Consider the following 41,002-nt stretch of genomic DNA (forward strand, 5'->3'; position numbering starts at 1 on the left):
CCTGAGATGCCCACTGCGTGGGCCATCTCAGGGGCGCGGACATCAGAAGGAGGCGCGGCGAAGCCGCAGCCTCCAGGGGCGCGGGGAACTGCGCGACCAGCCACGACGAAAGCCGCACCCGACAACGAAACCCCCCAGCGAAGCAGCCCAGGCTGCTATACACACCAGGTATACACGGCGTGTACAGTGGCGGGCATGTCCATCGGTCACACCCTTCTCGGGCTCCTGGAAGCCGGGCCACGGCACGGCTACGACCTCAAGCGCACCTTCGACGAGACGTTCGGGCACGACAAGCCGCTGCACTACGGGCAGGTCTACTCGACCATGTCCCGCCTCCTGAAGAACGGCCTCGTGGAGGTCGACGGGATAGAGCCGGGCGGTGGCCCTGAGCGCAAGCGGTACGCGATCACCGAGGCCGGCGTCACGGACGTACGGCAGTGGCTCGCGACCCCGGAGAAGCCGGAGCCGTACCTCCAGTCGACCCTCTACACCAAGGTGGTCCTCGCGCTGCTCACCGAGCGCGACGCCGCCGAGATCCTCGACAGCCAGCGCGCGGAGCACCTGCGCCTGATGCGCATCCTCACGGACCGCAAGCGCAAGGGCGACCTCGCCGATCAGTTGATCTGCGACCACGCCCTGTTCCACCTGGAAGCCGACCTGCGCTGGCTGGAGCTGACCGCCGCGCGCCTCGACAAGCTCGCCGCGGAGGTGCGCCCGTCATGACCCCCGCCGGATCCCTTCTCACCGCCCACGACCTGCGCAAGGCGTACGGGCCCACCCCGGCGCTCGACGGCGCCTCGTTCACCATCCACCCCGGCGAGATCGTCGCCGTCATGGGCCCCTCGGGCTCGGGCAAGTCGACGCTCCTGCACTGCCTCGCGGGCATCGTCACCCCGGACTCCGGGAGGATCACGTACGACGGCCGCGACCTGACGGCGATGTCCGACGCCCAGCGCAGCGCCCTGCGCCGCACCGAGTTCGGCTTCGTCTTCCAGTTCGGCCAGCTCGTCCCCGAACTGACCTGCGTCGAGAACGTGGCGCTCCCGCTGCGTCTGACCGGCGTCAAGCGCAAGGAGGCCGAGCGCCGGGCCGCCCAGTGGCTTGAGCGCCTTGAGGTCGAGGGGCTCGCGGACAAGCGGCCCGGCGAGATCTCGGGTGGCCAGGGCCAGCGCGTCGCCGTGGCCCGCTCCCTCGTCACGAACCCGCGTGTGCTCTTCGCCGACGAGCCGACCGGCGCCCTCGACTCGCTCAACGGCGAGCGCGTCATGGAGCTGCTCACCGACGCGGCCCGCGGCTCGAACACCGCCGTCGTCCTCGTCACGCACGAGACACGGGTCGCGGCCTACTCGGACCGCGAGATCGTCGTACGGGACGGCAAGTCGCGGGACATGGAGTTCATCGGATGACAGTCCTCGACGACCACAGGAACACCGCGGCCCCGCCCGCCGCCACCGGGCCCTCCGGCCCCAAGGGCTGGCTGCGCGACCTCGGCCTCGGCATGCGGTTCGCCGTCTCGGGCGGCCGCGAGGGCTGGATCCGTACGCTGCTGACCGCGCTCGGCGTCGGTCTCGGCGTGGCCCTGCTGCTCGGCGCGGCGTCCGTGCCGACGCTGATGCACCAGCGGGACGTGCGCGCCGACGGCCGCCAGCTGGGCGTCGGGACCGAGGGGCAGCTCAAGCCCGGTGACCGCACGATGCTCATGGTGGACGCCTCCTCCAGCTTCCGGGACGGTTCGATCGGCGGCTACCTCGTGCGGCCCGAGGGCCAGCACCCGCCGCTGCCGCCCGGCGTCGACAAGCTGCCCGGCCCCGGCGAGATGGTGGTCTCGCCCACGCTTAAGGAGACGCTCGACGCCCCCGGAAACAAGCTGCTCAAGGAGCGCTACCCGTACCGGATCGTCGGAACGATCCACGACGCGGGCCTGAGCGACCCGTTCGAGCAGTACCTGTACATCGGCAGCGACAAGCTCGTCGAGAAGAACGCCTCACGCGTCGACCGCTTCGGTGTGAGCTACGACGACGGGCCGCTCGACCCGATCCTCATCGTGCTGATCGTGCTCGCCTGCGTCGTCCTGCTCGTACCGGTCGCCATCTTCATCGCGACGGCCGTACGGTTCGGCGGCGAGCGGCGCGACCGGCGCCTCGCCGCGCTGCGCCTGGTCGGCGCGGACGCGCGGATGACGCGCCGGATGGCGGCGGGCGAGGCCCTGTTCGGCACCCTGGTCGGACTCGTGTGCGGCATCGCCTTCTTCCTCGGCGGGCGCGAACTGCTCGGCGTGGTGGAGATCTGGCGGCTCTCGGCGTTCCCCTCGGACGTGACGCCGGTGCCCGCGCTCGCCGTACTGATCCTGCTCGCCGTCCCCGTCGCGGCGGTCGCCGTGACCGTGTTCGCGCTGCGTTCGGTGGCGATCGAGCCGCTGGGCGTCGTCCGCAGCGGACGCACCCGTGGCCGGCGCCTGTGGTGGCGGCTGCCCGTACCGGTCTTCGGCGTGCTGCTCCTGCTGGCGTCGGGTTCGGCGGACGCGGCCGGCACCCGGGGCGTCGTGCAGATCTCGGCGGGCATCACCCTCACGCTGCTCGGCCTCGTCCTGCTCATGCCGTGGATCGTGGAGGCGGTCGTGCAGCGGCTGCGCGGCGGCCCCGCCCCGTGGCAGCTCGCCGTGCGCAGGCTCCAGTTGAGCAGCAACAGCGCGAGCCGCACCGTCGCGGGCATCACCATCGCGGTGGCGGGCGGCATCGCCCTGCAGATGTTCACCGTCGGCATCGACGACGACTTCACCAAGACGACGGGGCAGGACCCGAAGCGGGCCCAGATCGCCGCGAACACCGGCATCGGCGACGGGGAACTCGCCGAACGGATGGTCCGGGAGTTCGGGGCGACCAAGGGCGTGCGGTCGGTGATCGGCACCGTCGACACGTGGGCCGTCGCGGCGAGCGCCAGGAAGGGCGCCGACACCGACGACTCCGACTCGCACGTCGTGACGGTCTCCATCGGCACCTGCGCCACCCTGCGCGAGAAGGCGAAGCTGCCGTCCTGCCGGGACGGTGACGTCTTCCGCGTCACCGGGTCCGACTACGCGGAGGAGGACCAGGAGCTCAAGACGGTCGCCAAGCCCGGCGCCCGACTCGTCCTCGGCGACTCCAAGACCGGTACGTGGAAGCTGCCCGCCGGCGCGCCGCTCGTGGACTCCCGGCGCGACCCGGGCGGCGACCGCTTCGGCGGCATCCTCGCCACCCCGGCCGCCCTGGACGTCACCAAGGTCGACAGCGCCTCCACGTCCGCGCAGATGCAGATCGACCCCTCGGTGCCGGACGCGACCGAGTACGTACGCAACACCGCGTTCCGGCTCGACCCGGCGATGCACGTCTGGGAGTACCGCGCGACGGCACGGGACTCGGAGTACGCGAGCATCCGGCGGGGCCTGTTCACGGCGGCCGCCCTCACGATGTCGTTGATCGCGGCGTCGATGCTGGTCTCCCAGATCGAGCAGCTCCGCGACCGCAAGCGGCTGCTCTCCGTCCTGGTCGCCTACGGCACGCGCCGCGCGACCCTGGCCTGGTCGGTCCTGTGGCAGACGGCGATCCCCGTCGTCCTCGGCATGGCGGTCGCCTCCGCCGGCGGCCTCCTGCTCGGCTGGCTGATGCTCCGCATGGTGGACAAGCCGGTCACGGACTGGCTCCTGTTCCTCCCGCTCTCGGGAGTGGGCCTGGCGGCGATCGCGGCGGTGACGCTTCTGAGCATGCCTCCGCTTTGGCGGTTGATGCGGGCGGACGGGTTGCGGACGGAGTAGGGGTTACCCGGCGCCGCCCTCGACGAAGCGCCGTCGCTGGTCACGGCCGGTGCCCGTGTGCGGCTCCCGTCGTGGTCGCTCGCGCAGTTCCCCGCGCCCCTGAAGGCCCGCGGCTCCGCCGCGCCTCCAGGGGCGCCCCCATGAGATGGCGCACGGAGTGCGCATCTCAGGGGCGCGGGGAACTGCGCGACCAGCCACAGCGAGAGCCACACCGACCCACCGCCTCGCCCACCAACGGCGCCCCGCCCTCCAGGGGCGCGGGGAACTGCGCGACCAGCCACGACGAGAGCGGCACCGAAAAAACCGCCCGAAAAGACCTCAGCCCCGAACGACCCGAACCGGCAGATCCCGCAGCGCGCCTCTCAACGCCCGGGCCAGCTCCTCGTACTCCCCGGCCCGCGCCGCCCCCACCCGCATCGCGAGAGCGACCCGCCGTGTGGGCGCGGGATCGGCGAAGTACCCGGTCAGCAACTGACTGCTCCGGCTGGTCTCGACGGCCACGGCGGTCCGCGGCAGCAAGGTCACCCCGAGCCCGCCCGCGACGAGTTGGACCAGCGTGGCGAGCCCCGCCGCGGTCGTCGTGACGGGCGCGTCGGAACGCCCCGCCTCCCGGCAGATGTCCAGCGCCTGGTCCCGCAGGCAGTGCCCTTCGTCGAGCAGCAGCAGATTCAGCTCACGCAGCGCTTCACGCGGAATCCCCTCACGCCCGCCCAGCCAGTGGTCCAGCGGGGTGACGAGCACGAAGTCCTCGTCGAAGAGGGGGAGTTCGACCACCCCCGGCACCCCGAGCGGAACCGCGAGCAGCAGCAGATCGAGCCGCCCGGCCGTGAGCCCCTCCACCAGCGACGCGGTCTGCTCCTCGTGCACCTGGAGGTCGAGTTCCGGGTACTTCTCATGGACGAGCCGCAGGACACTGGGCAGCAGGTACGGCGCGACCGTCGGGATGACCCCGAGCCGCAGCGCCCCGGTGAACGGCGCCCGTACCGCCTCGGCCTCCTCCATGAGCGCCCCGACCTCGTCGAGCACGGCCCGCGCCCGCACCGCGATGCGCTCCCCGGCCGGCGAGAGCAGTACTTTTCTCGTCGTACGCTCGACAAGGGTCACCCCGAGCGTCTCCTCGAGCGCGGAGACCGCCCCGGACAGCGCGGGCTGGCTCATCCCTATCGCGGCCGCCGCGTCCCGGAAGTGCAGATGCTCCGCGACCGCCCCGAACGCCCGTAGTTGCGCCAGACTCGGCGTCCTCTTCCTCACGGCCACTGATAGCCACCTCCGATCAACACGACCGAGTCTAGCTATTTCCGTAATCAATGCACTCTGTGCCACGATCGGGTTCTAGTCCAACCCATGGAAACCTCCCCAAAAGGGAGGTTTCTCGCTGCAAGGAGTGCGTGTGCTCACTGTCGGTGACAAGTTCCCCGAGTTCGACCTGACGGCCTGTGTCTCCCTGGAGAAGGGCCAGGAGTTCGAGCAGATCAACCACAAGACCTACGAGGGCAAGTGGAAGATCGTCTTCGCGTGGCCCAAGGACTTCACCTTCGTGTGCCCCACCGAGATCGCCGCGTTCGGCAAGCTGAACGAGGAGTTCGCCGACCGCGACGCCCAGATCCTCGGCTTCTCCGGTGACTCCGAGTTCGTGCACCACGCCTGGCGCAAGGACCACCCGGACCTGACCGACCTGCCCTTCCCGATGATGGCCGACTCCAAGCACGAGCTGATGCGTGCCCTCGGCATCGAGGGCGAGGACGGCTTCGCGCAGCGCGCCGTCTTCATCGTCGACCAGAACAACGAGATCCAGTTCACGATGGTGACCGCCGGTTCCGTGGGCCGTAACCCCAAGGAGGTCCTCCGGGTCCTCGACGCCCTGCAGACCGACGAGCTGTGCCCCTGCAACTGGAGCAAGGGCGACGAGACCCTCGACCCGGTCGCGCTGCTCTCGGGCGAGTGACGGAAACGGAAGGGTACGGGCACTGACATGGCTCTCGACGAACTGAAGTCCGCCATACCGGACTACGCCAAGGACCTGAAGCTCAACCTGGGCTCGGTCATCGGCAACTCGGACCTCCCGGCCCAGCAGCTGTGGGGCACGGTCCTGGCGACCGCCATCGCCGCCCGCTCCCCGCGCGTCCTGCGCGAGCTGGAGCCCGAGGCGAAGGCGAACCTGTCGCCTGAGGCGTACACGGCCGCCAAGTCGGCCGCCGCCATCATGTCGATGAACAACGTCTTCTACCGCACGCGTCATCTGCTCTCGGACAACGAGTACGGGACGATGCGCGCGGGCCTGCGGATGAACGTCATCGGCAACCCGGGCGTCGACAAGGTCGACTTCGAGCTGTGGTCGTTCGCGGTCTCCGCGATCAACGGCTGCGGCATGTGCCTGGACTCGCACGAGCAGGTGCTCCGCAAGGCGGACGTCTCCCGTGAGGTCGTCCAGGAAGCCTTCAAGATCGCCTCCGTCATCCAGGCGGTCGCGGTCACCCTGGACGCCGAAGAGGCGCTCAGCTAGTACGTCCTCATAGCGAAGGGGGGCCGGATCCGATCCGGCCCCCCTTCGTCATCTCATGTCATGACTGGGGCGGGTCGACAGGCGCCGCGTCCACCGCCGTCGCCCCGTGCGGCGCCGGCGTCTGCTTCATCGCCGCCTCCTGGGACCACGACCGCAGATAGACGACGACCGTGTTGGTCACGGCGACGAGCGGCACCGCCACCACCGCCCCGCCGATCCCGGACACCATCCCGCCCGCGGCGACGGTGAGCACGACGGCCAGCGGATGCACCCGTACCGCCCGGCCGAGGATGAACGGCTGCAGGATGTGGCCCTCGATCTGCTGCACGGCGAGGACGACGACGAGGGTCATCACCGCGGTGAACACGCCCTGCGTCACGAGCGCCACGACGACCGCGAGCGCGCCGGAGACGACCGCGCCGACGAGCGGGATGAACGCGAACAGGAAGATGAAGACGGCCAGCGGCACCGCCATCGGCACGCCGAGGAAGAAGATGCCGAGGCCGATGAAGATGGCGTCGATCAGCGCCACTATGACCGTGCCGCGGACGTACGCGGTGAGCGTGCGCCAGGCCCGGGGGCCGGCCCCCGCGATGCCGGGACGCGCCTGCGCCGGGAACAGCTTGAGCGTCCACTCCCAGATGCGCTTGCCGTCGTAGAGCAGGAACAGCGTCGAGAACATCGCGAGCAGGATGCCGGTCATCGCCTCGACGATGACGGTGACGCCTTCGAGCCCGGCCGAGGTGATCTCGTCGGTGTTCGCGCCGATCGCGTCGCGCAACGACTTGGCGATGTCGTTGATCTGGCTCTCGGTGACGTGGAAGGGGCTGTTCAGCAGCCACCTGCGCAGTTCGTCGATGCCGTCCTGGACCTGGCTGGAGAGGTTGTCGATGTTCTCCTGGACCTGCCAGACGACGAACCAGCCGACGAGCCCCATGATGACGAAGCCGAGGACGGCGGTCAGGGCGGTGGCGAGGCCGCGGGGCACGCCGTGGCGGCGCAGCCGGGCGACCGTCGGCTGGAGCAGCGCGGTGATGAGCAGCGCCGCGACGAACGCGAAGACCACCAGCTGCACCGAGGCGATGATCTTCATCAGGATCCAGACCATGCCGGCGAGCACGAGGAGGCGCCAGGACGCCTCGGCGGCGACGCGCAGCCCCCACGGCACGGCGGCGGCGGGTTCGGGTCTGGCCGACACGGCGGGCGCGTAGTCGGGCGGCGGGGGCACCTGGTCGTGCGGCGACTCGTCGTGCGACCCGTCGGCGGACAAGGCGTCTCCCTCGGCCCGGCGCTCGTCCAAGCGCTCGCCCACTCTGCTGATTCCGGCGCCGACCCTTTCGAGCCAGCCTGGCACACGCGACATGATCCGTCCCTTTCCCCCGCGTGCTCTCACCACTCCCCCCAGAGCCTGTGGATCAAGACGGTACATCGGAATACGCGTCGGAACACGGCTGAGCCCCTCCACCGTAGGACGGTGAGGGGCTCGGCGAGGTTGAGCGCCGGCTCAGTACCAGTGGTTGGCCTGCCAGAAGTCCCAGGCGCCGCAGGGGCTCTGGTACCGCTCGTTCATGTAGTTGAGGCCCCACTTGATCTGGGTGGCCGGGTTGGTCTGCCAGTCGGAGCCCGCGGAGGAGTACTTGGAGGCGGGCAGCGCCTGGAAGAGACCGTACGCGCCGGAGGAGGCGTTGGTGGCCCGGTAGTTCCAGCTCGACTCGTGGTTCACGATGTTGCTGAAGCACTGGAACTGGCCCGCGGGCACCATCGACCGCGCCATCGCCTGGATCTGGCCGACGGAGTACGACGACTGGGGCGCGAAGCTGGAGGCGTCACGGGTGGCGGAGCGGCTGGCGACCTTCTCGGCCTCCTCGCGCTTCTTCGCCTCCTCGGCGGCCTTCTCGGCCTTCTCCTTCTTCTCCTTGGCGGCCTGCGCGTCCCTCTGCTTGGCGATGGCGTCCTCGGCGGCCTGCTTGCGGGCCGTCTCCTCCGCCGTCTTCTGCGCCGCGTTGTCGGCCGCGATGGCCTGCGTCTGCGCCTGCTGGGTCAGCGACGCGGTCTGCACCTGCGCCTGCTGTCCGGCGGGGATGTCCGCGAGGAGGGTCGCGTCGCCGACCGCTGCCCCGGCCTCGTTGTTCGAGACGGGCTGGCCGGTGCTGCCCGAGGCAACACCCACGACTGCGCCGACGGTGGTGACCGCGGTGGCCGAAGCCACTGCGAATCCCCGGACCGAGATCCGGCTCACACGGTTTCCTTCCAGCATCGCCCGCTGAAGTGTGACCCTCGCGGACGCGATCGTGCCCCTGGCACTGGCCTCCCAACTGACGGGTCACGGGAGGCGCGGGCCCGGTGGACGACTCCCGCTCGGGGAGCGCCGCGTGGTGCTCGGGCGGCATACGACGATCACTATGAAGTTCAGGTGCAGCAGGTGCTGCGGTGACGCAGTACCACTGGGGGTAGACGAGTGTCGTATGCGGGGCCTGACGGAACCGAGACTCTGCCGTATGCGTACGCCGCAAGGCAATTCTGTGCCGGGTGTGAAAGGTCACACCTCGTTTGCCCCAGGTCTTTTCCGGAAATGCGCGCGCACCAAGACGCCGCCCGGCTAAGCTCTCTGGCTTCGCCGGACGGCGCCAAGTAGGGCCTATCGGGCTAGATCTGACCGTCCTCCAGCATTTCGGTCACCAGGGCCGCGATCTGCGACCGCTCCGAGCGCGTGAGCGTGACGTGCGCGAACAGCGGGTGTCCCTTCAGCTTCTCGACGACGGCGACGACACCGTCGTAGCGGCCGACCCTGAGGTTGTCGCGCTGGGCGACGTCATGGGTGAGGACGACGCGCGAGTTCGCCCCGATCCGGGACAACACCGTCAACAGGACGTTGCGCTCCAGGGATTGGGCCTCGTCCACGATCACGAAGGCGTCGTGCAGCGAGCGCCCGCGGATGTGGGTGAGCGGCAGCACCTCCAGCATCCCGCGCGAGGTGACCTCCTCGATGACCTCGCGGGAGGTGACCGCCGAGAGGGTGTCGAAGACGGCCTGCGCCCACGGCCCCATCTTCTCGGCCTCGGAGCCGGGCAGATAGCCGAGCTCCTGCCCGCCGACCGCGTACAGCGGCCGGAAGACCATCACCTTCTTGTGCTGGCGCCGCTCAAGGACCGCCTCCAGGCCCGCGCACAGGGCGAGCGCGGACTTGCCGGTGCCGGCCCGGCCGCCCATCGAGACGATGCCGACGTCCGGGTCGAGGAGCAGGTCGAGGGCGATCCGCTGCTCGGCGCTGCGCCCCTTGAGCCCGAACGCCTCCCGGTCGCCGCGTACGAGACGAACGTTTCCCTCGGGCGTGACGCGGCCGAGGGCCTTGCCCCGCTCGGAGTGGATCGTCAGGCCCGTGTGCACGGGGAGGTCGGCCGCCTCGGGGACGTGGACGCTCTCCTCCTCGAAGAGCAGGTCCACCTGCTCGGCGGGGAGCGGCAGGTCGGACATGCCGGTCCAGCCGGAGTCCGTGATGGCGAGCTCGGCGCGGTACTCCTCGGCGAGGAGACCGACCGAGGACGCCTTGATCCTGAGCGGCAGATCCTTCGAGACGACCGTGACGTCGAACCCCTCGGCCTGCAGATTGCGGGCGACCGCGAGGATGCGTGAGTCGTTGTCCCCGAGGCGGTAGCCCGAGGGCAGCACGCTGGGGTCGGAGTGGTTGAGCTCGACGCGGAGCGTGCCGCCCAGGTCCCCGGTGGGGATCGGGGCGTCGAGCCGCCCGAAGCGGATGCGGTAGTCGTCCAGCAGGCGCAGCGCCTGCCGGGCGAAGTACCCCAGCTCCGGGTGGTGCCGTTTGGCCTCCAACTCCGTGACGACGACGACGGGGAGCACCACTTCGTGCTCGTCGAAGCGGGTCATGGCGTTCGGATCGGCCAGCAGGACGCTGGTGTCGAGAACATAGGTGCGCCGGTCGGACAGGTGGCGCTTGTTGCTGGTCACCACGGAAGGACGTACCCCCTCGGAAGAGGTCGGGGAGCGACGGAGGGAATCCCGGGCCGGGAGGGCGGGAGCGACCTGCCGGTCGACGGCCGCGCTGCGCGGGGCCGAGAGCCGGCCCTCCAAGTCGCGTCCGTACGTCTGCCCGTACGGTCGTCCTGGTGCAAAGGGCCTCCCGGGCGGACGGCCCCGTGCCGTCCGCTGAGAACCGGTGTCCGTGGTTCGGACACCGACCTGGAGGGGTTATTCCCTCGAACACGCGCAGCCATGCCACGGCATAGGACGACGCGTGCGTTAACTCCTGGTGACCCTTCTGTCCGCCTGCCCCGTACGTCCGGGGCGTAAAACGGCGGGGTGACGCCTGATCAGCCGCCGAAGCGGCGGTGCCGGGCGGCGTAGTCGCGCATCGCGCGCAGGAAGTCGACCTTGCGGAACGCGGGCCAGAAGACGTCGCAGAAGTAGTACTCGGAGTGCGCCGTCTGCCACAGCATGAACCCGGACAGGCGCTGTTCGCCGCTGGTGCGGATGACGAGGTCGGGGTCGGGCTGGGCGCTGGTGTAGAGGTGCTTGCCGATCAGGTCGATGGTGACGTCGTCGGCGACCTGCTCCAGGGAGGCGCCCCGGTCGGCGGCGTCGAGGAGCATCGAGCGGACGGCGTCGGCGATCTCCTGGCGGCCGCCGTAGCCGATCGCCACGTTGACCAGTATCCCGGGCCGGTCCGCGGTGGCCTCCTCGGCCTCCTTGAGGGCCGTCTGGAGGCCGGAGGGGAGGATGTCGGCGGCACCGACGTGGTGCACGCGCCAGCGGCCGTCGGCGGCGAGCGAGCGGACGGTGTCCTCGATGATGCCGAGGAGGGGGACCAGCTCCTCCTGGGGCCGGTCGAAGTTGTCCGTCGACAGCAGCCACAGGGTGACGACCTCGACGTCCGTCTCGCTGCACCAGCCGAGGAACTCCTCGATCTTGGCGGCGCCCGCCTGGTGGCCCTGTGCGGCGGTGGAGCCGGCGGCCTTGGCCCAGCGCCGGTTGCCATCCATGATGACCCCGATGTGCTTGGGCACCTGGTCGTGGTCCAGATGGCCTTCCACCCGGCGTGCGTACAGCCCGACCAGCAGGCGGCGCAGCCTGTCGCGCAGGTTCACGGTGTTGTCAGCCTCTCCGTGCAGACGGCGGTCCCCGAGGGCGAAAGCCTACCCCCGCCCCGGCACCCCTTCCGCCCGTACCCCGGCGGCCCGCGCTGACGTAGTTTCGTCTTCATGAACCACAACTCCCCCTATGTCGCCGCGGGCGACCGGTACGACTCCATGGAGTACCGGCGCACGGGCCGCAGCGGTCTCAAGCTGCCCGCCGTCTCGCTCGGCCTGTGGCACAACTTCGGTGACGACCGCACGCTCGACTCCCAGCGGGCCATCCTGCGCCGCGCGTTCGACCTGGGCGTCACCCACTTCGACCTGGCGAACAACTACGGTCCGCCGCCCGGCTCCGCCGAGCTGAACTTCGGCAAGATCTTCGCCCAGGACTTCGCCCCGTACCGGGACGAGCTGGTGATCTCGACCAAGGCGGGCTACCTCATGCACCCCGGCCCGTACGGCGAATGGGGCAGCCGCAAGTACCTGCTGTCGTCGCTGGACGCGTCCCTGAAGCGGATGGGCCTCGACCACGTCGACATCTTCTACTCCCACCGCTTCGACCCGGAGACTCCTCTAGAGGAGACGATGGGAGCGCTCGCATCGGCGGTTCAGCAGGGCAAGGCGCTCTACGTCGGCGTCTCCTCGTACACGAGCGAGCAGACGGCCGAAGCGGCGCGCCTGCTCAGGGAGATGGGCGTGCCCGCCCTCATCCACCAGCCGTCGTACTCGATGATCAACCGCTGGACCGAGGACGACCGCCTGCTCGACACCCTGGAGGCGGCCGGCATGGGCTGCATCTCCTTCGCACCGCTCGCCCAGGGCCTGTTGACGGGCAAGTACCTGAAGGGCATCCCGGAGGGTTCGCGCGCCACACAGGGCAAGTCGCTCGACCCGGATCTGCTGAGCGACGACGTCGTGCGGCGGCTGCGCGGTCTGAACGAGATCGCCTCGCGGCGCGGCCAGTCGCTCGCGCAGCTCGCGCTCCAGTGGGTGCTGCGCGACGAGCGCATGACGTCGGCCCTGATCGGCGCGTCCAGCGTGAAGCAGCTGGAGGAGAACGTGGCGGCGCTCGCGGGTCCGAAGCTCACGGACGAGGAGCTGACCGAAATCGACTCGTTCGCGGTCTCGACGCCGGGTACGAACATCTGGGCCGACCGGGGCTGATCCGCCGCCTGGAGCGCCCGGGAAGGGCCCGGAGAAAAAACGGGCCGGTCCGTGGGGGGGAGACGGACCGGCCCGAGGGGGGGGTTCCCACCATAACCCTTCGTAAGTACAGGCGCGCGCATCCGCGTGTCACAACTACGCTCCGCAGTCGCCCGGCGACGGCGGGCCGCGTGTTTCAGGCCGCTGCTCAGCGGGGTCGTCGGCGCTCCGGACCCCTCGATCCGGCGGCAGCCAGGGGGATCCGGAGTCCCCCGCACGAGTGGTGCGCGCGGTTGACGCGCGTCCGGGAGCGGCGGCGCGGTCCGGACGGGATTGGCGCATTCGGAGTACGTCCGCCGGGCGGTGTGCGCCGGACGGGGGACGCGGACGGTACCGCGCGGCCCCCTCCACCGCGCGGTACCGGCGCGCAGCTTTGCTCACGCGAATTGCCGTTGGTCTGAACTTACGTGAGGTGTACGTGAAGATCGAGTGTGTCCCGGTAACGATGCGGAATCGGTTGCCCCGCGCATCGGTCCCCGTGCCCTACACCGACGGCTTCCGCGCCTCGATGAGGTGGCGCGTGCTGTGCGCCACGAAGGGCCCCTCCCGCTCGATCCGCTCGTGCAGGGCGAGGAGTCGCGGCCGGTACGCGTCGACGGTGAACCCCGGGACCATCCAGACGACCTTGCGCAGGAAGTACACGACCGCGCCGACGTCATGGAACTCCATCCGCAGTCGCTCCGCCCGCAGGTCCACGACCTGAAGACCCGCCGCCTCCGCCGCCGCCTTCTCCGCGTACGGGTCCCGGGCCCGGCGAATTTCCTCCGGCTGCGGCCCCAGGAAGTACTCGACGAGCTCGAACACGCTGCCCGGGCCGACGTGCTGGGCGAAGTACGTGCCACCGGGGCGCAGAACACGCGCGATCTCGGCGAACCGCGGCACGACCGGATGGCGGCTCGTCACGAGGTCGAAGGCGGCGTCCGCGAACGGCAACGGGGCGTCCTCGGGCGAGGCGACGACGACCACACCGCGCCGGCTCAGCCGCCGGGTCGCCTTCTCGACGTTCGGCGGCCAGCCCTCCGTCGCGGCGATCAGCGGCGGCAGCACCGGCGCCTCGTCCAGCACCTCGCCACCGCCCGTCTGCAGATCGAGAGCGGCCTCCGCGCGCGCCAGCCGCTCGGCCATCGAGCGCGCATACCCCCAGGACGGTCGGGCCTCGGTGGCGCGCCCCTCGAACCAGGAGAAGTCCCAGCCCTCGGTGGGTTCGGCGACGGCCTCGGCGAGGAGGTCCTCGATGTCACGGTGCCGGCGGGCGTGGGCGTCTTCGCTGCTCATGAGCCGATCGTCGCAAAGGACGGCGCCCCGCATCATCCGCATTTCCGCGCGGCGGTAGGGGTGGCACCAGGCCGGATCCGGGGGACGGCCCCTCTTCCGTCCGGCCCGGTGAACGCACGTACCCTTGGCGAACCCCCGCGCCCCGTCAGAACCACGGCCCCCACGTACCCGTCCAGGTACCCGTAGGCCCTTCCGTCCCACCGCAGAAATGCGAGCACATGTCCGTACGTTCCGCGATAGCGACCTGGCTGACCCGTCTCTACTTCTCCCGGCTCCGGAAGAAGGGGGGCAGCCTCGATCTGTCCGTGCTGGCCAAGCTGCCCGACGCCGCGCTGCTGCCGCTGCGCCGCGACGGCCTCGACCCGGTCCCCGAGATAGGCGCGCTGCGCGACCGCGAACCCGTCAGCAGGCTGCCGATCCCCGGCATGACGGTCTGGCTGGTCTCCGGCTACGACGAGGCGAAGGAGGTCCTCGGCGACGCGAAGGCGTACAGCAACGACTTCCGCCACCTGGTCGGCGTGGGCGGGGCCGGTGCCGACCAGAACCCGGGCGGCCTCGGCTTCTGCGACCCGCCGGACCACACGCGGCTGCGCCGCCTGCTCACCCCCGAGTTCACGATGCGCCGCCTCTCCCGTCTGACGCCGCGCATCCACGCCATCGTCGAGGAGCAGCTGCTCCACCTGGAGAAGGCGGCGCACGAGTCGCCGGACGGCACGGCCGACTTCGTCGAGCACTTCGCGATGCCGGTGCCCGCGCTGGTCATCTGCGAGCTGCTGGGCGTCCCCTACGAGGAGCGGGAGGCGTTCCAGCGCTTCTCGGTCGCCCGCTTCGACGTCCTCGGGGGCGCGGGCGCCTCCTTCGGCGCCGTGTCGCAGTCCCTCGACTACCTGCGCGGAGTCGTCGCCGAACAGCGGCGCGACCCGGGCGAGGGACTGCTCGGCATGCTGGTGCGCGAGCACGGCGACACCATCACCGACGAGGAGCTGACCGGCCTCGCCGACGGCGTCCTGACCGGCGGACTGGAGACCACCGCCAGCATGCTCGCCCTCGGCACCCTCGTCATGCTCCAGGACCGCGAGCACTTCGACGCGCTGCGCGACGCGGAGGACCCGGCGGCGGTCGCGGCGCCCTTCGTCGACGAACTCCTGCGCCATCTCACCGTCGTCCAGACGGCGTTCCCGAGGTTCGCCCGCGAGGACACGGAGATCGGCGGGGTCCGTATCAGCGGCGGCGACGTCGTGATCGTCTCCCTCAGCGCGGCCGACCGCGACCCGCGCCTCGGCCCCGACATGGAGGCATTCCTGCCGGACCGCCCACCCGCCTCCTCCCACCTGGCGTTCGGCTACGGCATCCACCGCTGCATCGGGGCGGAACTCGGCAAGATGGAGCTACGGGCCGCGTTCCCCCAACTGGCCCGCCACTTCCCCGGCCTGCGCCTCGCCATCCCGGCGACGGAACTGGAGTTCCGCAAGCTGTCGATCGTGTACGGGGTGGAGGCGTTGCCGGTGCGGTGGGAAGTCTGAGCGGACGCCGGGGACGACTCGGAGCGGGCGGCGGGGGTGGTGGCTATCTGTTGTGCGGGGTCGGCGCTCTCGTGGAGGAGGACGGACTCGGCGACGGTGGCCACTTCGACGCAGGTGTTGCCGTCGCCCCCGCCGGAACACGTCGACTTCTGCCAGCGCAGGCCGTCACCATCACCCACACCGCGGGCCCCCTTCTCCCTCAGGCCAGGTCAGCGACGAAGTGGTCGAACTCCCCTGCTTGTACGCCGAGTACGAAGGCGTCCCACTTCTTGCGGGTGGTGGTGACGACCGTCGCGGGGTCCGAGGTCTCGCGCAGATAGACCAGATCGTCCGCGCCGAACGCGATCTCGATCCAGGGGCCGGGGCCCTCCGCGTCCTCGGGGGCCGCGCGGGTCCAGGTGAGGTCGGTGGGGATGTCGGTCACCGGTGGGAGTCCTTGAGCGTGCGGAGGAGGTGGGAGAGGGCCGCGGGGGTCGTGGCTATCTCCTGTGCGGGGGCGTCGCTCTCGCGGAGGTGGATGGAGCCGGTCGCGGCCGCGGTCGCCACTTCTACGCAGGTGTTGCCGTCGCCGCCGTCGGAGAAGGTGGACTTCTGCCAGTGCAGGGCCTCACGCATGTCGGTGCCTCACAGTTCCTTGACCAGGCGGTGGATGAAGTCGCGGGACGCCGTCGGGTCCAGCGTCGCCCTCTCCACCCTACGGAGCAATGCGCGCAGCCGCTCCAACTGCGGTTCGGCATCGACGAACACCGTGCCGGTCGGCGCGTCCCGCAGGCCGGTGTCCAGCCGGGGCAGCGGCCCGCCCACGTACAGCATCGACGCTCCGGCCCCGGCGAAGTCGTCCTGGTCGACAGGGATCACACGCACGGTGGCGTGGCCCTCCTCGATGTGGCCGAGGATCTCCTGGAGCTGCGCCTGGGCGACCTTGCGGTCCGCCACCCTGACCCGTAGGGCGAACTCGTGGATGGTCGTCTCGTACGGCGTCGGAGGGTCGCCCTCGATCACCACGCGCCGCCTCATGCGGTGCTCCACCCGCGGCTCCAGTTCGCTCGGCGGCAGGCCGGGGGACATGTACGCGTACACCGCGCGTGCGTAGTCGGGGGTCTGCAGAAGACCTGGGACGTGCGTGATCACCACCTCCCGCAGATACGTGGCGTGGTGTTCCAGCTCGGCGACGTCGAGGAACACCGCTGGAAGTACGTCCCGGTACTCCTCCCACCAGCCGCGCGTGCGGTCGGTCGCCATAGCGACGAGGGCCTGGACCAGCTTGTCGTCACCGCAGTTGTAGTGCGAGGCGAGCTTGCGCACGCGCCCTGCGCTGACGCCCGCGACCGCCGACTCGATCTGGCTGATCTGCACGGCGTCCGCTCCCAGCAGCACGGCGGCCTCCCGGGCTTTCATGCCCGTCGCCTCCCGCAGCCTGCGCAGCTCGGTGCCGAGGCGCACCCGGCGCGCGGTGAGGTGCCTCTTCGGCGGCATGGACCTCTCCTGAATCAACTCCCCGAAGCCCAGCACTCGTTCGAGTGTCGAGTGCGGGATCGGCTTGCTTGTTCCTAAGCCTAGGAAATACTTTCAGTGACGCAGAAGCAACGCTACGCGATCGGTCGGACGGAAGTGCACCGCCCCGTCCAAAAGACGCCTCCCGGGCGACAGGCCACTGCCCGCCGACACCTCGTAGCGACTCACACCTCTCTACTCATCAACTCATCGACTCATCAACGGAGTTCACTCATGCCCCGATACGCCTCATCCCCCTGGGAGTACGTCCTCCACATCCCGCACGACCTCAGAGCCGTCGGCGTCGCCCGGCGCACGCTGCGGCTCGTGCTCCAGGCGCACGGGCTCAGCGCCCTCACGGAGATGGCCGAACTCCTCGCCACGGAGCTGGTCGCCAACGCCGTGCAGCACACCAAGGGTCCGGCGGCCTTGCGGCTGAGCTGGGAACACGGGCTGCTGCGGGTCGGCGCCTGGGACGCGGACCCGACGCCGCCACGGCCACCCACTCCACACCTCCTCCACGCCGAACGGGGGCGGGGCCTCGCGCTCGTCGGCGCCTGCTCCGACGAATGGGGCTGGCAGCCGTCCGTGGCGTGCGGGGACAGCGGGAAGTATGTGTGGTGTGCGCTGGGGGCCGCGTGATGGTGAGTTCCGCGCATGAGGGTGACTACCTTTCGGGCTGCCCGGGTGGGCCTCGCTCAGCGTGCGGCCATTGGTCCTCGGGCCGGACACCGCTGGGCCGCGTCGGACCGGAGAGCGCGGCGGTGTCGGGGATGCCGGTCTCGTGGACAGCGAGGCCAGGAAGCTGTGGAGGGAACTGATGTCGCAGATGCACTACTTCTTCCGGCACCCGGTCGCCGAGAAGGTGCGGGAGGAAGGCCGCGAGGAAGGCCGCGAGGAAGGGCGTATCGAAGGGCAGGCCGTCATGGTCCTGCGGTTCCTCGAACGGCGCGGGCTCGACGTGCCGCAGGCCGTGCGGGAGCGCGTTCTCGGCTGTACGGATGCGGACCAGCTCACTGTCTGGGCCGAACGCGCCGTCCATGTGAGGGATGCGGCCGACATCTTCGACAGCGCCGCCGACTGAATCGGATGAAGGGGGCTGAGCGGACGGCGGCGGCACCGTCCGGTCAGCCTCCCTTCGGGAAGGACACCTCCACCCGGCGGTTCTTCTTGCGGCCCTCCTCCGTCGCGTTGTCCGCGATCGGGTAGTCCTCGCTGTAGCCGCGGACCTGGAACGTGATGTTGCCGCCCTGGGCGCCCAGGGCGGCGGTCAGTTCGTCGTGGACCGCTTCCGCGCGCTTCTTGGAGAGGGTCAGGCCGTGGGCGTACGAGCCCAGGTTGTCCGTGAAGCCGAAGACCCGTACCGCGCCCGCCTTCTGCGTGTTGATCTCGTCCGCGATCGTCTGGATGCGGGAGCGGGCGTCCGGGTTGAGTGTGGAGCTGTCCTTCGGGAAGAGGACCTCGGCCTGGAGGGCGAAGGTGACGTTCTCGTTGGTGTCGGAGCGGCGTTCGTCGCCGGACAGGTCCTCCACGACCGACTTGATGTCCAGGACCTTGGCGGGGGCGAGTGTCGCTCCGTCCGCGAGCTTCAGGCCGGGGCTGTTGGCGTCCACCTGCGGGGGCGGGGACGTCGTCGTGCTGCCGGGCGGGGCGCCGGTCGCCTGGCCGGCGGGGGTCGGGTCGTCGGCGGCCACCGCTGTGCCGGCGGCGAGGAGCACCGTGGCCGTGGCCACGGTCAGCGCTGCGGTCACGCTTCGTCGGGGCATGTCAGTCGCCCTCGGTGATCTCGATCGGGGCGGGGGGCATGGAGCCGACCTGGAACGTGACCTCGTCGGTTCCCTCGGGGGGCGCCGGGAACTGGGCGTACCAGGTGGCGGTGTCGCCGGACCGCAGGCGGCTGAACTTGGTGCAGAGGCAGCGTCCTGTGGTGTCGCGCAGGACCAGGTACTTCTTCTTGCCCTTCTGGTCCACCAGGCTGGCGCCGGAGAGCGATCCGCCGTTGACCGCGAGTTCGGTCTCGTCGCTCTGCCAGTTGGCGGCCATCCAAGAGCCGCTGCCGTCGTTGCGGACGGTGCCGGTCACGCTGACGAAGCCGCCCTGGTCCCGGGTCGCCGAGTTGATGGAGACGGTGACGTCGCCGTCCTTCGACTCGGCGAGCACCTTGTCGCTCGACTCCGTGGAGGGTGCGGAGGGCTGTTCATCGTTGCCCTTGTCGGCGGACGTGGACGACCGGGAGTCCTTCGGCTTCTCACCGCCCCCGTCGCCATCACCGCCGCAGCCGGCCACAGCGAGGACGAGTCCTGTCGTGAGCGCCGCGGCGGCCAGCGCCCTGCGGGTCGTCGTTGTACGCCGAAAGTTCATCGCTGCGGCTTCCCTCTCTCGTCGGTCACTCGTCAGTCGGCCAGGTGGACGGAGAACAACAGTGACGCGTCGGGCAGGTCGGCGGGGTCGAAATCTCCGGGATCGATCTCGACGGGGTCGCCGTCACAGATGAGTTCGACAGGTGGCCTCTCGTCCCCGCCCTCGTCCTCGTCCTCCTCGGTGCCCGGGTTGGGCTCGGGGGCGGGGTCGGGCTCCATGGACGGGGCGGGGTCGGGCTCCGTGGACGGGGCCGTGTCGGCAGGCAGGTCGCAGCGTGGTTCGATCACCGCAGTCGCGTGCGCCTGCGCCTTGTCGTTCTCCGTGCCCGGGATGATCGTGTCGCCCACCGTGTACCGGGTCCGGACCTCGACCCAGTAGCCCGGGAAGCCGTTGACCTCGGTGTCGTCGGGACCGCCGATCACCTCGGCGTCGTTCTCGGCTGCGAGCCGATCGGCCGCGGCGCCCGCGTCGGTGCCGGTGTACTTGTCCCCGGTCAGCCAGTCGAGCCAGTCGTCGCTGTCTCCGCCGCCGGTCTGCAGGGCAGCACCCAGGCCGTCCATGAGCTCGTCCCGGGCCGACTGGGCCGCCGCCAGCGCGGCGGCGTCGGCCGCCGACTGCGCTCCGTTGCGGGCCGAGGCCGCTTGGGCGAAGGCGAAGAAGGCGAACGCGGCGAAGAGCAGGATGCCGGTCAGCCAGATGTAGAGGGGGAGGGTCGAGCCGCGGTCGCCGCGCAGCGGCGCCGGGGTCAGCCGCCGATGACCCGGTCGACCGCGTCCCCGATCGCGCCGGAGATCAGGCCGTCCAGCCCCAACTGGTCGATGAGGGTGAAGATCCCGGCGATCAGAATCATCAGCCCCGCATACTCCACGAACCCGGCCCCGGCATCGCGCCGCGCCCCCCGGACCCGTTCCCCCAGTGAACTCGTCCACGTCATCCACGTCCCGCGTACTCGGTCCTTGATCACGGGGACCCCCTTCCGCCACTTGCTCCAGGGCAACCGAAACAACACACGCAACGTACGCGAACTGCGACCGTCCGCACCCGGTTTCGCCAACATAGGGACCGGGCTTGACCGGAAGTTGTCTGGGTGTTGCCCGGGGCGTCATCGTGTGCCGGCTCCCTTCTTGCTGCCCTGGTACCGCCTTCGTCATGCCCGGGTCATTCCCGCTCCACCACCCACCCCGGGACGTATTCGCAATAGCCAACCTTTGCTCGCTCTCACTGTAGCCAGACATGGTCCGGGAGAGGAGGGGTTCAACGGCCCAGGATCGAGCCGAAGTTGGTGCCCGAGCCGAGGAACATGCCCGTCGCGATCAGGATCATCGTGGCCGGGAGCATGAAGACCAGCGTCACCATCGTTGCCTTCGGGATTGTTTTCGCGGCGCGGCGGCGCGAGTTCTGGGCGTCGGTGCGGCGCATGTCCGTAGCCAGTTGGATCAGGGTCTCGGCGATCGGTGAGCCCAGCTCCTCTCCTTGCTGGAGGGCCGAGACGAATTGGGCCACCTGCTCGGAGGCGTTGCGGCGGCGCAGTTCGTCGAAGGCCTGGCGGCGCGGGACGCCCATGTCCATCTGGCGCAGGGTGATGCGGAGTTCGTCGGCCCAGGGGCCCTCGTACTTCTCCGCGACGCGGTCGAGCGCCTGGCGGAAGCCCAGGCCCGCCGAGACGACCACGGCGAGGACGTCGAGGAAGTCGGGGAGGGTGCGGTCGATGACCTCCTTGCGTTCGCGTACGGCCTGCCAGATCAGCGCGTCCGCCGCCAGCGCGCCGAAGGCCAGGGTGAGGAGGGCGAGGAGCGGGCTGCCGTTGGAGAGGAAGACCAGGCCCATCACCACGCCGAATATGCCGTAGACCGCGCGGCGTGCCCCGTACCGGTCGATCGTCAGGCCGCCCGGGTTCCCCGCCATGTCGATCTTGCGGCGCTTGGCGTCCACCCGGCGCGGGCCCATGAGCCGCAGGACGAGCGGCGCGAAGCGCATGCCCAGGCGGTCGACGGCCGAGCCCGCCGTGGAGACGCGGGTGGCGCCCACCTCCAGGGCGAGGGCCAGGTCGCTGGGGACCTTGGCCTCGGCCCGGTACATGCGGAGGCCCGTGAAGACGCCAAGGACCGCCATGCCCGCAATCAGGGCCAGGAGCAGGCCCACCATCGTCGTCGACATGGCTCAGACCTCGATCTTTCCCAGGCGGCGGATCACGAAGAACCCGATCCCGTACAGGCCGAGGGAGATGAGGATCAGGGTCTGGCCGAGGGGTGAGCCGGTGACCTTCGCGAGCGCGCCCTCGTTCGAGGAGTTGATCAGGAGGAGGGAGCCGAGGCCGAGGAGCGGGACGGTGAACGCCGTCGCGTTCACCTCCGACAGCATCGTGCGGATCTCGCGCCGGGTCTCCTTCCTGTCCTCCAGGGTCTGGGTGAGGTTGCGCAGGGACGAGACGACCGTGCCGCCCGCCTTGTTCGCCAGGACCAGCGTCGTGACGAGGACGATCAGCTCGCGGGACGGGAGGCGGCTCGCCAGTTCGTCCAGGGCGTCGTCGACCGAGCGGCCGAGCGCCAACTGGTCCGCCACGCGGCTCAGCTCCTCGCCCGCGGGAGCTTCGAGTTCCTCCGCCGCCATCGCCAGCGACGTGCGCAGCGCCAGGCCCGCCGCCGTCGCGTTCGCCAGCAGGCGCGCCACGTCAGGGAGTTGGTTGATGAACGCCTCGATGCGTTTCTGGCGCTGCCAGTTGAGGAAGATGACCGCCGCCCAGATGGCGACGGCTCCCGCGATCGGGCCGAAGAACGGGGCCAGCGTCGTCGCCGCCAGCACCCACAGCGCGGCGACGACCGCCGCCACGTAGACCGAGAACTCACCCGCCGTCAGGTCCAGGCCCGTCGCGGAGAGCCGCAGGTGGACGGCGCGGCCGAGGCGGGTGCGGCGCAGGCGGCGGTCGATCGCGGCGAAGCGGCGGACGCGGCCGCCCATCGTGCCGGAGCTGCCGCCGTCGCCCGCCCGGTAGTCGTCCAGGCGGTCGACGAGGGCCTGGCGCTGGGCGCGCCCGGACACGTAGACGTGGACGCCCGCGACGGCGACGACGCAGGACAGGAGCGTGGCGCCGAGCGCGATCAGGGCCGTGTGCGTCATGTCACCGGCCTCCGCTCACGTGTCGTTGTCATGTCGCCGCCCCCGCTCACGTGCCGTTCTCATGTCGCCGCCGCCCCCGATCACATACCAATGCCATGTCGCCGCCGCCCCACGCCGATGCCATGTCGCCGCCGCCCCGCTCACATACCAATGCCATGTCGCCGCCGCCCCGCTCACATACCGATGTCACGTCGCCGCCGCCCCACTCACACGCCAATGCCACGTCGCCGCCACCCCCACCCACATACCGGTGTCACCCCGTCGCCTCCCTCGTATGGCGTGCGTCCACCGTCTCCACGACCCCGTACGCGGGCGGCACCGACTCCCCCGCCACGTACAGCCGGTCCGCGAGGCGGCGCGGCAGTGGGAGGTGTTCGTAGTAGCCGTGGACGCGGCGGCGTTCCTGGTCCGTGGTGCCTGACACGTACGGCTGGGCCACGAACCGCGTCACCGGGGCGATCGTGAACTGTTCCCTGCCGTGCGAGACGAGGAGCACGATCTCGCTGACGCGGCGGGAGCCGTCGGCGTGCCGGGTGAGTTGTACGAGGACGTCGACGGCCGAGTTGATCTGGTCGCGCAGCGCCTCGAACGGGACGTCGACCTCCGACATGGAGCCCAGCGTCTGGAGGCGGGTGAGGGCGTCCTCCGCCGTGTTCGCATGGACCGTGGCGAGGGAGCCGTCGTGGCCCGTCGACATCGCCTGGAGCATGTCGAGCGTCTCGCCGCCGCGGACCTCGCCGACGATGATGCGGTCGGGGCGCATGCGCAGGCTGTTGCGGACGAGGTCGCGGATGGTGACCTGGCCCTTGCCCTCGACGTTGGCGGGCCGCGACTCCAGGCGGATCACATGGTCCTGCTGGAGCTGGAGCTCGGCCGAGTCCTCGATGGTGATGATGCGCTCGTGGGACGGGATGAGCGCGGAGAGGGCGTTGAGCAGGGTCGTCTTCCCGGAGCCCGTGCCGCCGCTGACGATGATGTTGAAGCGGGAGCGGACGAACGCCGCGAGCAGCATCAGCATGTGCTCGTCGAGCGAGCCGAGGTCGAGGAGTTCCGTGAGGCTGTACGCGCGCGGGAAGCGGCGGATCGTGAGGGTGGCGCCGGTCAGGGCGAGCGGCGGGATGATGACGTTGACACGTTCGCCGGTGGGGAGACGGGCGTCGACCATCGGGTTCGACTCGTCGACGCGGCGGTTGACGGTCGAGACGATGCGTTCGATCGTCTGCATGAGTTGTTCGGGGGACGCGAAGCGGAGCGGCAGTTGCTCCACTCTTCCCGCCCGTTCCACGAAGATCGCGTCCGGGCCGTTCACCATGATCTCGGTGATGGAGGCGTCCGCGAGGAGGGGTTCGAGGATGCCCAGGCCGAGCGCCTCGTCGACGACGCGGCGGATGAGCTGGGTGCGTTCGGAGGAGGAGAGGACCGGGCCCTCGCGGCTGATGATGTGGCCGAGTACACGTTCCAGGCGGACGCGGCGGTCCGCGGCCTGGAGCGTGGACATCTCGGCGAGGTCGATCTCCTCCAGCAGCTTGGCGCGGTAGACGGCGACGAGGCCCTCGTCGCGGTCCGGGGGTGTGCCGGGGGTCGTCTCCCGGGTGGCTGCCACGCGTGAGCGCAGGCTCATGGGGGCGTCAACTCCCGTCCGGTGCGGTCGTTCGGCATGGTCGCCGAGCGGTGGATGTCCCAGCCGTCGAAGAGGGGGATGATCGCGTTCACGTGGACGGTGACGGTCGCGGTGACGGTGTCACCCGTGGCGATCGACGCCGACGGGCTCAGCCATCCGCTCGCCGCCGACGCGGCCGCCGCCTCGCCCGTGCCCTCGTTCAGCGACTCCGCCCTGGCGCCGGCCCGCGCCGCGCTCCCCGCCTGGTTCGCGCCGTAGCCGACGAGGCCGAGCTGGATCGCGGCCAGGCCGATGACGAGGAGGAAGGGCAGGAACCCGGCGAATTCGAGCATGGAGACACCGCGGTCGCCCCATCTGAGCCCGGATGCCAGCCCCTCCGGCGATTGAGGAGCGGGGTCCGGGGCGGAGCCCCGTGGCCTGGGCGCTGTCACTGGGGGGGCCGGGGCGGGGTCCCGTGTCCTGGGCGCTGTCACTGGTCCGCCTCGGACGCCGCGCCCGCCTCGCCGGTCACCGTCCACCCCGGATTGACCCCCGGGAAGAACACCGGGACGTCGACCTCCACCCTGGCCTTCATGACCGCGCCCTCGCTGCCGCAGCCGATCCGCGCCCCCTGCCAGGCCGACGGCAGGTGCTCCTTGCCCGCCGCCGTGCAGGCCGCGCCGTAGTCCCCGCCGCCCGCCTGCGCGGAGGTCGCCGCCCGCGCCGCCTCGTCCGCCGCGTTCCCGGCGAGGGAGTACGTGTAGCCGTACAGCACGCACTGCCACATCAGCGCGAGGACGACGAGGACCAGCGGGAACATCGCCGCGAACTCCAGGGTCACCGCGCCCCTGTCGCCGCCCCCTCGGCGGCGGGAGCGGCGGCCCGTCGACTCCGCGGCCGGGGCCGCCACCAGGCCGAGTTCGCCGGCCAGCGTCCACAGGGCCTGCTTGACGGTCGAGCGGTTGTCGAGGTCCTGCATACGGCCCGCGTCCACGGCTGCCTGGAGCTCCTTGTACGCGGCGGGGACGACGGCGCGGGCCGTCTTCGTTCCGGTGACGCGTTCGACGAGCGGGGGCTGGATCTCGGCCGAGCGGGCGTGCCGGTTGACGACCGTCAGGGTCTCCTCGGCCTTGCGGATCTGGAGGCGGTCCCAGAGCCGCACCATGCGCTTGGCCGCCCGGACCGCGACCACGTCCGGGGTGAGCAGGAGAACGGCCTGGTCGGCGAGTTCGATCGCGGCCGCGTTCGCCGCGCCCATCTGCGTACCGCAGTCGACGACCACGATCTCGTAGCGGGCGCGCAGGGCGTGGACGACCTGGCGGGCGACGCGGTCGGTGACCTCTTCGCCGCGTTCGCCGTCGGCGGGGGCGAGGAGGAGGTCGATGCCGGTCTCGTGGGTGAAGACGGCGTCCTGGAGGACGCGGGGGGTGATGTCGCTGATCGCCGCGAGGTCCGCCACCGAGCGGCGGAACTGCACGTCCAGGTAGGACGCCACGTCCCCCGACTGGAGGTCCAGGTCGAGCAGTGCCACCGAGCGGCCCGACGCCCGTGCGGCCAGCGCGAACTGGACCGACGCGAGCGTCGTGCCGACCCCGCCCTTCGCCCCGGTCACCGCCACGACCCGGCCGCCGCCGCCCGCGGGCATCAGCTCCGCGCCCGTACCGCCCGCGAGGTGGCGCCGCATGCCCGCCGACCAGGAGGCGGCGGCGTGGACCCGCTCCGCGAGGGCGTCGTAGCCGAGCGGGAACGCGACGATGCCGCGCGCTCCGCTGTCCATCGCGGCGGTGAGCAGCGCGGGGCTGGTGTCGGCCGTCGCGAGGATGACGCCGACCGCCGGGAAGCGCAGCACCAGGTCGCGGATGAGGTCCAACGCCGGTACGGGACCGATCCGTTCGTGTACGAGGACGACCTCGGGCAGCTCGTCCAGCGACTCGGCGGCCAGCCTTGCCAGGGTGTCGAGCAGGGCGGTGGAGTCGGTGACCGGTGGGGCGGGTTCCGTGTCGGGGAGCTGGGAGAGGAGGGTGACCAGGGCGCGGGCCGCCTCCGGCTCGCTGGCGGCCGGGAGGATCCTTGTGGTCATCGGCGTACTCCCTTCGAGGGCGCTGGGTCCCTGGTCACGGGGCTCCGCCGCGGACCCCGCTCCTCACTCATCGGAGGGGCTTGCCGGGTCATCACTTGGCCTCGCCCAGCGTGTACGTCCGGTCCCCGGGCGCGATCTTCGCCGCGTCGTCCCCCGGCGCGACCAGCGCGAGCCGTACGTGCGTCGCGAACGACTCCGCGTACGCCACCCGCTGCGCGTCCCCCGCGCTGAGCGCGAACGTGATCGGCACGGCCTCGCCCTGGCGGCGGCTGCGGCTGCCGGAATCGCCGGTGCCCTGCTGGTCGATGGGGGTCAGTTTGCCCACGTCGATGACCTCGGCGTTCTCGACGATGACCTCGGAGCGGTCGCGCTGCTTGTCGTTCTCGGCCTTGAAGGTGGCGTAGATGTTGACCTTGGCGCCGGGGTCGATCTTCCCGGCGACGCCCGTCTCCGCGTCGATCATGATGGCGATCTCCTGCTGCCCCGGCTTCAGCTCGGGCCGGGCGACGACCATGTCGCTCTGGAGCAGGGAGCCCTTCTTGAGCTGGGTGACGGCGATCTTGCCGCGGACCTCGCGGAGGTTCTTGACGGCGGTCTCCGACAGCCAGCGCTCGGGCATCTCCACCTTCTCGAACTGGTCGTCGGTCAGCTCCTTGTAGGGCGCCACGTCCTCCTTCAGCCGATACGCGGCCACCTCGGGCCCGACCTTGGAGTTCACGTCGCGGATCACGGACAGCACACCGGCGAACGCGCCGACGGCGCACAGGGCCGAGACGAACAGGAGGATGACGCCGCGGCGCTGACGTGAGTTCATGGACCGGACAACCTCGTCGGTAGGCGGACGGAGACTCGGGCGGGTGACAGGGGGGTCAACGGTGGTGCGAGGCGCTGGGCAGTGCCGCCCGGCCCGACGCGGCGGCCGGGGCGAGTGAGGTCCGTGCGGGATCCGCGCGCTCGGGCAGCGCACCCGTGGCCAGCGGCGCGGAACAGAACCCGCACCGGTCGCCGATGAGTTCGAGCCCGCACCAGTGGCACGCCTCGCGCCGCACGGACGACACGAGCTGGTACAGCACGGAGATGTCGGGGATGGCGGCGGCGAACTCGACGATCCTGCCGGGGTGGCCCTTCCGCCCGGTCGCCCACCAGCGCGGCGACTCGGCGGGCAGCGGCACCTCGGTCGCCCCCGACACCCGCCAGGCCGGGGCGAGCACCGAGGTGACCCAGTCGGTGGAGTGCTGCCCGGCCGCGTAGAACATCCGTGTGCCGAAGGCGGGGCCGCTCGGCGCCTCGGCGGCGGTGACGCGCAGGAGTTGCGGCTGCGGCGAGGCGACGACGGCGAATTGGGCGCTCGGCGACCACGACTTGGCGTGCGCCTTGAGCGGGACGGGCACGCGGTCGAGCTTGGCGACCGAGCCGAGCAGGGCGCCCGCGTGGACGTAGTGGGCGAGCAGCCGTCCGGCGGAGGCGAGCACGCCGGGGCTGAAGTCGCAGATGGACAACTGGCGCAGTTGCAGGGCGAGCACGGCGAGCCCGAGCGGCGGAAGCTCCGGCCGCAGGATGGCCATCCGGTCGCTTTCGAGCACGGAACGGACGGAATGCAGCCGGTGCACGACCGCGTCCGGAACGGACTGCGGACAGAGCACGATCACGTAGCCGTGCTGTTCGATCAGTGTGTGTACGTCGGCGAGCGCGCGGTCCAACGGAGAGGCGTCCGGCGCCCCGCCGGCGGAGAGCACGGCCGCGCTCGGGGTGTGCCGGTCGGGCGAGGGGAGCACCAGGTCGGGGTCGGTCACGGCTATCGCGGTCGGCACGCGTGAACCCCCGGTCGCTCCGCACTCCTTCGGACACTGTCTGCCTCAGCACCATATCCACGCGGGCGCCCGGCAACACCCCACTTCGCACTGTTCACGGAGCGCCATCGAGCGCGGCTGCACGAGAGTTGGCGCAGAAGCATCGGCGCCGCCCCTTGACATCGGTATTGGTCTGGACCAGTTTTGCCTCCAGCGGCTGCTTGAGCAGCGCGGCGGGCACCGGCCACGCCGCCCCTCGACCGGGCAGCGCCACCGCTCCCCCGGCGGCGCTGCCCGCACGCCCCTTTCGATCGGGCGCTGTACGAGGCGAAGGCGCGGGGCGACCGGGCGGCGTACTACGAGACGCCGACCCCGGTCGAGCTGTACGTGGAGCTGCGCCCCGACAAGGCCGACGTCTTCGACTCGATCCACCCACTACTCCACCGCCTGATCGGCCGCATCACCCGCTACGAGGCCCGCATGCGCGCCGACGGCCTCCTCGCCGAGGGCCGCTACGTGACCTCCGTCGACGCCTGGGATCTCGGCCGCGCCCCCAACACGGCCCGCTGGGCCTCGCCGCCCGCTATGGCACCCTGCAGGAGGCCGAGCAGCGGTCCGCTCCGCGAGCGCCGCCGCCACCCGGTCCTACCCGCACCTGGCAGGACTTCTCCGCCGCGTACGCCCTCGGCCGCTGCCTCCACTTTCGACGACGAGGAATGCGGCAGGTGGTACGAGGAAATGGTCTCGGCCCACCACATCCTGACCCAGGACCCGGGCAGCCTGTGGCTGAACATCCCGTTCAAGTAACGGGGCCATCCGAATTCACGGCGATGCGCATTCGCGGAGCTTCTGGGAGAATTCCGGCGCACTGCCGTGCTGGTACCGCTGGAGGAGACGCCCGACCCGGAGACCGAGCGCGGGTTGCTGACCGCCGATCTGAACGGCATCCGGTTCACCTGGCGTTCTCCGACGAACAGGCGTTGGCCCGCTATGCCCAGGTACGTGGCGAGTTCAGTCGCGAGTGGACGTACCGCACGATTCTGGGCGCCAAATTGCTGGACGTGGCGGTCCCGGCGGCCGGGGTGCCGTGCGGGGTTGCTCTGGACTGCGCGGACGGCCCCGACGGCATGGTGTTCCCGCCTGTGAAGGGCATCGTGCCGGACGCGGTGGCCGTCGACCATGACGAGCGCGAAGGAAACGCGGCGTGACCGACGGGGGCGGGAATGGCGGCACTGGTGGCGGCAAGGATCTGCAGGCCGAGGGTCTGGACCTGGTCGCACGCGGACTGACCGACGCACTCGGCGAGTTGAAGGAACTCGGCATGGTCGGCATGGCCGGTGCGGGGCGCGGATTCAGCGACATCGGCCTGTCCGGGCTCGAACTGGGTCATGAGGGCGTGACGGAGCGGTTCAAGTCGTTCTGCGAGCGATGGAAATGGGGCGTGCGCGCGCTCATCCACGAGGGGAACGAATTCGCCAGGGGCGTGGTCCTGTCGGCGGGCACATATTACGAGACGAGCCAGTATACGCAAGGCGCTTTCCAGGTCGGCGTGAATTCGTTGATAGACAATCCCAACGGCCGCGATGTCATTTTTTTCCAGGACCACTGGATGGGCCACCAGAAGCCGGGAGAGCCTGGGTATCAGCGCCCTCATGTCCATGTGAGACCATTCGAGGACACTCGAAACGGTCAGGTTCCAGGGTGCGAGGAGCACTATCCCTATGACCCCGAATAGCATTCCGTTGCGGAACGGGGAGGTGCTCGCCTCCCTCTACGGCGCCGGGCTCCCACCGTTGGAATCCGTCCGTCTACGGTCCGTCCATCTCAACTGGCGCGGACCCGGCGTCACGCTTCGGCTGGACCTGCCCGCGCCTTCCCTGCCGCTTCCCGAGGATTGGTCTGCGGCCGGGGTCGACACGGTCCAGGGACAACTCCAGTTCTTGGCCGTGGCCGACTTGGAGCTGGACGCCTGGGAGCCGCCCGTGACGATGCGCCTCACTACGACATCTCTGGACGACGGGCAGCACCGGATCCGCGTGACGGCCACTACCGACGGCGACTCATTTCTGCGCTTCACCAGCAGTGCCGATGTTCTCGTCGGGCATGTGAGCGGCTTCCGACTGGGTCCCGGAGGGAGCGACGACGGCCCGCATGTGTTCCGAAGCAGGATTGACAGCATGCGCCACACCACGGTTCCCGACTCCTGCGAGAAGACCTTCTATGAACGACTTTGACGTCGAGACGCTCTCAGACCCGTCCGTGCTGAGCGCCGGCGACCTTTTCTACGTGCACCTCGACGAGCGGCTCACCTCTGTCACTCTCGGGTTCACCACGCAGGAAGGGAGCGAAGGCTTCGAGTTCTTCCTGGTGTTCACCGACGTGCGGCAGGTGACGGTGAGGGGTTGGGGGCCTCCTGGCCTCAAAAAGGTCGAGTTGGTGCGGAGTACTGACGGAATCGCCGTGGTTGTGAAGGACGAACATTCACTGCTGTCCTTTCGCGCCGCTGAAATGGCTTTGGGCCGGACGCGTACGTTTCAGGCTTCCTCACAGTCCATCTGAAGCTGGCTTCCGGTACGTGCACGGGGCGGCAAGGGGGTCTGCCCGGATTGGTTGTCCAGGCGCCCCCTTGGCCGTCAGTCCTCGAAGTACTCGTCCAGGGCCTTGTCCAGCTGGTCGGTCCATTCCTTGAGGCGGGACTTGTCCGGGGCCTCGACGTCGTTGGGGTACCAGCGGCTGTTGGGGGTGTGGACCGTCACCGTGAGGCGCTTGCGGGACGTGCCGTACTCGACGGCGCTGATCTCGTCCCAGGTGAAGTCCGCCTCCTGGTCGTCCAGCGTGAAACGGACGCCGGTCGCGTCGACCGTGATCGAGCCCCGGCGGTCCTTCGCCTCCAGGACCGGGCCGTCGGCCGGGGCCTTCGGAGCGGGCTCGGGCTGTGGCTTCGCGTCCTCCGGCTCCTCGGACTCCTCGGGCTCGACCGGCGTCACCTCCCGCGTCGGCTCGTCGGACTCCGTGACCTTGTCCTCGGCGGCCGCCTCCGCACCGGGAGACGTCAGGCCGGGTACGTACGCCGGGTCGAAACCGGCACCGGTGACGGGCGGGACCTTCTGACTCTCCATACGCTGCTCCACGGGCCGAAGTATGGCGGACAAGACTGTGGGACGCCTCCCCCGGGCCCCGCTACGAGCGACACGGATGCGCAACGATGAGGCGCAAGAGGACGCCGCCGCCGTCGCGTTGGGCCGGGGTTCTTCGCGCCGTATCAGGTGTACGCGCCCGATCCGGCCCGCGGCGACGGCCGCTTACACGAACAGGCTCACCACCGCCGCGACCACGAACCCGGCGACCGACAGCACCGACTCCAGGACCGTCCACGTACGCAGCGTGTCGCGTTCGGTGATGCCGAAGTACTTGGCGACCATCCAGAAGCCGCCGTCGTTGACGTGCGAGGCGAAGATCGAGCCCGCCGAGATCGCCATGATGACCAGGGCGATGAAGGCCTGGGAGTAGTCGCCTTCCGAGAGGAGCGGGGCCACGATGCCCGCCGTCGTCACGATCGCCACCGTCGCCGAGCCCTGTGCGACGCGGAGGACGAGGGAGATGAGGTAGGCGAGGACGATGACCGGAAGGCCCACGTCGTTGAAGGTGTCGGCCAGGGCTTGCGCGATGCCGCTGGCCTTCAGGACCGCTCCGAAGACGCCGCCCGCGCCGACCACGAGCAGGATGTTGCCGACCGGCTTCAGCGAGGCCGTCGACACCGTCTCCAGGGACTTGCGGGACCAGCCGCGCCGGATGCCGAGCAGGTAGTAGGCGAGGAGCAGGGCGATCGTCAGGGCCACGAAGGGGTGGCCGAAGAACTCGATGACCGAGCGGCCCGTGGACGGGTCGAAGGCGATCGAGGAGAAGGTCGCGAGGAGGATCAGGATGAGCGGGGTGCCGATGATGGCGAAGACGACGCCGAGCGCGACCGGCTTCTCGGTCGGGGTGACTCCGGCGGCGCGCTGTTCCGCTTCGAGGGACGCCTTGGCCTCCTCGGCGGCCTCGACCATGTCCTGCGGGACCGGCACGAAGATCCGCTTGCCGATCCAGGCGGCCCAGCCCCAGGCGGCGAGTACGGCGGGGATGCCGCAGACGATGCCCATGAGGATGACCCAGCCGAGGTCGACGTGGAGGAGTCCGGCGGCGGCGACGGGGCCCGGGTGCGGCGGCAGGAACGCGTGCGTCATCGACAGGCCCGCGAGCAGCGGCATGCAGTACAGGATGATCGACTTGCCGCCGCGCTTGGCGGCCGCGTAGACGATCGGCGCGAGGACGAAGATGCCGACGTCGAAGAAGACGGGGATGCCGAAGATCAGGCCGGTGAGGCCCATGGCGAGCGGGGCGCGCTTCTCGCCGAAGAGGTTGAGGAGGCGGGAGGCGAGGACCTCGGCGCCGCCGGAGACTTCGAGGACCGCGCCGAGCATGGTCCCGAGCCCGATGATGATGGCCACGTGGCCGAGGGTGCCGCCCATGCCGGACTCGATCGTGGAGACCGCGTCGGACCGCTGGACGGTGCCGAAGAGTTCGGTGACGGACAGGCCCGCGCCGAGGCCGACCGCGATGGAGACCGCGAGGAGGGCGACGAAGGGCTGGAGTCTCGCCTTGATGATCAGGAAGAGGAGAAGGACGATGCCGAGCGCGGCGATCGTCAGGAGGCCGGCCGTGCCGTCGATGAGCTTCAGGATGCCGCCGGTGTGGGGTGGCGGCTCGGTGGCGGCGGCCGCGAGCGGGGCCAGGGTGGTGGATATGGGGAGCATGGGGGTCCTCGTAAGGGCATGGATGTTTCTGGGCAGGGGGGATCGCGGAGCGGCGCGTCCGTGTGACGCGCCGCTCCGTGACGACGTACAGAGGTGAGGAGGATGCCGCTCAGCTCAGGACTGCGAGCGCGTCGATCTCGATGAGGAGGCCCTTGGGCAGGCCGACGTAGACCGTCGTGCGGGCGGCGGCGGGGGCCTTGAGGCCCTGCTCCTCGAAGTACTCGTTGTAGATCTGGTTCATCTCGGCGAAGTGGTCGACGTCCGTGAGGTAGACGCGCATCATCATGACGTCGTCCCAGGTGGCGCCGCCCTCTTCGAGGATCGCCTTGACGTTGGCGAACGTCTGGAGGGTCTGCTCGCGCAGGGTCGGGCCCGCCGGGGTCGGGGCCTTGCCCTCCTCGGCGGGGAGGAAGCCGACCTGGCCGGCGACCTGGAGGATGTTGCCCTTCTTGACGCCGTGCGAGAACTTCGCGGGCGGGGTGGTGTGCGTGGCGGGGGTGAGCGCGATCTTCTCGGTCATCGTGAACTTGCTTCCTTGGTGGGGGTACTGGGGGTGGTACCGGTTCCTGAGTAGTCCCGGCTGATGGCTTCCGCCGTGCGGCGCACCAGCGGGAGCAGGGTGAGGAGTTCCTCGGCGGTGACGACGACGTTCGGCGCGGAGACCGACATGGCGGCGACGACGCGGCCGTCGGCACCCCGGACGGGCGCGCCGACGCAGTTGATGGACTCCTCGTGGCCGCCGAGGTCGGTGGCCCAGCCCTGTTCGCCCACCTTCTCCAGCTCGCGCAGGAACGCGGCGGCGTTGGGGGTCGAACGGGACGTGTACATGGGGTAGTCGAGCTTCTCCGCGACCGCGCGGCGCTCGGCCTCGGGAAGGTCGGCGAGGAGCAGCTTGGCGACCGCCGCGACCGTGATCGCGACCGGTTTGCCGATGCGCGAGTACATGCGCACGGGGTAGCGGCTCTCGACCTTGTCGATGTAGAGGACCTCGTCCTCCTCGTAGACGGCGAGGTGGACGGTGTGGCCGCACTTCTCGTTGAGGGCGACGAGGTGGGGGTGGGCGATCTCGCGGACGTCGAGGTTCTCGACGGCTTCCTGGGCGAGCGCGAAGAGGCGGGCGCCGAGCCGGTAGCGCTGGTCGGCCTGGCGGTGGACGAGACCGTGCTCGTGCAGGGTGCGCAGCAGACGCAGTGCGGTGCTCTTGTGCACGCCGAGGCGGTCGGCCACCTGGCCGAGGTCGGCTGGTCCCTCGGCGAGCAGCGGCAGGATGCTGAGCGCGCGGTCGACGGTCTGGCTCATGGCGTAGGTACCTCCTCGGCGGCCTCGTCGGGGGTGGTCGTCCACCCGGGGCCGAGGTGCAGTGTCCCCCACGCGGCGGCGTCGAGTCCGGCCAGGCGGTCGGCGTGGTCGCGGCGCGGGGGCGCGGCGAGGTCACCGGGGACGGTGAGGGCGGCGGCGGCCCACAGGTGGCCGTGGCGGAGCCGGCCGGCGACGGGCAGGCCGCGCAGGGTCGCGGAGAGGAACCCGGCGGCGAAGGCGTCGCCCGCGCCGACGGCGGCGACGACGTCGACGCGCGGGGCGGGTTCGAAGTGGCGGCCGCCGTCGCGGTCGTAGGCGACGGCACCGTCGGCGCCGCGCTTGACGACGAGCAGGTCCGGCTCGGGGAGCGCGGCGCGTACGGCGTCGGGGCCGCCGGTGATCCCGAACGCGTCCTCCGCCTCGTCCTCGCCGACGAAGACGAGGTCGGCGTGGCGGGCGAGATCGAGGAGGACGCGGGCGTCGTCCTTCGCGGCGCCCCAGAGGCCCGGCCGGTGGTTGACGTCGAAGGAGACGAGCGGCCCGGCGGCGGCAGCGGCAGCGGCGGCGGGCATGAGCGTACGGAGAAGGGTCAGGCAGTCCTCGGAGAGCGCGGCGGTGATGCCGGAGAGGTGGAGGATGCGGCCCGCGCGGAGCGTGTCCAGGTCCATCGTGGCCGGGGACATCGCGGAGGCGGCGGAACCGGCGCGGTAGTAGGCGACCTCGTGGGCGTCGGTGGCGCGGTCCCCCGCGGTGCGGAAGTAGATGCCGGTGGGGCGGGCGGGGTCGCGGCGTACGTGCGAGACATCGACTCCGTACGCGCCGATGGCCTCCACCAGATGGTCGCCGAAGCCGTCCGCGCCGACGCGGCTGACCCAGCGGGCGCGGTGGCCGGCGGCGGCGAGGACGCAGGCCAGGTTGGACTCGGCGCCGCCGATGCCGCGCTCGAAGGACGGGACGTCGGCGAGGCGCCCGGGGACGGTCGGGACGAACGTGACCATGGACTCGCCGAGCGCGACGACGTCGGGTGCGACGACCTCTGGTGCGCTGTGCGGGGCTGCGGGTCCGGTGACGGTCACGGGGGTCGGTCTCCTCACGGCGTGGGGGCCAACAGCTCCGTTGACCCGGCGTTGGCTCGGATGTTAGACAGCAGTGAGCGACATACGCAATGGGCGTTGCACATATTGCAACTGCCTCGCCTGGAAGGGGCAACCGTGACCGCCAAGAATGCCGTCAGCGCCGACGACGCGGCCGAACGCGGAGCGACTCGACTCGCGGAGCTGGCGCGCGAGCGCGTCGACTTCCGGTTCAAGGGGCTGCCGCCCCAGGCCGAGGGCCTGACCGTCGCCGAACTGGCCGAGCGCCGCCTCAACCTCTTCACGGACGGCTTCACCACCCCCGTCCTCGCCCTCTCCGCCGAGCGCCTGGAACACAACCTCGCGCTCATGGAGACGTACGCGGCCCGGCACGGGCTCGCGTTCGCGCCGCACGGCAAGACGTCCATGGCGCCGCAGCTCTTCCAGCGGCAGATCGAGCACGGGGCGTGGGGGATCACGCTGGCCGTGCCGCACCAGGTACGGGTGGCACGGGAGTTCGGCGTGGGGCGGGTGTTCCTGGCGAACGAACTCGTCGACGCGGGGGCGCTGCGCTGGCTCGCGGGTGAGCTGGACTCCGATCCGTCCTTCCGCTTCGTCTGCTACGTGGACTCCGTACGCGGTGTCGAGCTGATGGACGCGGCTCTGCGCGAGGCGGGGGCCGGGCGTCCGGTGGATGTCGTGGTCGAGCTGGGCGCGGGGGACGGGGCGCGTACGGGCGCTCGTACGGAGGCGGAGTGCGGGGCCGTTGCCGACGCGGTCGCCGGGGTCTCGACGCTGCGGCTCGTCGGGGTCGCCGGGTACGAGGGGGAGGTGCCGCAGGCCGACGGTGAGCGGGTCCGGGCCTGGCTGCGGCGGCTCGTCGCGCTGGCCGTGGAGTTCGACGGGGCCGGGCGGTTCGCGGGGCTCGACGAGATCGTGATCAGCGCGGGGGGCTCCGCCTGGTTCGACGCGGTGGCCGAGGTGTTCGCGGAGATCCCCGAGCTGGGGGCGCCCGTGCTGAAGCTGCTGCGCTCCGGCGCGTACGTCTCGCACGACGACGGGCACTACCGGCACCTGACGCCGTTCAACCGGGTCCCGGAGGAGGGCGCGCTCCATCCCGCCTTCCGGCTCTGGGCGCAGGTCGTGTCGCGGCCGACGGCGGAGCAGGCGTTCGTCAACGCGGGCAAGCGGGATGCGGCCTACGACCTGGACCTGCCCGAGGTCCAGGTCGTGCGGGACGCGCGTACGGGGGCGGTGCGGGATGCGGCCGGTGTTTCCGTGACGGGGCTGTCGGATCAGCACGGGTGGGTTCGTATGGAGCCGGATGCGGGCGGGGTCGGGGTCGAGGTCGGGGACTGGCTCGGCATGGGGCTTTCGCACCCCTGCACCTCGTTCGACAAGTGGCAGTTGATTCCGGTGGTGGAAGGGGACGGGACGGTCGTGGACTACGTCCGCACGTTCTTCTAGGCGGGCGATCGGCTCGGGCGGGCTGCTGGTCGGCGGGGCCGGGCCCATGTCACTCGCCGTAGGCCTCCGGCCCGGGTGTCGGGTGCGGGTCGTGGCGGGTTGCGTGCGCAGTTCCCCGCGCCCCTCACGAGCCACCCGCCGTAGGCCGTCGCCGCCGATGTCGACCGCCCGCCGTCGTCGGTTGCTCGCGCCGTTCCCCGCGCCCCTGGCGGGGCGCTTCCGACCGGCGACGCAGCGGTGGCCGCCGACGGTGGGGCACCACCGCCGGGGCCACCCGCACCTGACGACGAAATCCGCACGGGTGGTGCGGGTGGGTAATCCGTAGTGAGTTCAGCCATGACGAAAGAGGCAGCCGAACATGGACCTGGTCATCAAGGACGCGCGGGTGATCGACGGCACCGGAGGTGCCTCGTACCGCGCCGACGTCGCGATCGACGACGCCGGACGGATCGCGGAGATCACCAGGGAAGGTGAGGGCCCGCGCCTCACAGCGGCCCGCACACTCGACGGCTCGGGCCTCGCCCTCTCCCCCGGGTTCATCGACATGCACGCCCACAGCGACCTCGCCCTCCTCCGCGACCCGGACCACAGCGCCAAGGCCGCCCAGGGCGTCACCCTGGAGGTGCTGGGCCAGGACGGACTCTCGTACGCGCCCGTCGACGACCGCACCCTCGCCGAGGTCCGCCGCGCGATCACCGGCTGGAACGGCGACGGTTCCGACATCGACTTCGACTGGCGCACGGTCGGCGAGTATCTGGACCGCCTGGACCGTGGCATCGCCGTGAACGCCGCCTACCTCATCCCCCAGGGCACGGTCCGGATGTACGCGGTCGGCTGGGAGGACCGCGACGCGACCCCGGCCGAGCTGGACCACATGCGCAGGCTCGTCGCCGAGGGCATGGAGCAGGGCGCTGTCGGCATGTCGTCGGGGCTGACCTACACCCCGGGCATGTACGCGAAGGACGCCGAGCTGACCGAGCTGTGCCGGGTCGTGGCCCGGTACGACGGCTACTACTGCCCCCATCACCGCAGCTACGGGGCCGGCGCCCTGGACGCGTACAGGGAGATGGTCGCGCTGACCCGCACCGCGGACTGCTCCCTGCACCTGGCGCACGCCACCATGAACTTCGGCGTGAACAGGGGCAAGGGCGTCGACCTGCTCGCCCTCCTGGACGACGCGATCGCGGGCGGCGCCGACATCAGCCTGGACACCTACCCGTACACGCCGGGCGCGACGACGCTCGTCGCCATGCTGCCGAGCTGGGCGAACGAGGGCGGCCCCGACGCCACCCTCGCCCGGCTCCTCGATGACGACACCGCCGAACGCATCCGCCACCACGTCGAGGAGATCGGCTCCGACGGCTGTCACGGCGTGCCGATGGAGTGGGAGACCATCGAGATCTCGGGGGTCTCCGATCCGGTGCTCGCGGCCTACGTCGGCAAGACGGTCGCCGCCGCTGCCGCCGAGCGCGGTGAGGCCCCCTGGATCACCGCCCGGCGGCTCCTCGTCGAGGACAAGCTGGGGTCCACGATCCTTCAGCACGTCGGGCACGAGGACAACGTCCGGGCGATCATGCAGCACCCGGTGCACACGGGCGGCAGCGACGGCATCCTCCAGGGCGCGAAGCCGCACCCGCGCGCGTACGGCACGTTCCCGCACTACCTCGGCCACTACGCCCGCGACCTGGGTGTCATGTCCCTCGAGGAGACGGTCGCGCACCTGACGTCCCGTCCGGCCGCGCGTCTGCGGCTGCCCGACCGGGGGCTCGTCCGTGAGGGCTACCGCGCCGATCTGGTGCTGTTCGACCCGGAGACGGTGGCGGCGGGCTCGTCGTTCGAGGCGCCGCGCACGCTGCCGGTCGGCATCCCGCACGTCCTGATCGACGGCCGCTTCGTCATCGAGGACGGGCGCCGGACCGATGTCCTCGCGGGCAGGTCCGTTCGCCGCAGCGCCTCCTGAAGATCAGCGCACTCCGTGCGGGCGGAACTGGATACTGATCCGGGGGCCCGTCGCCCGCGCCGACTTCGGGATGGCGTGCTCCCACGTCCGCTGGCAGGAGCCGCCCATCACGATGAGATCGCCGTGCCCGAGCGGCCTGCGCACGGTCGGCGCGCCCCCGCCGAGCGGGCGAAGGACCAGGTCGCGCGGGGCCCCGACCGAGACGATGGCGACCATCGTGTCCTCGCGGTCGCCGCGCCCGATGCGGTCGCCGTGCCAGGCGACGCTGTCGCGCCCGTCGCGGTAGAAGCAGAGCCCGGCCGTGGTGAACGGCTCCCCCAGCTCGTCGGCGTAGTGCGCGGACAGCGCGGCACGGGCGGTGTCGAGCACGGGGTGCGGGAGCGGCTCGGCCGCCCCGTAGAACTTGAGGAGGCGGGGCACGTCGACGACCCGCTCGTACATCTGGCGGCGTTCGGCCCTCCAGGGCACGCCGGACGCGAGGTGTTCGAACAGGGCGTCGGCGCCGCTGAGCCAGCCGGGCAGGACGTCGATCCAGGCCCCGGCCCCGAGCACGGTGCGCCGCAGGCCGGTGAGGTCGCCGAGCGCGGTCTCCTCGGCCTGGTCGAAGAGGGATCCCTGAAGCATGCGTTCCAGCGTACCGAACGAATAGAACAAACGCTCGAATGTGCTCGGGCCAGCCCGCTCAGTGGCCGATCTCACCCGTCAGAACAGAGCGCGCCGCCCCGTTACCCGGCCGTAAAGTCGGAGCATGCAGCTCATCCAGTCGACCAAGCTCGCCAACGTCTGCTACGAGATCCGGGGCCCGGTGCTCGAGGAGGCGATGCGGCTGGAAGCGGCAGGCCACCGGATCCTGAAGCTGAACACGGGCAACCCGGCCGCGTTCGGGTTCGAGTGCCCGCCGGAGATCCTGGAGGACATGCTCCGCAACCTCGGCGACGCCCACGGCTACGGCGACGCCAAGGGGCTGCTCGCCGCCCGGCGCGCGGTGATGATGCACTACCAGACGCTCGGCGTGGAGACGGACGTCGAGCACGTCTACATCGGCAACGGCGTCTCCGAGCTGATCGTGATGGCGATGCAGGGGCTCCTCGACGACGGCGACGAAGTCCTCGTCCCCGCCCCCGACTACCCCCTGTGGACCGCCGCCGTCTCGCTCTCCGGCGGCACCGCCGTGCACTACCGCTGCGACGAGCAGGCGGACTGGATGCCGGACCTCGCCGACGTCGAGCGCAAGGTGACCGACCGCACCAAGGCGATCGTCATCATCAACCCGAACAACCCGACGGGCGCCGTCTACAGCGACGAGATGCTGCGCGGCCTCACCGACATCGCCCGCCGCCACAACCTCCTCGTCTGCTCCGACGAGATCTACGACAAGATCCTCTACGACGACGCCACCCACACCCCGACCGCCGCCATCGCCCCCGACCTGCTCACCCTCACCTTCAACGGCATGTCGAAGGCGTACCGGGTCGCCGGGTACCGGGTCGGCTGGATGGCGATCTCCGGCCCCCGCGCGCACGCCGCCTCGTACATCGAGGGCCTGACGGTCCTCGCGAACATGCGTCTGTGCGCGAACATGCCGGGCCAGCACGGGGTCGTCGCGGCGCTCACCGGACGCCAGACGATCAAGGATCTGGTGCTGCCGGGCGGGCGCCTTAAGGAGCAGAGCGACGCCGCGTACGACCTGCTCACGCAGATCCCGGGCGTCACCTGCGTCAAACCCAAGGGCGCGCTCTACCTGTTCCCGCGCCTCGACCCCAAGGTCTTCAAGATCAAGGACGACCGGCAGCTGGTGCTCGATCTGCTCCGCGCCGAGAAGATCATGGTCGTCCAGGGCACCGGGTTCAACTGGCCGGAACCCGACCATTTCCGCGTGGTCACCCTGCCCTCGACGCGGCAGCTCACCGAGGCGATGACCAGGATCGGCAACTTCCTGGACGGATACGCCCAACCCTGACCACCTGCACTCCTCTTCTTTGGACAGGTTCTAAGTTAGACGGAATCTAATGTACGATGGAGGCCAATCACCCCACGTCCGTTGCCTGGAGGCCTCCATGTACGAGCCGATCCGCACCAAGTCGGTCCACACGATGGCGGCCGACAGCGACTTCCCGCACCGCTCCCGCGAGGAGGAGCTGGACATCCAGCTCGCCGGGCACCTGTCGGCGCTGCTCGCCCTCACCGACGAGATCCGGCTGGCCGCCGGGGACCCGGAACTGGACGCCGCGGCGGAGGAGCTGGCCGCGCAGATCAGCCGGCTTCGGGGCGGGCACCCGCCCGTGCGGTCGTCCGTCGCCGCCGCGGTGCACGAGCCGCACGTCGCCGCTCTGCACCAGCGGGCGCATGCCCTTGCCGGGCGGGCGCTGGTCGTGGCGGCGTCCCGGGCGGATACAGCCGCCGCGATCCTGGCTGCCCAGCGCATGGAGTACCACGCGAACGCTGGCCGCTTGGTAGCCGCCTAGAGGGGCGCGGGGAACTGCGCGAGCAACCCACGAAAAGCCGCAGTCGCGTCTGCTCGGTACATGAAACAGCACGGACGCGCCGCGCCAGCGGACGGGCGGGACGAGCCGCAGATCAC

At 70.7% G+C, this 41,002-nt stretch carries 43 protein-coding genes and 3 pseudogenes; 18 read left to right on the top strand and 28 right to left on the bottom strand.

The window, feature by feature from the left end; translation table 11 throughout:
* Window positions 1–195 precede the first annotated feature (195 nt).
* Genes ABZ877_RS37750 through ABZ877_RS37760 form a run of 3 tightly spaced genes read left to right on the top strand, consistent with a single transcriptional unit; the run spans window position 196 to window position 3,790 of the window.
* Window positions 196–723: a PadR family transcriptional regulator gene (locus tag ABZ877_RS37750; protein WP_361080805.1), complete on the top strand. Its 528-nt coding sequence runs from the start codon at window positions 196–198 to the stop codon at window positions 721–723.
* Complete coding sequence (locus ABZ877_RS37755) at window positions 720–1,406, top strand: ABC transporter ATP-binding protein (protein WP_361080806.1); 687 nt, start codon at window positions 720–722, stop codon at window positions 1,404–1,406. The genes ABZ877_RS37750 and ABZ877_RS37755 overlap by 4 nt, the downstream gene beginning before the upstream one ends.
* Complete coding sequence (locus ABZ877_RS37760; protein ID WP_361080808.1) at window positions 1,403–3,790, top strand: FtsX-like permease family protein; 2,388 nt, start codon at window positions 1,403–1,405, stop codon at window positions 3,788–3,790. Before ABZ877_RS37755 ends, ABZ877_RS37760 begins: the two co-directional genes overlap by 4 nt.
* 318 nt (window positions 3,791–4,108) lie before the next feature.
* Here the strand turns inward: ABZ877_RS37760 and ABZ877_RS37765 are convergent, their stop codons facing one another.
* A complete protein-coding gene (locus tag ABZ877_RS37765; protein ID WP_361080810.1) occupies window positions 4,109–5,047 on the bottom strand; it encodes a LysR substrate-binding domain-containing protein in 939 nt (312 codons plus the stop codon).
* A gap of 133 nt (window positions 5,048–5,180) precedes the next feature.
* On the opposite strand from ABZ877_RS37765, the gene ABZ877_RS37770 reads away from it, so the two are divergent.
* Window positions 5,181–5,735 (top strand): peroxiredoxin, encoded by a 555-nt coding sequence (locus ABZ877_RS37770; protein ID WP_361080812.1) that lies wholly within the window; start codon window positions 5,181–5,183, stop codon window positions 5,733–5,735.
* A gap of 27 nt (window positions 5,736–5,762) precedes the next feature.
* Complete coding sequence (locus ABZ877_RS37775) at window positions 5,763–6,293, top strand: alkyl hydroperoxide reductase (protein WP_361080814.1); 531 nt, start codon at window positions 5,763–5,765, stop codon at window positions 6,291–6,293.
* A 58-nt stretch (window positions 6,294–6,351) separates the two neighbouring features.
* Here ABZ877_RS37775 and ABZ877_RS37780 read toward each other — a convergent pair whose 3' ends face one another.
* The 4 genes from ABZ877_RS37780 to ABZ877_RS37795 form a co-directional block, all read right to left on the bottom strand.
* On the bottom strand, window positions 6,352–7,656 hold the full coding sequence (locus tag ABZ877_RS37780; protein WP_361080816.1) for an AI-2E family transporter: 1,305 nt from the start codon (window positions 7,654–7,656) through the stop codon (window positions 6,352–6,354).
* Window positions 7,657–7,797: 141 nt separating this feature from the next.
* Window positions 7,798–8,550: a transglycosylase SLT domain-containing protein gene (locus tag ABZ877_RS37785; protein WP_361080818.1), complete on the bottom strand. Its 753-nt coding sequence runs from the start codon at window positions 8,548–8,550 to the stop codon at window positions 7,798–7,800.
* Window positions 8,551–8,939: 389 nt separating this feature from the next.
* Window positions 8,940–10,262 carry a PhoH family protein gene (locus tag ABZ877_RS37790; RefSeq protein ID WP_361080820.1) on the bottom strand — a complete coding sequence of 441 codons (1,323 nt, stop codon included), beginning with the start codon at window positions 10,260–10,262 and terminating at the stop codon, window positions 8,940–8,942.
* Between the two features lie 359 nt (window positions 10,263–10,621).
* A complete protein-coding gene (locus ABZ877_RS37795) occupies window positions 10,622–11,395 on the bottom strand; it encodes an isoprenyl transferase (protein WP_361080822.1) in 774 nt (257 codons plus the stop codon).
* A 114-nt stretch (window positions 11,396–11,509) separates the two neighbouring features.
* Between ABZ877_RS37795 and mgrA the strand changes: the two genes are divergently transcribed.
* Window positions 11,510–12,547 carry an L-glyceraldehyde 3-phosphate reductase gene (gene mgrA, locus ABZ877_RS37800; RefSeq protein WP_361080824.1) on the top strand — a complete coding sequence of 346 codons (1,038 nt, stop codon included), beginning with the start codon at window positions 11,510–11,512 and terminating at the stop codon, window positions 12,545–12,547.
* Between the two features lie 522 nt (window positions 12,548–13,069).
* Here the strand turns inward: mgrA and ABZ877_RS37805 are convergent.
* Window positions 13,070–13,861 carry a class I SAM-dependent methyltransferase gene (locus tag ABZ877_RS37805; protein WP_361080826.1) on the bottom strand — a complete coding sequence of 264 codons (792 nt, stop codon included), beginning with the start codon at window positions 13,859–13,861 and terminating at the stop codon, window positions 13,070–13,072.
* A 218-nt stretch (window positions 13,862–14,079) separates the two neighbouring features.
* Between ABZ877_RS37805 and ABZ877_RS37810 the strand changes: the two genes are divergently transcribed.
* The gene (locus tag ABZ877_RS37810; RefSeq protein WP_361080828.1) at window positions 14,080–15,384 is read left to right on the top strand and encodes a cytochrome P450; all 1,305 of its coding nucleotides are present in this window, start codon (window positions 14,080–14,082) and stop codon (window positions 15,382–15,384) included.
* A gap of 38 nt (window positions 15,385–15,422) precedes the next feature.
* Here ABZ877_RS37810 and ABZ877_RS37815 read toward each other — a convergent pair.
* The 4 genes and pseudogenes from ABZ877_RS37815 to ABZ877_RS37830 form a co-directional block, all read right to left on the bottom strand.
* Window positions 15,423–15,563 (bottom strand): annotated as a pseudogene (locus ABZ877_RS37815) (DUF397 domain-containing protein); the annotation flags it as partial.
* A 20-nt stretch (window positions 15,564–15,583) separates the two neighbouring features.
* Window positions 15,584–15,808, bottom strand: a complete 225-nt coding sequence (locus ABZ877_RS37820) for a DUF397 domain-containing protein (protein WP_361080830.1) — start codon at window positions 15,806–15,808, stop codon at window positions 15,584–15,586.
* Window positions 15,805–15,999, bottom strand: a complete 195-nt coding sequence (locus ABZ877_RS37825) for a DUF397 domain-containing protein (protein ID WP_361080832.1) — start codon at window positions 15,997–15,999, stop codon at window positions 15,805–15,807. The genes ABZ877_RS37820 and ABZ877_RS37825 overlap by 4 nt, the downstream gene beginning before the upstream one ends.
* Before the next feature lie 9 nt (window positions 16,000–16,008).
* Window positions 16,009–16,860: a helix-turn-helix transcriptional regulator gene (locus ABZ877_RS37830; protein WP_361080834.1), complete on the bottom strand. Its 852-nt coding sequence runs from the start codon at window positions 16,858–16,860 to the stop codon at window positions 16,009–16,011.
* A gap of 252 nt (window positions 16,861–17,112) precedes the next feature.
* Between ABZ877_RS37830 and ABZ877_RS37835 the strand changes: the two genes are divergently transcribed.
* Complete coding sequence (locus tag ABZ877_RS37835; RefSeq protein WP_361080836.1) at window positions 17,113–17,520, top strand: ATP-binding protein; 408 nt, start codon at window positions 17,113–17,115, stop codon at window positions 17,518–17,520.
* A gap of 178 nt (window positions 17,521–17,698) precedes the next feature.
* Window positions 17,699–17,962, top strand: a complete 264-nt coding sequence (locus ABZ877_RS37840; RefSeq protein WP_361080838.1) for a hypothetical protein — start codon at window positions 17,699–17,701, stop codon at window positions 17,960–17,962.
* 43 nt (window positions 17,963–18,005) lie between these two features.
* Here ABZ877_RS37840 and ABZ877_RS37845 read toward each other — a convergent pair whose 3' ends face one another.
* The 12 genes and pseudogenes from ABZ877_RS37845 to ABZ877_RS37900 all read right to left on the bottom strand — a co-directional run bounded on the left by ABZ877_RS37845 (window position 18,006) and on the right by ABZ877_RS37900 (window position 27,847).
* On the bottom strand, window positions 18,006–18,644 hold the full coding sequence (locus tag ABZ877_RS37845; RefSeq protein ID WP_361080840.1) for an OmpA family protein: 639 nt from the start codon (window positions 18,642–18,644) through the stop codon (window positions 18,006–18,008).
* Window position 18,645: 1 nt separating this feature from the next.
* Window positions 18,646–19,239 carry a hypothetical protein gene (locus tag ABZ877_RS37850; RefSeq protein ID WP_361080841.1) on the bottom strand — a complete coding sequence of 198 codons (594 nt, stop codon included), beginning with the start codon at window positions 19,237–19,239 and terminating at the stop codon, window positions 18,646–18,648.
* A 32-nt stretch (window positions 19,240–19,271) separates the two neighbouring features.
* Window positions 19,272–19,799 (bottom strand): hypothetical protein, encoded by a 528-nt coding sequence (locus tag ABZ877_RS37855; protein WP_361080881.1) that lies wholly within the window; start codon window positions 19,797–19,799, stop codon window positions 19,272–19,274.
* 78 nt (window positions 19,800–19,877) lie between these two features.
* Window positions 19,878–19,988, bottom strand: a pseudogene (locus ABZ877_RS37860) (hypothetical protein); the annotation flags it as partial.
* Window positions 19,985–20,173 carry a hypothetical protein gene (locus ABZ877_RS37865; protein WP_361080883.1) on the bottom strand — a complete coding sequence of 63 codons (189 nt, stop codon included), beginning with the start codon at window positions 20,171–20,173 and terminating at the stop codon, window positions 19,985–19,987. The gene ABZ877_RS37865 and the pseudogene ABZ877_RS37860, both read right to left, overlap by 4 nt.
* A gap of 320 nt (window positions 20,174–20,493) precedes the next feature.
* Window positions 20,494–21,396 (bottom strand): DUF5936 domain-containing protein, encoded by a 903-nt coding sequence (locus ABZ877_RS37870; RefSeq protein ID WP_361080843.1) that lies wholly within the window; start codon window positions 21,394–21,396, stop codon window positions 20,494–20,496.
* Between the two features lie 3 nt (window positions 21,397–21,399).
* Window positions 21,400–22,356: a type II secretion system F family protein gene (locus ABZ877_RS37875; RefSeq protein ID WP_361080845.1), complete on the bottom strand. Its 957-nt coding sequence runs from the start codon at window positions 22,354–22,356 to the stop codon at window positions 21,400–21,402.
* Window positions 22,357–22,609: 253 nt separating this feature from the next.
* Window positions 22,610–23,977 (bottom strand): CpaF family protein, encoded by a 1,368-nt coding sequence (locus ABZ877_RS37880; protein WP_361080847.1) that lies wholly within the window; start codon window positions 23,975–23,977, stop codon window positions 22,610–22,612.
* Window positions 23,974–24,309 (bottom strand): TadE/TadG family type IV pilus assembly protein, encoded by a 336-nt coding sequence (locus ABZ877_RS37885; RefSeq protein ID WP_361080849.1) that lies wholly within the window; start codon window positions 24,307–24,309, stop codon window positions 23,974–23,976. The genes ABZ877_RS37880 and ABZ877_RS37885 overlap by 4 nt, the downstream gene beginning before the upstream one ends.
* Window positions 24,310–24,446: 137 nt before the next feature.
* Window positions 24,447–26,036, bottom strand: coding sequence for an AAA family ATPase (locus tag ABZ877_RS37890; RefSeq protein WP_361080851.1), 1,590 nt, complete (start codon window positions 26,034–26,036; stop codon window positions 24,447–24,449).
* Between the two features lie 91 nt (window positions 26,037–26,127).
* Window positions 26,128–26,850 (bottom strand): Flp pilus assembly protein CpaB, encoded by a 723-nt coding sequence (gene cpaB, locus ABZ877_RS37895; protein ID WP_361080853.1) that lies wholly within the window; start codon window positions 26,848–26,850, stop codon window positions 26,128–26,130.
* A 55-nt stretch (window positions 26,851–26,905) separates the two neighbouring features.
* Complete coding sequence (locus tag ABZ877_RS37900; protein ID WP_361080855.1) at window positions 26,906–27,847, bottom strand: hypothetical protein; 942 nt, start codon at window positions 27,845–27,847, stop codon at window positions 26,906–26,908.
* A gap of 366 nt (window positions 27,848–28,213) precedes the next feature.
* Between ABZ877_RS37900 and ABZ877_RS37905 the strand changes: the two genes are divergently transcribed.
* From ABZ877_RS37905 to ABZ877_RS37925, 5 genes and pseudogenes are all read left to right on the top strand, one after another.
* The gene (locus tag ABZ877_RS37905) at window positions 28,214–28,633 is read left to right on the top strand and encodes a hypothetical protein (protein ID WP_361080856.1); all 420 of its coding nucleotides are present in this window, start codon (window positions 28,214–28,216) and stop codon (window positions 28,631–28,633) included.
* A 30-nt stretch (window positions 28,634–28,663) separates the two neighbouring features.
* Window positions 28,664–29,034, top strand: a pseudogene (locus ABZ877_RS37910) (hypothetical protein); the annotation flags it as partial.
* Complete coding sequence (locus tag ABZ877_RS37915; RefSeq protein ID WP_361080858.1) at window positions 29,031–29,561, top strand: HNH/endonuclease VII fold putative polymorphic toxin; 531 nt, start codon at window positions 29,031–29,033, stop codon at window positions 29,559–29,561. The pseudogene ABZ877_RS37910 and the gene ABZ877_RS37915, both read left to right, overlap by 4 nt.
* On the top strand, window positions 29,548–30,060 hold the full coding sequence (locus ABZ877_RS37920) for an Imm50 family immunity protein (protein ID WP_361080860.1): 513 nt from the start codon (window positions 29,548–29,550) through the stop codon (window positions 30,058–30,060). The genes ABZ877_RS37915 and ABZ877_RS37920 overlap by 14 nt, the downstream gene beginning before the upstream one ends.
* Window positions 30,047–30,385 (top strand): hypothetical protein, encoded by a 339-nt coding sequence (locus ABZ877_RS37925; protein ID WP_361080862.1) that lies wholly within the window; start codon window positions 30,047–30,049, stop codon window positions 30,383–30,385. Before ABZ877_RS37920 ends, ABZ877_RS37925 begins: the two co-directional genes overlap by 14 nt.
* 74 nt (window positions 30,386–30,459) lie before the next feature.
* Here the strand turns inward: ABZ877_RS37925 and ABZ877_RS37930 are convergent, their stop codons facing one another.
* From ABZ877_RS37930 to ABZ877_RS37950, 5 genes are all read right to left on the bottom strand, one after another.
* Window positions 30,460–30,945 (bottom strand): hypothetical protein, encoded by a 486-nt coding sequence (locus ABZ877_RS37930; RefSeq protein ID WP_361080864.1) that lies wholly within the window; start codon window positions 30,943–30,945, stop codon window positions 30,460–30,462.
* Between the two features lie 183 nt (window positions 30,946–31,128).
* Window positions 31,129–32,622, bottom strand: a complete 1,494-nt coding sequence (locus ABZ877_RS37935) for a gluconate:H+ symporter (RefSeq protein WP_361080866.1) — start codon at window positions 32,620–32,622, stop codon at window positions 31,129–31,131.
* 109 nt (window positions 32,623–32,731) lie between these two features.
* The gene (locus ABZ877_RS37940; RefSeq protein WP_361080868.1) at window positions 32,732–33,142 is read right to left on the bottom strand and encodes a RidA family protein; all 411 of its coding nucleotides are present in this window, start codon (window positions 33,140–33,142) and stop codon (window positions 32,732–32,734) included.
* On the bottom strand, window positions 33,139–33,921 hold the full coding sequence (locus ABZ877_RS37945; protein WP_361080870.1) for an IclR family transcriptional regulator: 783 nt from the start codon (window positions 33,919–33,921) through the stop codon (window positions 33,139–33,141). The genes ABZ877_RS37940 and ABZ877_RS37945 overlap by 4 nt, the downstream gene beginning before the upstream one ends.
* A complete protein-coding gene (locus ABZ877_RS37950) occupies window positions 33,918–34,997 on the bottom strand; it encodes a sugar kinase (RefSeq protein ID WP_361080872.1) in 1,080 nt (359 codons plus the stop codon). The genes ABZ877_RS37945 and ABZ877_RS37950 overlap by 4 nt, the downstream gene beginning before the upstream one ends.
* A gap of 135 nt (window positions 34,998–35,132) precedes the next feature.
* Here ABZ877_RS37950 and ABZ877_RS37955 point away from each other — a divergent pair, with 135 nt between their 5' ends.
* Together ABZ877_RS37955 and ABZ877_RS37960 are read left to right on the top strand one after the other, a co-directional pair.
* Window positions 35,133–36,461 carry an amino acid deaminase gene (locus ABZ877_RS37955; RefSeq protein ID WP_361080873.1) on the top strand — a complete coding sequence of 443 codons (1,329 nt, stop codon included), beginning with the start codon at window positions 35,133–35,135 and terminating at the stop codon, window positions 36,459–36,461.
* Between the two features lie 358 nt (window positions 36,462–36,819).
* Entirely contained in the window at window positions 36,820–38,421 is a 1,602-nt protein-coding gene (locus tag ABZ877_RS37960; protein WP_361080875.1) for a D-aminoacylase, read from the top strand.
* A 3-nt stretch (window positions 38,422–38,424) separates the two neighbouring features.
* Here ABZ877_RS37960 and ABZ877_RS37965 read toward each other — a convergent pair whose 3' ends face one another.
* Window positions 38,425–39,054, bottom strand: a complete 630-nt coding sequence (locus ABZ877_RS37965) for an alpha-ketoglutarate-dependent dioxygenase AlkB (RefSeq protein WP_361080884.1) — start codon at window positions 39,052–39,054, stop codon at window positions 38,425–38,427.
* Window positions 39,055–39,169: 115 nt separating this feature from the next.
* Here ABZ877_RS37965 and ABZ877_RS37970 point away from each other — a divergent pair, with 115 nt between their 5' ends.
* Window positions 39,170–40,381, top strand: coding sequence for a pyridoxal phosphate-dependent aminotransferase (locus ABZ877_RS37970; RefSeq protein ID WP_361080877.1), 1,212 nt, complete (start codon window positions 39,170–39,172; stop codon window positions 40,379–40,381).
* A 97-nt stretch (window positions 40,382–40,478) separates the two neighbouring features.
* A complete protein-coding gene (locus tag ABZ877_RS37975) occupies window positions 40,479–40,886 on the top strand; it encodes a hypothetical protein (protein WP_361080879.1) in 408 nt (135 codons plus the stop codon).
* Window positions 40,887–41,002: the final 116 nt, after the last annotated feature.

It is taken from the genome of Streptomyces sp. NPDC046939, from assembly GCF_040644575.1.
Taxonomy (GTDB): Bacteria; Actinomycetota; Actinomycetes; order Streptomycetales; family Streptomycetaceae; genus Streptomyces.

Excerpts from the sequence above, each read along its gene's own strand:
- ABZ877_RS37750 (WP_361080805.1), top strand. The coding sequence starts at position 196 with ATGTCCATCGGTCACACCCTTCTCGGGCTCCTGGAAGCCGGGCCACGG.
- ABZ877_RS37755 (WP_361080806.1), top strand. The coding sequence starts at position 720 with ATGACCCCCGCCGGATCCCTTCTCACCGCCCACGACCTGCGCAAGGCG.
- ABZ877_RS37760 (WP_361080808.1), top strand. The coding sequence starts at position 1,403 with ATGACAGTCCTCGACGACCACAGGAACACCGCGGCCCCGCCCGCCGCC.
- ABZ877_RS37775 (WP_361080814.1), top strand. The coding sequence starts at position 5,763 with ATGGCTCTCGACGAACTGAAGTCCGCCATACCGGACTACGCCAAGGAC.
- ABZ877_RS37780 (WP_361080816.1), bottom strand. The coding sequence starts at position 7,656 with ATGTCGCGTGTGCCAGGCTGGCTCGAAAGGGTCGGCGCCGGAATCAGC.
- ABZ877_RS37785 (WP_361080818.1), bottom strand. The coding sequence starts at position 8,550 with ATGCTGGAAGGAAACCGTGTGAGCCGGATCTCGGTCCGGGGATTCGCA.
- mgrA (WP_361080824.1), top strand. The coding sequence starts at position 11,510 with ATGAACCACAACTCCCCCTATGTCGCCGCGGGCGACCGGTACGACTCC.
- ABZ877_RS37805 (WP_361080826.1), bottom strand. The coding sequence starts at position 13,861 with ATGAGCAGCGAAGACGCCCACGCCCGCCGGCACCGTGACATCGAGGAC.
- ABZ877_RS37810 (WP_361080828.1), top strand. The coding sequence starts at position 14,080 with ATGTCCGTACGTTCCGCGATAGCGACCTGGCTGACCCGTCTCTACTTC.
- ABZ877_RS37825 (WP_361080832.1), bottom strand. The coding sequence starts at position 15,999 with ATGCGTGAGGCCCTGCACTGGCAGAAGTCCACCTTCTCCGACGGCGGC.
- ABZ877_RS37830 (WP_361080834.1), bottom strand. The coding sequence starts at position 16,860 with ATGCCGCCGAAGAGGCACCTCACCGCGCGCCGGGTGCGCCTCGGCACC.
- ABZ877_RS37835 (WP_361080836.1), top strand. The coding sequence starts at position 17,113 with ATGCCCCGATACGCCTCATCCCCCTGGGAGTACGTCCTCCACATCCCG.
- ABZ877_RS37840 (WP_361080838.1), top strand. The coding sequence starts at position 17,699 with ATGTCGCAGATGCACTACTTCTTCCGGCACCCGGTCGCCGAGAAGGTG.
- ABZ877_RS37845 (WP_361080840.1), bottom strand. The coding sequence starts at position 18,644 with ATGCCCCGACGAAGCGTGACCGCAGCGCTGACCGTGGCCACGGCCACG.
- ABZ877_RS37850 (WP_361080841.1), bottom strand. The coding sequence starts at position 19,239 with ATGAACTTTCGGCGTACAACGACGACCCGCAGGGCGCTGGCCGCCGCG.
- ABZ877_RS37855 (WP_361080881.1), bottom strand. The coding sequence starts at position 19,799 with ATGGACGGCCTGGGTGCTGCCCTGCAGACCGGCGGCGGAGACAGCGAC.
- ABZ877_RS37865 (WP_361080883.1), bottom strand. The coding sequence starts at position 20,173 with ATGACGTGGACGAGTTCACTGGGGGAACGGGTCCGGGGGGCGCGGCGC.
- ABZ877_RS37870 (WP_361080843.1), bottom strand. The coding sequence starts at position 21,396 with ATGTCGACGACGATGGTGGGCCTGCTCCTGGCCCTGATTGCGGGCATG.
- ABZ877_RS37875 (WP_361080845.1), bottom strand. The coding sequence starts at position 22,356 with ATGACGCACACGGCCCTGATCGCGCTCGGCGCCACGCTCCTGTCCTGC.
- ABZ877_RS37880 (WP_361080847.1), bottom strand. The coding sequence starts at position 23,977 with ATGAGCCTGCGCTCACGCGTGGCAGCCACCCGGGAGACGACCCCCGGC.
- ABZ877_RS37885 (WP_361080849.1), bottom strand. The coding sequence starts at position 24,309 with ATGCTCGAATTCGCCGGGTTCCTGCCCTTCCTCCTCGTCATCGGCCTG.
- ABZ877_RS37890 (WP_361080851.1), bottom strand. The coding sequence starts at position 26,036 with ATGACCACAAGGATCCTCCCGGCCGCCAGCGAGCCGGAGGCGGCCCGC.
- cpaB (WP_361080853.1), bottom strand. The coding sequence starts at position 26,850 with ATGAACTCACGTCAGCGCCGCGGCGTCATCCTCCTGTTCGTCTCGGCC.
- ABZ877_RS37920 (WP_361080860.1), top strand. The coding sequence starts at position 29,548 with ATGACCCCGAATAGCATTCCGTTGCGGAACGGGGAGGTGCTCGCCTCC.
- ABZ877_RS37925 (WP_361080862.1), top strand. The coding sequence starts at position 30,047 with ATGAACGACTTTGACGTCGAGACGCTCTCAGACCCGTCCGTGCTGAGC.
- ABZ877_RS37930 (WP_361080864.1), bottom strand. The coding sequence starts at position 30,945 with ATGGAGAGTCAGAAGGTCCCGCCCGTCACCGGTGCCGGTTTCGACCCG.
- ABZ877_RS37935 (WP_361080866.1), bottom strand. The coding sequence starts at position 32,622 with ATGCTCCCCATATCCACCACCCTGGCCCCGCTCGCGGCCGCCGCCACC.
- ABZ877_RS37940 (WP_361080868.1), bottom strand. The coding sequence starts at position 33,142 with ATGACCGAGAAGATCGCGCTCACCCCCGCCACGCACACCACCCCGCCC.
- ABZ877_RS37945 (WP_361080870.1), bottom strand. The coding sequence starts at position 33,921 with ATGAGCCAGACCGTCGACCGCGCGCTCAGCATCCTGCCGCTGCTCGCC.
- ABZ877_RS37960 (WP_361080875.1), top strand. The coding sequence starts at position 36,820 with ATGGACCTGGTCATCAAGGACGCGCGGGTGATCGACGGCACCGGAGGT.
- ABZ877_RS37970 (WP_361080877.1), top strand. The coding sequence starts at position 39,170 with ATGCAGCTCATCCAGTCGACCAAGCTCGCCAACGTCTGCTACGAGATC.
- ABZ877_RS37975 (WP_361080879.1), top strand. The coding sequence starts at position 40,479 with ATGTACGAGCCGATCCGCACCAAGTCGGTCCACACGATGGCGGCCGAC.